At 41.3% G+C, this 57,671-nt stretch carries 53 protein-coding genes (2 of these 53 cut by a window edge); 29 read left to right on the top strand and 24 right to left on the bottom strand.

The window, feature by feature from the left end:
• Window positions 1-89 carry the end of a 3-deoxy-manno-octulosonate cytidylyltransferase gene (gene kdsB / locus LJ658_RS17125; RefSeq protein ID WP_230547760.1) on the top strand. Its footprint begins 640 nt before the window's first position, so the window shows 89 of its 729 coding nt (coding positions 641-729); its start codon lies off the left edge, out of view; it ends in the stop codon at window positions 87-89.
• 13 nt (window positions 90-102) lie between these two features.
• On the opposite strand, the gene LJ658_RS17120 is transcribed toward kdsB, so the two are convergent.
• Entirely contained in the window at window positions 103-675 is a 573-nt protein-coding gene (locus LJ658_RS17120; RefSeq protein ID WP_230547759.1) for a hypothetical protein, read from the bottom strand.
• 199 nt (window positions 676-874) lie between these two features.
• Here LJ658_RS17120 and LJ658_RS17115 point away from each other — a divergent pair, with 199 nt between their 5' ends.
• The 4 genes from LJ658_RS17115 (at window position 875) to LJ658_RS17100 (ending at window position 6,490) form a co-directional block, all read left to right on the top strand.
• Window positions 875-2,485: a CTP synthase gene (locus tag LJ658_RS17115; protein WP_230547758.1), complete on the top strand. Its 1,611-nt coding sequence runs from the start codon at window positions 875-877 to the stop codon at window positions 2,483-2,485.
• A gap of 25 nt (window positions 2,486-2,510) precedes the next feature.
• Window positions 2,511-4,334, top strand: a complete 1,824-nt coding sequence (yidC, locus tag LJ658_RS17110) for a membrane protein insertase YidC (RefSeq protein ID WP_230547757.1) — start codon at window positions 2,511-2,513, stop codon at window positions 4,332-4,334.
• Window positions 4,335-4,476: 142 nt separating this feature from the next.
• A complete protein-coding gene (locus tag LJ658_RS17105) occupies window positions 4,477-5,847 on the top strand; it encodes an exonuclease domain-containing protein (protein WP_255670523.1) in 1,371 nt (456 codons plus the stop codon).
• A 106-nt stretch (window positions 5,848-5,953) separates the two neighbouring features.
• Window positions 5,954-6,490: a pyridoxamine 5'-phosphate oxidase family protein gene (locus tag LJ658_RS17100; protein ID WP_230547755.1), complete on the top strand. Its 537-nt coding sequence runs from the start codon at window positions 5,954-5,956 to the stop codon at window positions 6,488-6,490.
• A gap of 71 nt (window positions 6,491-6,561) precedes the next feature.
• Here LJ658_RS17100 and pyrF read toward each other — a convergent pair whose 3' ends face one another.
• Complete coding sequence (gene pyrF / locus LJ658_RS17095; RefSeq protein ID WP_230547842.1) at window positions 6,562-7,392, bottom strand: orotidine-5'-phosphate decarboxylase; 831 nt, start codon at window positions 7,390-7,392, stop codon at window positions 6,562-6,564.
• 319 nt (window positions 7,393-7,711) lie between these two features.
• On the opposite strand from pyrF, the gene rho reads away from it, so the two are divergent.
• The 3 genes from rho to purS all read left to right on the top strand — a co-directional run bounded on the left by rho (window position 7,712) and on the right by purS (window position 10,505).
• Window positions 7,712-9,328: a transcription termination factor Rho gene (gene rho, locus LJ658_RS17090; protein WP_230547754.1), complete on the top strand. Its 1,617-nt coding sequence runs from the start codon at window positions 7,712-7,714 to the stop codon at window positions 9,326-9,328.
• Window positions 9,329-9,479: 151 nt separating this feature from the next.
• Window positions 9,480-10,217: a phosphatidylcholine/phosphatidylserine synthase gene (locus tag LJ658_RS17085; RefSeq protein ID WP_230547753.1), complete on the top strand. Its 738-nt coding sequence runs from the start codon at window positions 9,480-9,482 to the stop codon at window positions 10,215-10,217.
• A 39-nt stretch (window positions 10,218-10,256) separates the two neighbouring features.
• Complete coding sequence (gene purS, locus LJ658_RS17080; protein WP_230547752.1) at window positions 10,257-10,505, top strand: phosphoribosylformylglycinamidine synthase subunit PurS; 249 nt, start codon at window positions 10,257-10,259, stop codon at window positions 10,503-10,505.
• Here purS and LJ658_RS17075 read toward each other — a convergent pair.
• Both LJ658_RS17075 and folK read right to left on the bottom strand, forming a co-directional pair.
• Window positions 10,502-10,879 carry an Hpt domain-containing protein gene (locus LJ658_RS17075; protein WP_230547751.1) on the bottom strand — a complete coding sequence of 126 codons (378 nt, stop codon included), beginning with the start codon at window positions 10,877-10,879 and terminating at the stop codon, window positions 10,502-10,504. The two genes, purS and LJ658_RS17075, sit on opposite strands and share 4 nt — an antisense overlap.
• Before the next feature lie 23 nt (window positions 10,880-10,902).
• On the bottom strand, window positions 10,903-11,382 hold the full coding sequence (gene folK / locus LJ658_RS17070) for a 2-amino-4-hydroxy-6-hydroxymethyldihydropteridine diphosphokinase (RefSeq protein WP_230547750.1): 480 nt from the start codon (window positions 11,380-11,382) through the stop codon (window positions 10,903-10,905).
• 88 nt (window positions 11,383-11,470) lie between these two features.
• Here folK and sppA point away from each other — a divergent pair, with 88 nt between their 5' ends.
• From sppA to LJ658_RS17035, 7 genes are all read left to right on the top strand, one after another.
• A complete protein-coding gene (sppA, locus tag LJ658_RS17065; RefSeq protein ID WP_230547749.1) occupies window positions 11,471-13,234 on the top strand; it encodes a signal peptide peptidase SppA in 1,764 nt (587 codons plus the stop codon).
• 97 nt (window positions 13,235-13,331) lie between these two features.
• A complete protein-coding gene (locus LJ658_RS17060; RefSeq protein WP_230547748.1) occupies window positions 13,332-15,005 on the top strand; it encodes a DNA polymerase/3'-5' exonuclease PolX in 1,674 nt (557 codons plus the stop codon).
• 4 nt (window positions 15,006-15,009) lie between these two features.
• On the top strand, window positions 15,010-15,564 hold the full coding sequence (gene gmhA, locus LJ658_RS17055) for a D-sedoheptulose 7-phosphate isomerase (protein ID WP_230547747.1): 555 nt from the start codon (window positions 15,010-15,012) through the stop codon (window positions 15,562-15,564).
• 4 nt (window positions 15,565-15,568) lie between these two features.
• Complete coding sequence (gene rfaE2, locus LJ658_RS17050; RefSeq protein ID WP_230547746.1) at window positions 15,569-16,078, top strand: D-glycero-beta-D-manno-heptose 1-phosphate adenylyltransferase; 510 nt, start codon at window positions 15,569-15,571, stop codon at window positions 16,076-16,078.
• A gap of 10 nt (window positions 16,079-16,088) precedes the next feature.
• Window positions 16,089-17,054, top strand: coding sequence for a glycosyltransferase family 9 protein (locus LJ658_RS17045; RefSeq protein ID WP_230547745.1), 966 nt, complete (start codon window positions 16,089-16,091; stop codon window positions 17,052-17,054).
• A gap of 6 nt (window positions 17,055-17,060) precedes the next feature.
• Window positions 17,061-17,693 (top strand): outer membrane beta-barrel protein, encoded by a 633-nt coding sequence (locus tag LJ658_RS17040; protein WP_230547744.1) that lies wholly within the window; start codon window positions 17,061-17,063, stop codon window positions 17,691-17,693.
• An 11-nt stretch (window positions 17,694-17,704) separates the two neighbouring features.
• Window positions 17,705-18,181 carry a histidine phosphatase family protein gene (locus tag LJ658_RS17035; protein WP_230547743.1) on the top strand — a complete coding sequence of 159 codons (477 nt, stop codon included), beginning with the start codon at window positions 17,705-17,707 and terminating at the stop codon, window positions 18,179-18,181.
• Here the strand turns inward: LJ658_RS17035 and LJ658_RS17030 are convergent.
• Window positions 18,171-18,878 (bottom strand): 2-C-methyl-D-erythritol 4-phosphate cytidylyltransferase, encoded by a 708-nt coding sequence (locus LJ658_RS17030; RefSeq protein ID WP_230547742.1) that lies wholly within the window; start codon window positions 18,876-18,878, stop codon window positions 18,171-18,173. The two genes, LJ658_RS17035 and LJ658_RS17030, sit on opposite strands and share 11 nt — an antisense overlap.
• A 116-nt stretch (window positions 18,879-18,994) precedes the next feature.
• Window positions 18,995-20,044 (bottom strand): tRNA preQ1(34) S-adenosylmethionine ribosyltransferase-isomerase QueA, encoded by a 1,050-nt coding sequence (queA, locus tag LJ658_RS17025; RefSeq protein WP_230547741.1) that lies wholly within the window; start codon window positions 20,042-20,044, stop codon window positions 18,995-18,997.
• A gap of 152 nt (window positions 20,045-20,196) precedes the next feature.
• Between queA and LJ658_RS17020 the strand changes: the two genes are divergently transcribed.
• Window positions 20,197-21,444, top strand: a complete 1,248-nt coding sequence (locus LJ658_RS17020; RefSeq protein WP_230547740.1) for an ABC transporter permease — start codon at window positions 20,197-20,199, stop codon at window positions 21,442-21,444.
• Between the two features lie 34 nt (window positions 21,445-21,478).
• Here the strand turns inward: LJ658_RS17020 and LJ658_RS17015 are convergent, their stop codons facing one another.
• Window positions 21,479-24,310, bottom strand: a complete 2,832-nt coding sequence (locus LJ658_RS17015) for a PAS domain-containing hybrid sensor histidine kinase/response regulator (protein WP_230547739.1) — start codon at window positions 24,308-24,310, stop codon at window positions 21,479-21,481.
• Window positions 24,311-24,475: 165 nt separating this feature from the next.
• Between LJ658_RS17015 and LJ658_RS17010 the strand changes: the two genes are divergently transcribed.
• Window positions 24,476-25,762 carry a citrate synthase gene (locus LJ658_RS17010; RefSeq protein ID WP_230547738.1) on the top strand — a complete coding sequence of 429 codons (1,287 nt, stop codon included), beginning with the start codon at window positions 24,476-24,478 and terminating at the stop codon, window positions 25,760-25,762.
• 231 nt (window positions 25,763-25,993) lie between these two features.
• Here LJ658_RS17010 and LJ658_RS17005 read toward each other — a convergent pair whose 3' ends face one another.
• The gene (locus LJ658_RS17005) at window positions 25,994-29,224 is read right to left on the bottom strand and encodes an amidohydrolase family protein (protein WP_230547737.1); all 3,231 of its coding nucleotides are present in this window, start codon (window positions 29,222-29,224) and stop codon (window positions 25,994-25,996) included.
• Between the two features lie 74 nt (window positions 29,225-29,298).
• On the opposite strand from LJ658_RS17005, the gene LJ658_RS17000 reads away from it, so the two are divergent.
• The 4 genes from LJ658_RS17000 to LJ658_RS16985 all read left to right on the top strand — a co-directional run bounded on the left by LJ658_RS17000 (window position 29,299) and on the right by LJ658_RS16985 (window position 33,889).
• Window positions 29,299-31,191: an ATP-dependent DNA helicase RecQ gene (locus LJ658_RS17000; RefSeq protein WP_230547736.1), complete on the top strand. Its 1,893-nt coding sequence runs from the start codon at window positions 29,299-29,301 to the stop codon at window positions 31,189-31,191.
• Between the two features lie 219 nt (window positions 31,192-31,410).
• Window positions 31,411-32,019 (top strand): GIN domain-containing protein, encoded by a 609-nt coding sequence (locus LJ658_RS16995; RefSeq protein ID WP_230547735.1) that lies wholly within the window; start codon window positions 31,411-31,413, stop codon window positions 32,017-32,019.
• Window positions 32,020-32,127: 108 nt separating this feature from the next.
• A complete protein-coding gene (locus LJ658_RS16990; protein ID WP_230547734.1) occupies window positions 32,128-32,853 on the top strand; it encodes a head GIN domain-containing protein in 726 nt (241 codons plus the stop codon).
• A 64-nt stretch (window positions 32,854-32,917) separates the two neighbouring features.
• Window positions 32,918-33,889 carry a c-type cytochrome gene (locus LJ658_RS16985; RefSeq protein WP_230547733.1) on the top strand — a complete coding sequence of 324 codons (972 nt, stop codon included), beginning with the start codon at window positions 32,918-32,920 and terminating at the stop codon, window positions 33,887-33,889.
• A 72-nt stretch (window positions 33,890-33,961) separates the two neighbouring features.
• Here LJ658_RS16985 and LJ658_RS16980 read toward each other — a convergent pair whose 3' ends face one another.
• Window positions 33,962-35,032, bottom strand: a complete 1,071-nt coding sequence (locus tag LJ658_RS16980) for a PKD domain-containing protein (protein WP_230547732.1) — start codon at window positions 35,030-35,032, stop codon at window positions 33,962-33,964.
• A 387-nt stretch (window positions 35,033-35,419) separates the two neighbouring features.
• The gene (locus tag LJ658_RS16975) at window positions 35,420-36,493 is read right to left on the bottom strand and encodes a PKD domain-containing protein (protein WP_230547731.1); all 1,074 of its coding nucleotides are present in this window, start codon (window positions 36,491-36,493) and stop codon (window positions 35,420-35,422) included.
• 557 nt (window positions 36,494-37,050) lie between these two features.
• Between LJ658_RS16975 and tig the strand changes: the two genes are divergently transcribed.
• The 5 genes from tig to LJ658_RS16950 all read left to right on the top strand — a co-directional run bounded on the left by tig (window position 37,051) and on the right by LJ658_RS16950 (window position 43,187).
• Window positions 37,051-38,400 (top strand): trigger factor, encoded by a 1,350-nt coding sequence (gene tig / locus LJ658_RS16970; RefSeq protein WP_230547730.1) that lies wholly within the window; start codon window positions 37,051-37,053, stop codon window positions 38,398-38,400.
• A gap of 198 nt (window positions 38,401-38,598) precedes the next feature.
• Entirely contained in the window at window positions 38,599-39,336 is a 738-nt protein-coding gene (locus LJ658_RS16965) for an ATP-dependent Clp protease proteolytic subunit (RefSeq protein ID WP_255670521.1), read from the top strand.
• Window positions 39,337-39,476: 140 nt separating this feature from the next.
• Window positions 39,477-40,715 (top strand): ATP-dependent Clp protease ATP-binding subunit ClpX, encoded by a 1,239-nt coding sequence (gene clpX / locus LJ658_RS16960; protein ID WP_230547729.1) that lies wholly within the window; start codon window positions 39,477-39,479, stop codon window positions 40,713-40,715.
• A gap of 189 nt (window positions 40,716-40,904) precedes the next feature.
• Window positions 40,905-41,756, top strand: coding sequence for an AMP nucleosidase (locus LJ658_RS16955; RefSeq protein WP_230547728.1), 852 nt, complete (start codon window positions 40,905-40,907; stop codon window positions 41,754-41,756).
• A gap of 72 nt (window positions 41,757-41,828) precedes the next feature.
• Complete coding sequence (locus tag LJ658_RS16950; protein WP_230547727.1) at window positions 41,829-43,187, top strand: pyridoxal-phosphate dependent enzyme; 1,359 nt, start codon at window positions 41,829-41,831, stop codon at window positions 43,185-43,187.
• A gap of 9 nt (window positions 43,188-43,196) precedes the next feature.
• Here LJ658_RS16950 and LJ658_RS16945 read toward each other — a convergent pair whose 3' ends face one another.
• The 3 genes from LJ658_RS16945 to LJ658_RS16935 form a co-directional block, all read right to left on the bottom strand.
• A complete protein-coding gene (locus tag LJ658_RS16945; protein WP_230547726.1) occupies window positions 43,197-44,756 on the bottom strand; it encodes a glycosyltransferase family 39 protein in 1,560 nt (519 codons plus the stop codon).
• Window positions 44,757-44,861: 105 nt separating this feature from the next.
• Complete coding sequence (murA, locus tag LJ658_RS16940; RefSeq protein WP_230547725.1) at window positions 44,862-46,169, bottom strand: UDP-N-acetylglucosamine 1-carboxyvinyltransferase; 1,308 nt, start codon at window positions 46,167-46,169, stop codon at window positions 44,862-44,864.
• A 77-nt stretch (window positions 46,170-46,246) separates the two neighbouring features.
• Window positions 46,247-46,984, bottom strand: a complete 738-nt coding sequence (locus LJ658_RS16935; protein ID WP_230547724.1) for a DUF4290 domain-containing protein — start codon at window positions 46,982-46,984, stop codon at window positions 46,247-46,249.
• A gap of 283 nt (window positions 46,985-47,267) precedes the next feature.
• Here LJ658_RS16935 and LJ658_RS16930 point away from each other — a divergent pair, with 283 nt between their 5' ends.
• Window positions 47,268-48,323 carry a mandelate racemase/muconate lactonizing enzyme family protein gene (locus LJ658_RS16930; RefSeq protein ID WP_230547840.1) on the top strand — a complete coding sequence of 352 codons (1,056 nt, stop codon included), beginning with the start codon at window positions 47,268-47,270 and terminating at the stop codon, window positions 48,321-48,323.
• Between the two features lie 93 nt (window positions 48,324-48,416).
• Here the strand turns inward: LJ658_RS16930 and LJ658_RS16925 are convergent, their stop codons facing one another.
• Entirely contained in the window at window positions 48,417-49,787 is a 1,371-nt protein-coding gene (locus LJ658_RS16925; RefSeq protein WP_230547723.1) for a dipeptidase, read from the bottom strand.
• Window positions 49,788-49,941: 154 nt separating this feature from the next.
• Here LJ658_RS16925 and LJ658_RS16920 point away from each other — a divergent pair, with 154 nt between their 5' ends.
• Complete coding sequence (locus LJ658_RS16920; protein WP_230547722.1) at window positions 49,942-50,895, top strand: GDSL-type esterase/lipase family protein; 954 nt, start codon at window positions 49,942-49,944, stop codon at window positions 50,893-50,895.
• Here LJ658_RS16920 and LJ658_RS16915 read toward each other — a convergent pair.
• The 7 genes from LJ658_RS16915 to LJ658_RS16885 form a co-directional block, all read right to left on the bottom strand.
• On the bottom strand, window positions 50,892-51,047 hold the full coding sequence (locus LJ658_RS16915) for a hypothetical protein (protein WP_230547721.1): 156 nt from the start codon (window positions 51,045-51,047) through the stop codon (window positions 50,892-50,894). The genes LJ658_RS16920 and LJ658_RS16915 overlap by 4 nt on opposite strands.
• Before the next feature lie 21 nt (window positions 51,048-51,068).
• Complete coding sequence (locus tag LJ658_RS16910; protein ID WP_230547720.1) at window positions 51,069-51,329, bottom strand: hypothetical protein; 261 nt, start codon at window positions 51,327-51,329, stop codon at window positions 51,069-51,071.
• A gap of 57 nt (window positions 51,330-51,386) precedes the next feature.
• The gene (locus tag LJ658_RS16905; RefSeq protein ID WP_230547719.1) at window positions 51,387-51,611 is read right to left on the bottom strand and encodes a hypothetical protein; all 225 of its coding nucleotides are present in this window, start codon (window positions 51,609-51,611) and stop codon (window positions 51,387-51,389) included.
• 52 nt (window positions 51,612-51,663) lie between these two features.
• On the bottom strand, window positions 51,664-51,888 hold the full coding sequence (locus tag LJ658_RS16900; RefSeq protein WP_230547718.1) for a hypothetical protein: 225 nt from the start codon (window positions 51,886-51,888) through the stop codon (window positions 51,664-51,666).
• A 52-nt stretch (window positions 51,889-51,940) separates the two neighbouring features.
• Window positions 51,941-52,237, bottom strand: a complete 297-nt coding sequence (locus tag LJ658_RS16895; RefSeq protein WP_230547717.1) for a hypothetical protein — start codon at window positions 52,235-52,237, stop codon at window positions 51,941-51,943.
• Window positions 52,238-52,322: 85 nt separating this feature from the next.
• Window positions 52,323-52,469, bottom strand: a complete 147-nt coding sequence (locus tag LJ658_RS16890; protein ID WP_230547716.1) for a hypothetical protein — start codon at window positions 52,467-52,469, stop codon at window positions 52,323-52,325.
• 54 nt (window positions 52,470-52,523) lie between these two features.
• Window positions 52,524-52,670, bottom strand: a complete 147-nt coding sequence (locus LJ658_RS16885; RefSeq protein WP_230547715.1) for a hypothetical protein — start codon at window positions 52,668-52,670, stop codon at window positions 52,524-52,526.
• A gap of 387 nt (window positions 52,671-53,057) precedes the next feature.
• Here LJ658_RS16885 and LJ658_RS16880 point away from each other — a divergent pair, with 387 nt between their 5' ends.
• Window positions 53,058-54,488 carry a tetratricopeptide repeat protein gene (locus tag LJ658_RS16880; protein WP_230547714.1) on the top strand — a complete coding sequence of 477 codons (1,431 nt, stop codon included), beginning with the start codon at window positions 53,058-53,060 and terminating at the stop codon, window positions 54,486-54,488.
• Window positions 54,489-54,494: 6 nt separating this feature from the next.
• On the opposite strand, the gene LJ658_RS16875 is transcribed toward LJ658_RS16880, so the two are convergent.
• The 3 genes from LJ658_RS16875 to LJ658_RS16865 form a co-directional block, all read right to left on the bottom strand.
• Window positions 54,495-54,782: a hypothetical protein gene (locus LJ658_RS16875; RefSeq protein WP_230547713.1), complete on the bottom strand. Its 288-nt coding sequence runs from the start codon at window positions 54,780-54,782 to the stop codon at window positions 54,495-54,497.
• Window positions 54,783-54,976: 194 nt separating this feature from the next.
• Window positions 54,977-55,348: a helix-turn-helix domain-containing protein gene (locus LJ658_RS16870; protein ID WP_230547712.1), complete on the bottom strand. Its 372-nt coding sequence runs from the start codon at window positions 55,346-55,348 to the stop codon at window positions 54,977-54,979.
• Window positions 55,349-55,508: 160 nt separating this feature from the next.
• A protein-coding gene (locus LJ658_RS16865) for an ATP-dependent helicase (RefSeq protein ID WP_230547711.1) crosses the window boundary here: on the bottom strand, window positions 55,509-57,671 show its 3' portion. It continues 132 nt past the right edge of the window; 2,163 of the gene's 2,295 nt are visible here — the last part of the coding sequence; the start codon falls outside the window, past its right edge — the gene reads right to left on this strand; the stop codon is at window positions 55,509-55,511.

Here is a 57,671-nt window from a genome sequence, read left to right as displayed (position 1 = left end):
AGAATGGCTATCGCATAAAAGTGGCTGAAACCGAGCTGGAAACCTACGCGGTGGATACGCCAGAGGACCTGGAATTGCTTAAATTTTAGGTGTTTGGCAACGCTATTTAATCTTACTGTACAATGCTGCCACCTTGCTGTGGCACTCATTTAATATCACCACGGCTTGCGTCAGATTGTCCACTACCTTGTGTTTAAAGGCTTTGCTGCGTTTATTTTTCGGGGCCGCTCTTAATAACTCGTCATTTTCATAGATGCGGAAGTTGAAATTATCATAGATCTCAGCCGTGTTCAGATTAGCTATGCGCAGGTTATCAATCAGGGGGCGGTTATCAATCAGGATCTTCTTCAGGTCAGATACATTTTGTTGCATTATGCGCAGTGAATTGGGGAAATGATGATCCTTAAAACCTCCTCTATTAATCAAGGTTATCAGGTTATTTTGATTGATGATCAGCACGCCAACTTTTTTATTAAAATTAACCGCCAGGTTTTTAAAGCTGATCCTTTCCGGCTTATGGGCAATGATATCGGCACTCTCTGTCAACCTCGAAAATAATTTAGATACCAGGTTTAGTGAGTACAGATAATTTTGGTAGGCGTCCTTATGTTTTTCAGCAGCAAAATTGTTTCCGGTAACCAGTAACAGTGTTAATAATATTAATATCTTCTTCATAATTATTAGTCATGTATAGTTATGTACAAAGAAATATTTTCTTCTTTTGTTTAAAATAAAGCATTGTAGCAATTAACATTCAGCGCCTTATCAACAATTAAATTTTTCTAAACCAAACCCCGAAAATATTCTTACTTTTGTATCCCGTACACAAACAATTGACAGCGGGTTAAACTGCTGCCGATATTCAAAACAAAACATGACTAAATATATATTTGTTACGGGCGGTGTTACCTCTTCGTTAGGAAAGGGCATTATATCGGCATCCTTGGCCAAACTACTTCAATCGCGCGGATACAGCGTAACCATCCAAAAATTTGACCCTTATATTAACATTGATCCGGGAACATTAAATCCTTATGAACACGGCGAATGTTATGTTACTGAGGATGGCGCCGAAACCGATTTGGATTTGGGTCACTATGAGCGTTTTTTAAACACGCCGACATCAAAAGCCAATAATATTACTACCGGCCGGATCTATCAAAACGTTATCAATAAAGAACGCGAAGGCGCTTTTTTGGGAAAGACCGTACAGGTTGTTCCGCATATTACCGATGAGATCAAACGCAACATCCGCATACTGGGCGAAGACGGTAAATATGATATCGTGATCACCGAATTGGGCGGCACTGTAGGCGATATTGAGTCGTTACCATATATTGAAGCGGTAAGACAATTTAGATGGGAGATAGGTTCGGGCAATTCATTGGTGATCCACCTAACCCTGATCCCTTTCCTTGCTGCTGCTGGTGAGTTGAAAACCAAGCCAACCCAGCACTCAGTTAAAATGTTATTAGAGTATGGTATCCAGCCGGATATTCTGGTTTGCCGCACCGAGCATCATTTAACGATGGATATCCGCAAAAAAATTGCGTTATTCTGTAATGTTAACATCAACGCGGTAATTGAGTCTATCGACGCTTCGACCATATATGATGTGCCATTGCTGATGCTCAAAGAGCAATTGGATAAAACCGTATTAACCAAACTTAAACTGCCACATAAAACAGATCCGGAATTAACCAACTGGAAGGACTTTTTGGGCCGCTTGAAAAACCCTACCTCCGAAGTTAAAATAGGCCTGGTAGGTAAATATGTTGAGCTGCCTGATGCTTATAAATCAATTATTGAATCATTTATACACGCCGGTGCAAAAAACGAGTGTAAGGTAAAAGTACAGTATATACCGTCAGAAGAATTAACGCCGGATAATGCCATTGATAAGCTGCAGGGCCTGCATGGTGTGCTGGTGGCGCCAGGCTTTGGCGAACGTGGCTTTGAAGGTAAAATAGAAGCTATCCGGTATGTACGTGAAAATAACATTCCGTTTTTTGGCATTTGCTTAGGTATGCAATGCGCGGTGGTAGAATATGGCCGCAATGTATTAGGCCTGAAAGACGCCAGCAGTACCGAAATGAATCCGGATACGCAAAGCCCGGTAATAGCCATGATGGAAGAGCAAAAAAAGGTGGTGAACAAAGGCGGCACCATGCGTTTAGGCTCATACGCCTGCGATTTAAAAAAAGGCACCAGGGCCTTTGCAATTTACGGGCAACAACATATAACAGAGCGCCACAGGCATCGTTATGAGTTTAACAACGACTACTTAAAACAGTACGAAGCTGCAGGTTTAATACCATCGGGATTTAACCCTGAGAATAATTTGGTGGAGATTGTTGAGCTAAAAAATCACCCGTTTTTTGTGGGCGCGCAGTTCCACCCCGAATTAAAATCAACAGTTGCTAATCCGCACCCACTTTTTATTAACTTTGTCGCCGCTTCGATGGCTTATGCCCGAAAGAAATAGTTAATTTGAGTACGATACGATAGAAATGGATAGAAATACGTTTACAGGATTATTCCTGATCATGATCATTATTGCCGGTTCGGTTTGGTTTTTAAGACCAAGCGACGCGCAATTAAAAAAAGAAGCTGCATTACAGGATTCTCTGAAAAGAGTAAAAGATAAAACAACCCCGGCTACAACAGCCAGGCTTGATACCGCAAAAATTATCAATAAACCGGTTGATTCTGCTGCTTTAAAAAGCCCGTTTGGCGCTACCATAAACGGCACAGAAAAACTGATCACTTTAGAGAATAAAGATCTGCGCGTAAAATTAAGCACGCGTGGTGGCCGTATCTATTCTGTCGAGTTAAAAAACTTTAAAACTTTTGATAAAAAGCCGTTGGTTTTATTTGACGGCGATGCAAATAAGTTTGGATTTAGCTTTGGGGCAGGCGCTGCCAATGTAAATACCAACGAAAGGTATTTTACGCCAAGCGCAGCAGGCTTACAGGTTGCCGGTCAGGATTCATCATCAATAACCATGCGCTTAAGTTATACTGCTACGCAGTATATTGATTATATATACAGCTTAAAAGGCGAAGGGTATAAAGTAGGCCTGGTTATTAAAGCAACCGGCCTGGACAATGTTATTGCCAACAGCAGCAGTATTAACTTAAATTGGGAAAGCAGCTTACATCGCCTTGAAAAGAGCATAACGCTTGATCGTCAGTACTCCATGATCCAGTACCTTACTACGGATAATGATTTTAACGACCTGGGCGATACAAAGAATGATCAAAAAGATATCACTGACAAAAAACTGCAATGGGTGTCTTTTAAACAGCATTTCTTTTCGAGCTTGTTGCTGAGTAAGGATGGTTTTACAAAGTCAAGCCTTATTGTAAACGTCGATACCAGCAACCATGAGGATATCAAACAGCTAAAAGCTAACCTTACGGTAGCCCGCAACAGTGATGGTACTTTCCCGCTTGATTTTTACTTTAGCCCTAACCGTTATAAAACGTTAGCCGCCGAAGGTCATGGTTTTGAAAAACAAATTAACCTGGGCTGGGGCCCTTTAAAATATGTTAACCGTGTAGCGGTTATACCGGTATTTAATTTTTTAACCCAGTTTAACTGGAACTACGGGTTAATTATATTGGCATTAACCATCATCCTGAAACTGGTTTTATCGCCACTTACCTACAAGTCATACCTGTCAATGGCTAAAATGCGGGTGTTAAAGCCCGAGATGGACGAGATCAAAGCTAAAGTTGGCGAAGATAATCCAACCTTATTACAACAGGAATATCTCAAGCTGTATAAAAAGGCTGGCGTAAATCCATTAGGCGGATGTTTGCCATTGCTGATCCAGATGCCTATCGTTATCGCCTTCTTCCGGTTCTTCCCGGGATTATTCGAACTGCGTGGTCAGGGTTTTCTGTGGATGCATGATCTTTCAACTTATGATTCAATAGTGAATTTTGGGTTCAGTGTTCCTTTCCTGGGCGATCACTTAAGTTTAATGTGTTTGCTGATGACGGTATCGACATTGATCTATACCTATTTTAATAACCAGATATCAGGTGTAAGCGGCCAGATGAAATATGTTGGGTATATCACCCCGATAATTTTCCTGGGCGCGCTGAACGGCTATCCGGCAGGTTTGAACTATTACTACTTCCTGGCTAACATGCTTACCTTTTTACAGCAATATCTTATCCGCTTAATGGTTGATGATAAAAAGATCCATGCCCAGATCCAGGAAAACAAAAAGAAACCTGAGGATAAAAAGAAAAAATCAGGCTTTAGCGCTAAAATGGAAGAGATGATGCGCCAGCAGCAACAGGTGCAGGCGAAGAAGAAGTAGTGATTGAAGATTAGAGATTAAAGATTAGGCTCGCGGTTATCGCGGGCCTTTTTGTTTGTGGGTAGAGACGCAATGCTTTGCGTCTTCTACCCACAAAATTTATTTATAATAATCAACTAAAAATATTAGTAATTTACTACATTTGGATATGTATGCAATTGTAGATATTGAGACCACGGGGGGGCATGCCAGCGCAAACGGTATTACCGAGATTGCTATTTGTTTACACGATGGTAAAAAGGTAACCAAACGCTTTAGTACGCTTGTCAATCCCCGCAGGGAGATCCCTATCTACATACGCGCCTTAACCGGCATCACCAATGAAATGGTGGCCGAAGCACCGCCATTTGAAGATGTAGCCGCCGATATCTACCATATGCTGCATGGAAAGATCTTCATCGCCCATAATGTCAATTTCGATTATTCGTTTGTACGTTATCATTTGGCTGCGGCGGGCTATGAACTGCAAAGCAATAAACTATGTACAGTAAGGCTGGGCCGTAAAATATTACCGGGACTGCCCTCCTACAGCCTGGATAAGTTATGTCATCATTTAGGTATTGGTAATGAAAGCCGTCACCGCGCTATGGGCGATGCCGAAGCCACTGCCGAACTATTTAGCCTGCTGCTGCGTAACGATAGGGACGACCACATTAAACAGGCGCTAAAGGCAAATTCGAAAGAACAGGTATTGCCACCACATCTGCCCAAAAAAGCTGTACAGGAATTGCCAAACAGCCCGGGCGTATATTATTTCCACGACCATAAGGGGAAGGTAATATATGTAGGTAAGGCCAAAAATATCAAAAAACGGGTAAGCAGCCATTTCACCGGCAATAACCCGGGGTCGCAACGGCAAGGATTTTTGAAGGAGATCCACCAGATAACCCACCAGGTTTGTGGTACAGAGTTAATTGCGCTGGTATTGGAAGCGGTCGAGATTAAACGCCTGTGGCCAAAGTACAACCGCTCGTTAAAACGCTTTGAGCATGCTTATGGGTTGTATATGTTCGAAGATCAGCGGGGCTATATGCGCCTTGCAGTTGATAAGCACAGGAAATATACCGGTGCAATCTATACGTGCAATACCATGCTTGAGGGCAGAGCAATATTAAACCAGCTGATAGATACCTTCGGCCTTTGCCCCAAACTTTGTTTTATCCAAAATAACACGGAGCCCTGCATCGGCATAGCCAAAGACCAATGCGCCTGCACAGGCATAGAACCTGTTGAAAGCTATAATCAAAAAGTCCAACTGGCCCTTGATGAATTGAACCAGGCGCTCCCAACTTTTGCTATCCGTGATGAGGGCCGTACGGATGACGAGCATAGCTGTATACTGGTTGAGAAGGGAAAGTTTTATGGCATGGGGTATATCTCGCATTATTTTGATGTAGAGAGCCTGCAGCAGCTTAAAAACTATATCACCCCATACCCGGGCAACGACTATATTAAAAATATGGTAGCTAATTATGCCGCGAAGTTCCCGCAGCGTAAGGTGGTGTTTGCATAATTTAATATGTAGGGACGCAATGCATTGCGTCTCTACGACTCGTTAACCTAAATGGCATCATAATTGGTAAGTTTTTAATACATAAAAACTATTAAAAACATCAATTATGAACAGCATTAATCAAAATCAACCCGAAGATAATTTCAAGGACCTTAACGGGCCCGAAGCATTAGATAAATTAAAGGAACTGGCAGAAGAAGCTAAAACCTGTTTCTTTTGCAGCAATATTAAAACAGGCCTGCCGGTATCGGCCCGCCCTATGACCGTACAGCAGGTGGACGATGAGGGGAGCTTATGGTTTTTGCTGGCCAACGACAGTGAAACGTACCAGGAATTGCAAAACGAACCGCTTGCCCAACTTTTTTTCCAGGGGTCAAAATATTCGGATTATCTGAACGTGTACGGCGTTGTGATACTAAGTGCAGATAAAGAAAAGATAAAAGAGTTTTGGAAACCGATATTAAAAACATGGTTTACCGAAGGCGAGGATGATCCGCGGATTGCCGTAGTGAAACTGGAACCAACAGCTGCCTATTATTGGGACAACAAACACGGCAATGCTGTAGCCTTTATTAAACAACTGGCCGGTGCAGCCATTGGTAAAACTTTGGATGATTCTGTTGAAGGGAAGATAGAGCTTTAAGTTTTGAGTTATGGGTGGTGAGTTTTGAGTAAACGGATATAACCCCATCACTTAAAACTCACCACTCATAACTAAATTATTTCCGCTTTTTCCAATTCTACCTGCATTTGTTGCTGCATACTCAGCGCCTCGGCGCGGGCGGCATCTGCAAAGTCGTCGCCGTTGCCGGCATATATAATGGAGCGGGATGCATTAACCAGTAGTCCGCAGTCTTTGTTCATTCCATATTTACACACGTCTTCCAGGCTGCCGCCCTGTGCGCCCACGCCCGGAACCAATAGAAAGTTATCCGGCGCATATTTACGTATGTCGGTAAATTCGGTGCTTTTGGTGGCGCCTACTACAAACATAATCCGGTCGGCACCGGCCCAGGTGACGGCTTTTTTTATTACGGCCTCATATAAGCGGCCTTCGTTTGTATCTAAATATTGAAAATCCTTACTGCCTGCAGAAGACGTGAGCGCCAGGATGATCACCCATTTGCCATCATATTTCAGGTAGGGGGTAACACTGTCATTACCCATGTAAGGCGTAACTGTTATCGCGTCAAAACTCATTCCTGAGGCTGCTTCGTCAAAAAAAGCTTTGGCGTATTTATCAGAAGTATTACCGATGTCGCCGCGTTTGGCATCTATGATATTCAGGCAATCGGCAGGTAAATATTTCCAGGTTGCTATCAGGCTTTGCAAACCCTTTACACCGTAGCTCTCGTAAAAAGCCGAGTTGGGTTTATAAGCCACGCAAAGATCTTTGGTAGCGTCAATTATCCGCTTATTAAATTCGAGCACCGGATCAGGGTATCGCTTTAAAAATTCGGGGATTTTATCAGGATCAGTATCTAACCCGACACATAAAAATGATTTTTTTTGTTTGATCTGGTCTATAAGCTGCCGGCGCGTGATCATGGATAGTTGAGGTAAGTATTTTGAATGCCCAAAAAAACTAAAAATTAGTTTAAGTGCGGGCTTATTAAAGATATTTTTTTTTAAAGTTTGATTTTTTAAAATAATTGATTACAATTGCAGTGTTATCCTTTGAATTTTTCTTGCACTAGAGAAACATTTTTAAAATTCCACGTTAATTATCTTTGTAGGTTGCCTGGATTTAAACATTTCAATTAAGCTGCAAATAAACTTCTTTCAAACAATCCGAGTAGAATATATTAAGACTCACGAATAACTATCGTAATAAAAACCCCCTTTTGAACCCATAATTCATAACATGTCTGAGACAACCGAATTGAACGACAAACTCGTTTCTGAGTTGCGCGAAATTGCAAAAAGTTTAGGTATTGCTGATGCTGACTCCCTAAGAAAGCCAGAGCTGATATCAAATATCGTACAAATGCAGCAACTTATTGAAGCTGCCAGAGCACAACAACAAGTAGTAGAAAATAATTACGCCCCGATAGGTGCGCCTGCTGCCGAAACCAGCGAAAAGAAAACCCGTAACAGAATACGTACGGTAAAAAACACTAATCAGCCCCGCATTGAGGTGCCTCTAGATGACACCAACCTGTTTGATCTGCAGGACGATGAGCCACAGACCGACGATGCACAGATTGAAGATATAACCGCAGAAGAAACTGAAGCGCAATCGCCCGAACAGGAAGGCGAAATTGCGGCAACCATTGCTGCTGATCCGTCGGCCGAAGGCCGCCCTCAAAAATTTGAGCGCCGCGTTCAGCAACAAAAAACCCAGGAGCCTGCTATTAATTTAGATTTTGATAATGTTATTGTAAACGAAGGTGTTTTAGAGATCATGCCTGATGGCTATGGTTTCCTGCGCTCGTCTGATTATAACTATTTAACATCCCCGGATGATATCTACGTATCGCAATCACAAATAAAATTATTTGGCCTTAAAACCGGTGATACTGTTCGTGGCAGCATCCGCCCGCCAAAAGAAGGCGAGAAATATTTCCCGTTGGTACGTGTTGAGGCCATTAACGGCCGTATTCCGGCCGAAGTGCGTGACCGTGTTCCATTTGATCACCTGACACCGCTTTTCCCGTCAGAGAAACTGAGCTTGTTTACAGATCCGGGTAATTATTCAACCCGTATTATGGACCTGTTCTCGCCGATAGGTAAGGGGCAGCGCGGTTTAATTGTGGCGCAGCCTAAAACGGGTAAAACCATGTTATTAAAAGACGTGGCCAACGCTATCGCCAAAAATCACCCGGAAGTTTATTTGATCATTTTATTGATTGATGAGCGCCCTGAGGAGGTTACCGATATGGCCCGCAGCGTACGCGCCGAAGTTGTTTCATCAACATTTGATGAGCCTGCCGAGCGTCACGTAAAAATTGCCAACATTGTGCTTGAAAAAGCTAAACGTATGGTTGAGTGCGGTCATGATGTGGTTATTTTATTAGATTCTATCACCCGTTTGGCCCGTGCCTACAATACCGTAGCGCCGGCATCAGGTAAGATATTGTCAGGTGGTGTTGATGCCAACGCATTGCACAAGCCTAAACGTTTCTTTGGTGCTGCCCGTAATATCGAGGATGGCGGTTCATTAACCATTATTGCTACTGCACTAACAGAAACCGGTTCAAAAATGGACGAGGTTATCTTTGAAGAGTTTAAAGGTACCGGTAACATGGAGTTACAACTGGATCGTAAACTATCAAACAAACGCGTGTTCCCGGCTATTGATATTACCGCTTCAAGTACCCGCAGGGATGATTTATTATTGGATAAAGAAACCCTGCAACGTATCTGGATACTGCGTAATCACCTTGCAGATATGAACTCGATCGAAGCGATGGAATTCCTGCAAAGCCAGGTTAGAGGTACAAAAACTAACGAAGAGTTCTTAATATCCATGAATTCTTAATTTGGTTATTGGTTGATTAGGTTTGTTAAGGTATTTGTTATAATTTTTAAGTACAAATTGTAACAACTATTCACATATCAACGTAATCAACCAATAACTTAATCGATTGTTATTGATTAAGTAAGTTAATACTGATACCTTCGAGGCTAAAATGAAAAAGCGGGTAAAAAAACATCTGCCTAATGCCATAACATGTTTCAACCTGTTTAGCGGTTGCGTGGGTATTGTATTTGCGTTTAAAGATGACTTAATAACCGCCGCCTACGCGCTTTTTTTAGCGGCAATATTTGATTTCTTTGACGGATTTGCTGCCCGGGTTTTAAAATCATTTTCTGGCATTGGTAAGGATCTCGACTCGCTGGCCGATGTGGTGAGCTTTGGCTTTCTGCCTTCAGCAATTTTATATGAACTATTTTTAAAATCGCCCCAGATTGAAAAGATAGGTCCTTATTTATGCTTCATCGCTTTTGCAATTGCCGTTTTTTCGGCCCTGCGTTTAGCCAAGTTTAATACCGACACCCGCCAGGCCGATATTTTTATCGGGTTGCCTACGCCGGCTAACGGGGTGCTTATAGCGTCGTTACCCTTTATAATAGACCAATATCCGGCATTAAATGTTTATATCTTAAATCAGTATACTTTATCCGCATTGGTAGTGGTAATGAGCGCTTTACTGGTAGCCGAACTGCCGCTGATGTCGTTAAAATTTAAAAATCGCGATCCGCGGAATCTTTACCGGTATTTATTGCTGTTGTTCGCCGCTATATTGATTCTATTTTTTAAATTTGCCGCTGTACCTGCGGTTATATTTATATATATATCCCTGTCAATTATTCAATTTAAAATAGCTAATGACGATATTACCGGCAGCATAAAGAAGAATGTTTAACTGCTTATAATATCTTTTAACCCAAACTACTCCATGAAAATGTTTCAAGCTGAAATAGATGTAATGCCTAAAAAAGAGATCCTTGACCCACAGGGAAAAGCCGTAACCGGCAGTATGAAAAACTTAGGCCTTGCCGAAATTCAGAATATCCGGATAGGCAAACACATCTCCCTGCAAATTGAAGCCGATAGTGCAGAGGTTGCACACGAAAAAGTTGAGTTGGCCTGTAAGAATTTATTGGCTAATTTAATTATGGAGAGCTATACCTTTAAATTAGAACAACTTTAAAGTTTAGCCCCAATTTCTTCTTTTATTTGTTGTAAAGCAATTGTGTTGGCAGTAATTAATGCCTGCACCTGGTCAAACTTTGCCCTAAGGTCTGTTATATCAGGCGAGCCCGTTTTGCAACCTAACTCAATTTGCTGAATTAATGCCTGGCAGTTTAACATGCCAAAAAAACCAAGCGTGGCTTTCATCTTATGCGCCGCGCATGCTGCCGCGTTCCAGTCCATGAGGTCAAAGGCTTCGCTTATATCGTGTATAGAGGATGGGGTTTGCTGAAAAAACATATCTATCGATTCAACAATAAACTCATCGCTGCCATCAGCAATTTCCTGCAACAATGTAAGATCAAGATCAAAATTTGTTAAATCAACTGGCATAATTGGTGGTTGTATAGTCAAATTTATAATTTTTTTACAATTAAGTTGTCTTTTAGCTCACTTTTAAGCGCCAGGTTATTTTTGTGCAACACGGGATGCATAAAATCGGGGGCTATTTCTGCAAGGGGCTCTAGCGTAAAGCGGCGCTTATGCATTTCGGGGTGGGGTATCTGTAATTCGGGTTTATCAATTACCTCTTGGTTATAATATAAAATGTCAATATCAATAATCCGCGATCCCCATTTCTCTTCGCGTTTGCGGCCCATCACTTCTTCGATGAATAATATTTTTTCTAATATCGTTTTTGCCGGAAGATCTGTTTCCAGCGCTACAACCATATTCAGATAGTCCGGTTCGTCGGTTTTTCCCCATGACTGGGTTTCATATACCGACGATATTTTGGTAGCCGGCGCTATATCATAAGCGATATGCATAATAGCCTGTTGCAAAAAGAACTTCCTGTCGCCCAGGTTGCTGCCTAATAGTAAAAAAACCTCATTCATTGTTGTAACAAATATTATAGATACCGCTCTTAATATTATACCGCATGGTTTTATTAAGTTTGCATAGATATAATATTTATAATAGTAAATGAAGCAATTTTTCAAATTTGTGCTGGCAACTATTGTCGGCATAATTTTATCCACCTTAATTATAGTTTTAGTTATAGCCGGAATCATAGCTGCGGCAGGCAGCGAAAAAAGTGTACAGGTTGATGAAAACTCAATTTTACATATCGATATCAAATACCCCATCGCAGAACGTACTCCAAATAATCCATTAGCCAACCTGAGCTTTTTAGGGCTTGACGGCGACAAATTAATAGGATTAAAAGACATACTGGCCAATATAAAAAAGGCCAAAACAGACAATAATATTAAAGGAATATTTTTGGACGAAAGCTATATGCTATCGGGTCAGGCTACTACCGAAGAGATTCGTAACGCATTGATCGACTTTAAAAAGTCAGGAAAATTTGTCGTAGCCTATGCCGAAGTTTATACCAAAGGCTTTTATTACCTGGCATCGGTTGCCGATAAGGTATACATTAACCCAAAAGGTATTTTTGAGTTTGATGGCTTTAACTCAGAAGTTACTTTTCTGAAAGGCGCTTTGGATAAATTGGGTATTGAGGCGCAGGTTATTAAAGTAGGGACCTATAAAAGTGCCGTTGAACCGCTGGTACTTACTAAAATGAGCGATGCTAACCGCCTGCAGGTTACCTCGTATCTTGGATCATTATATGATCATTTTTTAACTAATATCGGTAAAAGCAGGGGTATTAACAAAGACTCGCTGTTTAACTATGCCAACCAGATGCGCATACAGCGCCCCCAGGACGCATTAAAGTTAAAGCTGGTAGATGGGTTGAAATATAAAGATGAATTGTTAGCCGAGCTTAAAGGCAGGCTGGGAGTGAAATCCAAAAAAGACATTAGCAGCGTTGAGTTGGCCGACTACACCAATAGTTCGGACGAAGACACTAAAGAGGTATCCACTAACCGCATAGCGGTAGTTTACGCCTCGGGCGATATTGCCGGCGGCGAGGGAGGGGATAATAGTATCGGATCAGAAACTACCTCAAAAGCATTACGTAAAGTTAGATTGGACGATAAAATAAAAGCGGTGGTACTGCGTGTAAACTCGCCGGGTGGCAGTTCGTTGGCCAGTGATGTGATCTGGCGCGAAGTTATGCTTACCAAAAAAGTAAAACCCGTTATTGTTTCAATGGGCGATGTCGCCGCATCTGGCGGTTATTATATTGCATGCGCCGCCGATTCTATTTATGCCGAACCCAATACCATTACCGGGTCAATAGGTATTTTCGCGGTGTTACCTAACATGCAAAAATTATTTAATGATAAGCTGGGCGTTACCTTTGACGGTGTTAAAACCGGGCAGTATGCAGACCTGGGTAATACCAGCCGCCCGTTAACTGCTGCAGAACGTGCAATATTGCAAAATCAGATCAACCATGGCTATGACGATTTTACCAGGGCTGTAGCTATGGGCCGTCATAAAACACAGGCATATATTAACAGCATTGGCCAAGGCCGCGTCTGGACCGGTGAGCAGGCCTTAAAAATTGGTTTGGTTGATCGCCTGGGTAATATTAGCGATGCCGTAAAATCAGCAGCAAAAAAGGCTAACCTAAAAGACTATCGGCTGGTTGCTTATCCTGAGCAAAAAAGCGTATTTAATAAATTGGGTGAAAGCTTTAGCGCCGAAATGAAAACCAAAGTACTTAAATCAGAACTTGGCGAAAACTACGGCATTTATGAGCAGATTAAAAATGTAACGTCCATGATGCGTACCCCATTGACAAGGATGGAGTATGATGTGGTAGTGAAGTAAGCAAATAGTTAACGGATGCCGGTTCATAGCAATTGTGTGTGAACTATTAGCTATGAACTAAAGTATAGCTTTCGTATTTTTACTGCTTAACTAAATTATGGAAAATAAACCCATAGCCCGCAAGCTTCGCTTGTTATCGCAACTCATGGAACTGCATGTGGTTAATCCCTTTAAAATAAAATCAATAGCTAACGCGGCCTTTAATGTAGATAAACTGCCGTATCCGGTCGCCAGTAAACCTTTCGAGGAATTGGAGAAGATCAGCGGTATCGGCAAAAGTGTTGCGGCTAAGATCATCGAACTGGTGCAAACCGGCACTATGGTAGAAATGGAAGAGCTTTTGGCAGCAACGCCTGGCGGCGTTGTTGAGATGATGGCGATCAAAGGCATCGGCGCCAAAAAGGTGGCTACCATCTGGCACGAGATGGGGATTGAAACTGTTGGCGAACTTTTTTATGCCTGTAATGAAAACCGCCTGATTGAAGCCAAAGGCTTTGGTTTAAAAACGCAGGATGATATCCGCAAGGCTATCGAATTTAAAATGGCCAGCAGCGGCAAGTTCCTGTATGCGCAGGTTGAACCGGAAGCCGACCGGCTGATGGATAAACTGAAAGGTATATTTACCAATGCTTTAATTGATTTTGCGGGCGAGTATCGCCGCTTATGTGAAATTGTTAATGAGTTGATTGTAATTGTTGGCAGCCGCGACCAGGACATTGCGTCTCAAAGTATTTTACACTCTGATCTGTTAAATAATTTATCAGTAAAAGAACACCGCATAACCGGCGAGACGGATAATGGCTTAAAGGTTGTTATCAACGTTGTTGAAAAGCGATTTTTCTTCAGGACCTTGTTTATCCAAACCGGTAATGACGAGCACGTAAAAGCCGTGCTTGGACGTGGGGGAGATGATGCCGATCAGCCGGAAAACGAAGAACTTATTTATCAGAAAGCCGGGCTGGAGTTTATCAGGCCGGAGCTGCGCGAAGGAACGACGTTTATAGAACGTGCCGCCAAAAAACAATTGCCCCGCCTGATATCATTCAATGATCTTAAAGGCACTTTGCACAACCACAGCACCTGGAGCGACGGGATAAATACGGTTGAAGAAATGGCTGTTTACTGCCGTGATGAACTGAAACTGGAATACCTGGGCATGTGCGATCACAGCAAGAGTGCGTTTTATGCCAAGGGTTTAAGTATTGAACGGGTATTACAGCAGCAGGAAGAGATAGATCATCTTAATAAAAAGCTGGATGGCTTCCATATTTTTAAAGGTATTGAGTCGGATATTTTAAATGACGGCTCGCTGGACTATCCGGATGAGATCTTAAAGAAATTTGATTTTGTAGTGGCATCGGTACACACCAACCTAAAAATGAGTGAAGAGAAAGCCACCGAACGTTTGATAAAAGCTATTGAAAACCCATACACCACTATCCTGGGGCACCCAACCGGGCGGTTGCTGCTAAGCCGTAATGGTTATACTTTTGATTATAAAAAAGTTATAGATGCCTGTGCCGCTAACAACGTAGTTATTGAGATAAACGCCAACCCCCTGCGCCTCGATCTGGATTGGCGCTGGCACCAATACGCTTTAGAAAAAGGGGTTTGGCTATCAATTAACCCGGATGCACACCGTAATGAGGGGTTTCTGGATATGCACTATGGCGTAATTGTTGCCCGTAAAGGCGGGTTATATAAAGAAAGATGTTTGAATGCGTTATCATTGCAGGAAATAACGCAGGTTTTTAAAACCCAAAAAAAATAAGCCAATGATTATTCAGGAACTTAAGGATCATCAAAATACCATACAAAAAGTTATCGATACGCTGGTGCCGGATATTGAAAAGGCCTGCGAATTAATGACATCGGCCATAAAAAGGGATAACAAGGTTTTAATTGCCGGTAACGGGGGCAGCGCCGCCGATGCCCAGCATATAGCTGCCGAACTAAGCGGGCGTTTTGTTAAACACCGCAAGGCCCTGCCAGGTATAGCCCTTACTACTGACACCTCGGCACTTACCGCCATTGCCAATGATTATGGTTATGAACATGTATTTGCGCGCCAGGTTGAAGCTTTGGCACGCCCGGGCGACCTGTTTATAGGCATATCGACCAGCGGCAACAGCGAGGTTGTTTTGAAAGCATTGCGCACGGCCCGTGAGCTGGGTTGTAATACCCTGGGCTTATCGGGACGTGATGGCGGTAAAATGACGGCACTTTGTGATCTGAATATAATTGTGCCGGCTGATGTTACCGCGCGCATACAGGAAATGCATATATTAATAGGCCATATTTTATGCCAGGCCGTAGACGACTTATTTTAAGATTATGCCGATAAGAGGAGATTTTGAAAGGGCATTGCTCGAAAAGATCAACGATCTGGAAACCCTGAAAAGCAAAGTTGTTTTTTGGCAAAAAGAAGGCGAGAAGGTGGTATTTACCAATGGCGTGTTTGATTTGCTCCATATCGGTCATCTAACCTACATGGCCAAAGCGGCCAACCTGGGCGACAAACTGATTGTAGGTTTAAATGCCGACAGCTCTGTAAAACGCCTGAAGGGTGAGGGGCGCCCGGTAAATGACCAGGCTAACCGTGCAGCTTTGCTTGCCGCGATGTTTTTTGTTGACGGCATTGTTATTTTTGAAGAAGATACACCGTTAAATATCATTACTACCTTATTACCGGATATATTGGTAAAAGGAGCCGACTATACCATTGACAATATTGTTGGCGCCAAACAAGTGATAGCAAACGGCGGCGAAGTAAAAACAATTGACCTGGTTGAAGGCTACTCGTCAACATCTATTATTCAAAGAATAAAGAACCAGGGTACCTAAGGCATAACAAATGAAGATACTGGTTATCCGTTTTAGTTCAATGGGCGATATTATTTACACGACGCCTGTTGTGAGATGCCTTAAAAAACAGTTAGCCGGTGCCGAGATCCATTTTATAACCAAGCCCGCTTTTAAATATATTTATGATAATAACCCTTACGTTGATAAACTATTATTGTTAAAGCCCGATCTGGGCGATACCATAAAAGAGATCAAAGCCGGCCAGTACGATTATATTATCGATCTGCACAACAACCTGCGCACGGCGATAATTAAGCTGCGTACCGGCATTAAATCATCAACCTACAAGAAACAAGCCATCCGCAAATGGTTAAGCCTGAAGTTTAATTTAAAACTCGTTCCGCCGGTACATTTGGTTGACAGGTACCTGAAGACCGTAAAATTTTTAGGCGTTAAAAATGACGACCAACCGATTGACTATTATATAAAGGCAGATCATCAGCTTGAAAAGCTATTGCCAGCATCTCATCAGCAAAACTTTGTAGCCTTTATAATTGGCGCTACGCACTTTACCAAGCGTATGCCTAACGAAAAGATCATCAGCCTTTGCCGGGATATTGACGCGCCGCTGGTGCTATTGGGTGGCAACGATGTAAAAGCTAACGGTGCCATCATAGCGGCTGCATTAGGTGATAAAATTTTTAATGCGTGTGGGATCACTTCGCTGGATGAATCAGTGTACCTGGTATCAAAAGCTGCAAAGGTAATTGGTTTTGATACGGGTTTAACTCATATAGCTGAGGCTTTTGACCGGCCCATTGTATCTGTATGGGGAGGGACGGTACCGGAGTTATTAGGGGTACAACCTTATAAGGTAAAAGAGGTACTGGTTGCAGGTATAGAGCTGCCCTGCAGGCCCTGTTCAAAATTTGGTTTGCCGGCTTGTCCGTTGGGGCACTTTAAATGTATGTACGATATTCCTGAAAATGAGATTACGGAATTTATAAACAGCTAGCCAGCCATGATAAAAAGAGCGATAATTTTGTTGGTATTTATAGGTTTTACGGGACGCTATGCAACCGCGCAGAAAATAACCTACGGCGTAAAAATCTCGGGTGGTTTTAGTTACCAGCAGATCCATAATCCCGAGATCCTTTCTGCAAGCTCAATAAAAACTTTCAACATCAAAGGGATAGCCCAAATGCCGGTTAAAGATGGTTATTGGCTGGAGGCGGGTTTAGGGATATCCGGTAAAGGGTCGGTGGTGTTTAATGATGCGCTGACCACCACCACACATTTAACTTACCTGGAGCTGCCGGTTAATGTATTGCGCAAATTTACATTTACTGATCTTGGCGTTTTTTATGTGGGGGCAGGCGGATACCTGGCTACGGGCCTTAGCGGAAAACTTAATTACGAAACACCTGGCAGTATGTCATCCGACAAAATAAGGTTCGGTAAGAATGATGACGCCACAAAATTTGACACGGGATTAAATTTTTCGTCAGGGTTTGAGTTTCGCAACCGTGTGACGTTTAACATGGCCTTTACATTGGGGCTTAATAATATCGCGTCAACCACGCAACAAGATACGGGTACCGCTGTTGTAAGAAACAGGGAGTTCGCTATCGGTTTGGGCTACTTGTTTAAATAAATTGTATCGTTATGAAAAAGCTACTGTTGGTAAGACATGCCAAAGCTACCCACGAAACAGGTTTTGTTGACTTTGAAAGGCCGTTAAAGCCATCAGGCCTGCAGAATGCGGCCATCATGGCGGGCAGGCTGAAGGAACATAATTTATTACCGCAAATATTGGTTGCCAGCCCGGCGCTGCGTACTATCAGTACCGCCAACGTATTTTCTCAGCACCTGGCAATACCCAAATCCGAGGAAATTATGGGTATTTACGAAGCAAGCCAAGACCAGTTGGTCGATATTATTAGTCAGCTAAGCGATGAGTATGATTTTGTTGGCCTGGTAGGGCATAACCCCGCAATAGCGCAAGTGCTTCATTACTTGACTGACGAGGTTCATGATGTGCCGCCAGGGGCCGTAGCGCTGATAGAATTTGAGCTGGACACCTGGGCAGCCGTAAGCGGCAGCGCAGGGAAATTGATTTTTTATGACTCGCCTAAAGGTTAGGTAGCTTTAACAGCAGCTCTGCAATGGCTACATCTTCAGGAAAAGTTATTTTGATATTCTGATAGCTCCCGGCTATCAGGTTAATCTTTACGCCTGTTTCTTCCACAACACTGGCATCGTCGGTAAATTTGGGATTATATTCCTGTCGGTACGCTGCTTTTAATTGTGCCGATTGGAAAGTTTGCGGGGTTTGCACCAGGTAAATTTCATCGCGCGTAAGGGCTACCGAAGTATTATTTTTTAACTGCCTTATCGAATCACGGCTTTTAACCGCCACAACGGCATTGCCATACGCAGCGGCATGTTTGTAAGCGTTGTCAATTATTTCACTGCTGGTTAACGGCCGAACTGCGTCCTGCACGGCTATAATGCTTTCCTCGTTATCGGCTATCAGGTCCAATCCGTTTTTAACAGAATGAAACCTTGTTTCACCACCAATGGCCAATTGATGAGGGATAACGAAGTTGTGCCTGATACATAGCTGTTGCCAGTATTCGTGATAATCGGCGGGTAATACTAAAATTAGCCCGGGTTTTGTATCGCTGTTATAAAATGCCAGCAACGTGTGCATTAATACAGGCAGCCCGTTAATTAAAAGGAATTGCTTCGGTAATGCCGACTGCATACGGCTGCCCGAGCCACCGGCAACAATAATGGCATAGCAGCTGTGAGATTTGAGATTTAAAATTTGAGACATATGTTTATTAACCCGGCCGTTGCCTGCGAAAGATAAGCATCTTAATATACCGATAAAAATAAAAATGTGAGACCGTTGCCAATCTCACATCTTAATATCTAGGGCCGAACGCTAAATTAGATGATCAGCATAGCGTCTCCATAACTGTAAAAGCGGTATTTTTCTTTTATTGCTACTTCGTATGCGTTCATTACATTTTCATAACCACCAAAGGCCGATACCATCATCAACAGTGTCGATTCCGGCGTATGGAAATTGGTGATCATCGAGTTGGCGATACTGAATTCGTACGGAGGGAAGATGAATTTGCTTGTCCAGTCGTTAACAGGCTTTAATGTTTTGCTGGCAGATACGGCCGATTCAATGGCGCGCATGCTGGTTGTACCAACCGCACAAATGCGTTTTTTGCGTTCAATACCCCTGTTAACAATATCAACCTGTTTTTGATCGATGATGATCTGTTCTGAATCCATTTTATGTTTGGTCAGATCTTCCACTTCAACCTGACGGAACGTACCTAAACCAACGTGCAATGTAACCTCGGCAAATTCAACGCCTTTTAATTCAAGGCGTTTCATTAACTCGCGGCTAAAGTGCAAGCCCGCTGTAGGTGCGGCAACCGCGCCTTCATGTTTGGCAAAAATAGTTTGATAACGTTCTTTGTCTTCGGCGGTAGCTTTGCGTTTGATGTATTTAGGCAGCGGTGTTTCTCCTAATATCTCGACATTGCGGCGAAACTCCTCTTCAGTCCCGTCAAATAAGAAACGGATAGTACGGCCGCGTGAAGTGGTATTGTCAACAACTTCGGCAATTAACAAGTCGTCATCACCAAAATATAATTTGTTGCCTACACGTATTTTACGTGCCGGATCAACCAATACGTCCCATAAACGAAGCTCTTTATTGAGCTCTCTTAACAAAAACACTTCAATAGTAGCTCCTGTTTTTTCTTTATTCCCGTACATGCGGGCCGGGAATACTTTGGTATTGTTCAGGATCATAACATCCTGATCGTCAAAGTAATCTAATACGTCTTTAAAAACCTTATGTTCAATTTTTCCTGAATCTTTATGCAATACCATTAAACGGGATTCGTCCCGGATGGCTGAAGGTGTGTGTGCAATTAATGATTCCGGTAAATTGAATTTAAATTGAGATAATTTCATGCTTATATATATGAATTTTCAGGGCGCAAATGTATGCAAATTTAGTGGGAATATAACAGATAATGAGGCGAATTGTGTTAACTTGTTGATATTAATAAAATATATAAATATTGTAACTAAGCAGTATAAGGTATGTCTAACATCAATACAATATGATTTTTTTAAAACTTTTCAGAGAAAGTGTGCTGTTTGCTTTTGATGCTTTAAGGCAAAACAGGCTGCGTACGTTGTTGTCTTTACTAGGAGTTACCATAGGTATATTTACCATTATAGCTGTTTTTTCGGCGGTGGATACGCTGCGCGATAATTTGCAGAAAAGCGTAAATAAACTGGGAAGCAATAGTGTGTATGTTGAAAAGTGGCCCTGGACATCAGATGGCGAATATCCCTGGTGGAAGTATATGCAGCGCCCCGTATCAAAGCTTCGCGATTTTGAAGAACTGAAACACCGAAGCCAAACAGCTGCCGCTATATCCTATGAAATTGGAATTGACAACCGTACCATAAAATATGGCAGTAATACCGTTGATGGGGCGCAGGTTGATGCCTGCACCCAGGATCATGATAAAACGTGGAACTTTGATTTCCAGGATGGCAGGTATTTTACCGAAATAGAATCGCAGACAGGCGCGCCGGTAACCATAATAGGCAATGATATTTCTGAAAATTTATTCCCCGGTGGTACCGCTGTCGGGAAAAAGATAAAAGTAATGGGCAGATATGTAACCATTATTGGCGTATTTGCAAAAGAGGGAAAGGATATGTTGGGTATATCTGCCGATAAAGAAGTATTACTCCCGTTAAATTTTGCGCATAATTTGATAGATGTTCAAAACGAACGTTATCGCCCGTCAATAGTAGTGCGCGGTAAAGACGGTATCCCGGTGGCTGATGTTAAAGGGGAGTTAAAAGGACTGATGCGCTCCATCCGCAGTTTAAGACCCAACCAGGAGGATAACTTCGCTTTAAACGAAAGCACAATGCTGTCTGATCAGCTGGATATTGTTTTTAAAGTTATAAATGTAGCCGGCTTAATAATCGGCCTGTTCTCTATACTGGTTGGTGGGTTTGGCATTGCCAACATTATGTTTGTTTCGGTAAAAGAGCGCACCAATATCATTGGTATTCAGAAATCATTAGGGGCCAAAAATTATTTTATACTGCTGCAGTTTTTAACCGAGTCAATTATACTTTGCCTCATGGGTGGGTTAATAGGGCTGTTGCTGGTATATGGCGGTACATTTATTGTAAAATGGTTGGCTGATATTGCTATAGTGCTTTACATGAAAAACGTGATTATAGGGATAGGCACATCAGTTGCTATAGGTGTCATATCGGGTATTGTGCCTGCCTGGTTTGCTTCAAAGCTTGACCCGGTTGAAGCAATAAGATCTAATTAGAGGTTAGAGGACATTATGTTAGTAATTAGGCAACCTACTCTTTAATCACTGCCTGGTAATACTTGGATACTTTATCAAATAAAAGGGCAGGTACAAAAGGCTTTGTTAAGTAATCACTCATTCCGGCCGCTAGCGCCTTATCATAGGTTTCCGGCATAGCATCGGCGGTTAGGGCTATTATAGGTATATTTGGCTGGCTTTTCTTAATCAGCTCGGTAGCTTCAAAACCATCCATTACGGGCATCTGCAGATCCATAATAATCAGATCATAAAGCTTACCGGTCACCATATCAACCGCAATTTTTCCGTTTAAGGCTTCATCAACGTTAGCCTGCCATTTTTTTAAAAATCTTGATGCAATAAGCAGGTTCATCTTATTGTCATCAACTATCAAAACATTCATTCCCTGTAAGCTAAGCGTCGGGTTACCTGCCGATCGGGTATTCCCGTTTTTAGTTTCTTTTTCCGGTAAGTTAAAGGCTATGGTAAAGGTAAAGGTCGTCCCTTTTTCAGGCTGGCTCTTTACAGAAATATCGCTGTTGTGTAAGTTGATCAATCGTTTGGTTATGGCCAGTCCCAGGCCTGTACCGCCGTAATTATTGTTGTTAAAGCTTGGTTCCTGCATAAACGGATCAAATATCATGTTCAGGTTTTCGGGCGCTATGCCAACCCCGGTATCTTCAACAATAAATTTGATGTTTACCTGGTCATCATGCAGCTGACCTGCTTTTAAGGTAATGGCTATTTTGCCTTTAGTGGTAAACTTTACCGCATTGCTTATCAGGTTATTTAGTATCTGGCTAAGGCGCATCTGGTCGCCAATTACCATCTCCGGTATGGCCTCGTCAATGGTAAGGTCGAGCGTTAAGTTCTTTTCGGCGGCCTTTGAAGCAAAAGTTTGTTTTATTTTTTGAGTCAGCGTATAGATATTGAATTTTAGTTCGTTAAGGTCTAATTTACCAGCCTCTATTTTGTTGTAATCCAAAATGTCATTAATAATGGCCAGCAGGTTCTCGCCCGAAAATTTAAGAATATTTAAATATTCCATTTGCTCGGGCCGCGGCGAATCAATTAACAACAGGTTAGTTGTACCAATAACCGCGTTCATGGGTGTCCGTATCTCGTGGCTCATTATTGACAGGAAGTCGGACTTAAACTTTGACGACTTTTCGGCCAGTTCTTTGGCCGATATTAATTCCATTGTCGCTTTTTGCTGATCAGTAATATCCTCGCCAATACCGGTTGTTTCTTTTAGCAGGCCATTCTCATCATAGCTTGTTGTGTTTTGCCAGCTAATGATGCGCTGTTCGCCGTTGCGGCATATCACCGGGTTAACGTATTGCAAAGGCAAGGCATTGTGAGCAAGCATATTGCTGACGCTTGTTTTTAATTCGTCAGGTATGAAGCTGTCAATCCAATTCATACCCAGTATTTCTTTTTGGCTGTAACCCAGCAAATTGGCCAAATGTTGATTGCAAAAAATGATGCCGCCGTCACTGTCTAATGAAATAGCCGCAAGTTTAATTGTTTCTAATACCAGTTTGTATTTATTCTCTGTCCTTTTAAAATCTATTTCAACCTGTTTCCGGTCGGTAATATCCTGTAAGGTGCCTATTATTTTGCGGGTGCTTCCGGTATCATTTTTTAATATTTTGCCAATGATCACGCTTAAATATTTTACAGCGCCTCCGGCGGTCACTATTCTGAAAACGCAGGTATAATTGGGGGTGTTGGTGGCGCCTTTAAAAAGATGCTGTAAAACAAATTTATCGTTTTTATGCACATACGTTAACAATAGTCTTTTTACCCCCATTTGTGCCAAAAGTCCCGGTTCAACCTCAAAAATATTGGTTATCTCGTCAGACCATGATAGCTTATGTGATGTGTTATCCCAACTCCAGTTACCAATTTTGGCTATGGTTTGCGCCTCAATCAATTCATTGCGGCCTTTTTTTATAGCTTTTTCTGATAGTTTAATATCGGTGATATCCTGTATGATACCAACAATCCTTCTCAGCCTGCCGTCCGTGTTTAATTCTTTATCACCAATAATAATCCTGATGTATTTTAGATTGCCAGCAGCCGTAACGAGCCGGTGTTCATGTTCTTTTTCGGTGGACGTTGATACCGAAAAAAGAAATTTTGAAGCGCTTTCCAGGTCATCGGGATGAATCATACCCGAATAATACTCCAGCTTATCCACATCCGCGGGGATAGCCTCGGTTTCTAAAATTGAAAGTAAATTAGGTGAAAAAAATATATCGCGGGTAGCGCCGTCAAACAGCCAGTTGCCAACTTTAGCTATCGTTTGCGCTTCTAAAAGCAACAACTCTTTTTCTTTTAGAACAGCGGCATAATTTTTTTGCTCGGTAATGTCCGCCACCGATACGGAAATGCGGTAGGTATAATTGCCATCGCGGTCAAATACCGGCGTTAGTTTGGCCAGTTGCCAGCGGCCGGTGCCATAGTCTGAAATGTACTCTAATGAGGTTGGCCTGCGGTTGGCGATGACATAGTCAAGCGCTTCATCAAACTTAACAGATTTTTCGGCGCTTAAAACATCTTCAATCCTTTTACCAACTAATATATTGGGGTTAACCACACGGTCCTCAAACTCATTGAACCAGGCGCTCAGGCAAATTTTATCTTCATTAAATTCAAAAATAACGTCGTCAAGCGAGTTAATGAGCGAGTTAAGCTGGTGGGGGTTGTTTGGTAGTTTTGAGGTGTAATTTTTAACCGCTTTTTTGATTAACCGCCGGTAGGCAATTGCCATAAAAAAGACGGTTAACAGTAAAGCGGTTAAGGGCAGGCCAACACTGTAGTAAATTGAGTTTAATAATACAGGCTCGCCGGTTGTTGCCATTAACATTATATTTTATAATAAGATTTATAGCTACGAATATACCAAATGGAGGGCTTTGATTTATAATAAGTTTATAAGACAACTTTTTTACAATTCCACAACCGTAGTAACAGGGAAATTATACGCGGATTTATATATATTTGTTGCATATACAAAAATCTTTCTATGTCAGGCTCAGCACAATTAAAAATAGGTGATAAAACATATGATCTTCCAATTATAGAGGGTACCGAAGGGGAAAAAGCTATTGATATTTCAAAATTAAGAGATCAAAGCGGGTACGTAACACTTGATGTCGGTTATAAAAATACAGGTGCTACGCAAAGCGGTATAACTTTTTTAGATGGTGAGTTAGGTATACTCAAATACCGTGGCTATCCAATTGAGGAGCTTGCCGAAAAATCAACCTTTATTGAAGTTGCTTACCTGTTAATATATGGTGATTTGCCATCTGCGCAGCAGCTAAAAGATTTCCAGTATGAAATAAGCCGCCACACGCTGGTGCATGAGGATATGAAAAAGTTTTTTGATGGCTTCCCGTCAAAATCGCATCCAATGGGTCAGTTGTCTTCATTGGTGTGTTCATTATCTGCATTTTATCCCGAATCATTAAAACCCAACCAAACTAAAGAGGAGCTGAACCAGAGCATTATTAAAATGCTTAGTAAAATGGCTACCATAGTTTCGTGGATCTATAAAAAATCACTGGGCCACCCGGTTATGTACCCGCTTAATAAGTTTGATTATGTAACCAACTTTCTGAACATGACCTTTGGCCAGTTAACCGAAGAAGTGGAAATTGACCCGGTTGTGGTTAGCGCCATGAACACACTGTTAATCTTACATGCCGATCATGAGCAAAATTGCTCAACATCAACAGTGCGTATCGTAGGGTCGTCCGAGTCAAACATCTACGCTTCAGTATCTGCAGGGATCTCTGCATTATGGGGCCCGCTGCACGGTGGTGCCAACCAGGCTGTTATTGAGATGCTGGAGAAAATTAAAGAAGACGGTGGCGATACTGATAAATGGATCAACAAAGCAAAGGATAAGAACGATCCGTTTCGCCTGATGGGATTTGGTCACCGCGTTTATAAAAACTTTGACCCGCGTGCCAAGATCATCAAAAAAGCCTGCGACGATATATTGGAAAAACTGGGTATCAATGATGAGGTATTGGAGATAGCCAAGCGTTTAGAAGAAGTGGCGTTAAAGGACCCATATTTTGTTGAACGTAAACTTTACCCTAATGTCGACTTTTATTCAGGTATTATTTACCGCGCATTAGGTTTCCCTACGGATATGTTCACGGTACTGTTTGCCCTGGGCCGTTTACCGGGCTGGATAGCACAATGGAAAGAAATGAAACAAAACAAGGAGCCTATAGGCCGCCCGCGTCAAATTTACAATGGCGCAGTTGACAGGGAATATGTCGGCATTGACAAAAGATAATTTTTAAATCTTTAGATATATTTAAAGCCTCCGGTTACCGGGGGCTTTTTTTGTTGGTGTTCCGGAGTGTTCCGGGGTGTTCCGCTCTGTTCCGGGGTGTTCCGGAGTGTTCCGGAGTGTTCCGGGGTGTTCCGCTTTGTTCCGCTCACGCAAAGTGGAACACCCCAAAAGCACAGGCCCCGGAATCGAAAGAAACCGGGCCCTGTGCTTTATAATAATTCCGAAATCAAATTAATCGCCGTTTTCGCTGCTAAACAAATAAGTTTCTGTATTGCCAACCGGTAAGGTTACACCCTCACCACGGCTTAACTGCCACCAGAAGCGGGCACGCAGCTTTTCGTGATTGCCAATTTCGTTCATGCTGTCAGAGTCATACAGGCGGCCATTGATCATGACATATTTAATATTATCGCTGTTGCGGATATCGTCCAGCGGGTTTTGGTTAAGCACGATCAGATCTGCAAGTTTACCCCGCTCTAATGATCCTATTTCTTTATCCATGCCCAGATAAGAGGCGCCGTTTATGGTAGCGCAACGGATAACCTGCAACGGCGTCATCCCGCCCTGTGCAAGCATCCACATTTCCCAGTGAGCGCCCAGGCCCTGCAGCTGGCCATGTGCACCCAGGTTTATTTTAGTACCGCCATCTGCTATGGCTTTAACATATTTGGATACTTCAATATGGCCATACTCGCCATATTCAGAAGTAGTCCGGCGGCGCGAGCGGGCGTCAACTATTGAACGCGGAGTGAAATTTAACAAATGTTCGTTCTTCCAGACCTCGGTACGGTCATACCAAAAGTTTTCGCCAAACTGAGTACCGTAACTCACAATCAGGGTAGGCGTATAACCTGTTTTGCTATTGTTCCATAAGGATATTACGTCTTTATAAACGGGCCAAACGGGTATGCTGTGCTCAATGCCGGTTTGGCCGTCCAATATCATGTTCATGTTGGTGAAAAAGGTTGAACCACCCTCTGGCACAACTTCCATTTGCAACTGGCGCGCGGCCTCAACAATTTCCTGGCGTTGCTCACGACGGGGTTGATTATAGCTTTTTACCGAAAATGCGCCAACAGCTTTTAACCGGCGCAGATGTGAAAGTGCGTCATCTAAGCTATTGATCACTACCTTGAAGTCGCCATCGGCACCGTATAGTACCGAGCCGGTTGAGTAAACACGGGGTCCAACCATGCGTCCGGCCTTTAACATCTCAGACTGGCTGAAAACCATCTCGGTATTGCTTGACGGATCGTGCGAGGTGGTAACACCGTAAGACAGGTTAGCAAAGTAGTTCCAGTCCTGTTGCGGCGAAATACCGTCAGGGCTTGGGTGTAAGTGAGCATGTACGTCTATGATACCCGGCATGATTGTTTTACCGGCAACATCATAGATCTTGGCATCATCGGGCACCTGCACATCGGCAGTTTTGCCAATAGCCAATATTTTATTACGATCAATAACGATGGTGCCTTTTTCAATCACCTCATCATCTTTCATGGTGATGATGCGTGCATTGGTAAAAGCTATTTTTCCGTCAGGTACATCAGTTTTTAACTTAAGGCCGATATCAATGCCGGCCGTATCAATTGGCGGGGTTTTATCAGCACCATCAATAAACGGAAAAGCGTTTTTTATATCCCGGGTATAATATTTGGGTCCCAGGGTCCACATTAATTTCTGGCTGTCTTTGCTCCAGTGTAAATACGTGCCCGCGTCACGGGTTAATTTATTTAAGGGTAGTGATTTGTTTGTGGCGGACAATTCCTGTGGCGCGCCTGTATTAACCATTGGCGTAATGTAGCAGTTAAACAGCTCGGTAAAAGCCATCCATTTGCCATCCGGACTTGGGGCAAACTGTGTCGCGTAAGTTGATGTATACAGCGTTTTTTGATTAGCACCGTTAGCATCCATCACCTTATAAGCTTTTTTACCACCTTCCCCGCTCTGAAAATAAATTTTGCTGTCATCAGCGGAGAATGTAGGGTCAATACCATTATCCAATATCAATTGCGGGTTGCCGCCAGTGGTAGGTATGGTATAAATTCCGGGATTGGTGCCGAACGCAAATCCCAGCACCTCATTTCCCTCGCCTTTACGATACAATATTTTATCGCCGCGGTTTGAGAATTTAGGGGTGTAATAAAAACCTTTATCGCTGGTTATCCGTGTCGTTACATGGGTGGTAAGATCGGTTGTATAAATAGCACCCTTTAAAGCATCGTTCCAGGCTACATAAACCAGCTGTTTACCGTCCGGGCTAAAATGCGGATCGTATTCAAAATCGCCAATGGTATCTATCCGCATGGGTACACCATTCGGCAGATCTTTAATATAGACAAAACCGGCAGCATTAAATGCGATGCGTTTCCCGTCGGGCGAGGTGGTTACCTGCCTGATCATCCTGGCTGTGAACTCATCCTGAAATACTCTTTGCGGAAAATGCAGCGCATCAGTAATGGTTTGTTGCGATGTTACCTCAAATGGTATTTGTATACTTGAAAGTGTGTTTATATCCAGGTTCCAGATCTTTCCTTTGGCGTAAAAAATGATGTTCTTGCTGTCGGGCGTCCACGAAAAATTGGGATATACCCCAAAAATCGCCCATGTTTCCTGCTGGTCATGCGATAGATTATCATACACGGGCCATTCTTCGCCGGTGCTTAAATTATGCAGGTACAGTACTGATTTTAGCCTTACCCGTTTAACAAAGGCAAGCAGCTTACCATCCGGAGATAGTTGCGGGCGGCATGCGCCACCAGCACCACCGGTTACAGTTTCAATATTACCATTGTCGCGGTTTAGTCGCTTTATGGCATAAATGCCTGCGTTAGGATCCTTGCTGTATTGGAAAGAAGGGCCGGGCGTAACATCCTCGCTCCAGTAAACAAACTTCCCGTCGGGCGATACCGTTGGCTCACCGGCATCCTGCTGGTCGTTTTTACGTTTAGTTAACTGTATGCCATCACCACCATTTTTATGATACATCCACATTTCGCCGGCACCTAATGAACGGCTGGCGGTAAAGTGCTTGCGTGCAACTACGTATTGGCCGTCAGGGGTCCACGATGCATTGTTCAATAACCGGAAGCTTTCTTTGGTGACGGAGTGTTTGTTTCCGCCATCAGCATTCATTATCCAAATGTTATCGCCGCCTTCTTTATCGCTGGTATAGGATATATATTTACCATCCGGACTGTAGCGGGGCTGTACTTCATAGGCATGACCGCCGGCCAATAAAACAGCCTTGCCGCCGGTAATGGGGATACTGTAAATGTCGCCCAATAAATCAAATACAATAGTTTTACCATCGGGGCTTACATCAAGGTCCATCCAGGTACCTTCATCGGTAGTTATTGTTACTTTTTTTGCTATTCCCGGAGGGGATTCTACATTCCATTTTTGGGCCTGTACGGTACATGCCGTTATTAAAAATATAAATGTTATATTAAGTAGCTTCATCAGTTAATGATTTTATAAAGCGCTAAGTTAAAACTATTGCGCATTATTAATAGTTTTGGAACAGCCATAAAACAATGACAATACAGGAAATTTTAAAAACTTATTGGGATCATGATATTTTCCGCCCCATGCAGGAGGATATTATCCAATCTGTGTTGTTGGGGCATGATACTTTGGCACTGCTGCCTACAGGCGGGGGCAAGTCGGTTTGTTTCCAGGTACCGGCTATCGCTAAAGAAGGAATATGCATAGTGGTATCACCATTGATAGCTCTGATGAAAGATCAGGTAGAAAATTTAAAACAAAAAGGTATTGAGGCCGTAGCCATAACTGCGGGTATGAGTAAACGCGAAATTGATTTATCGCTGGATAACTGTATTTATGGCCAGGTTAAGTTTTTATACTTATCGCCCGAGCGGCTTTTATCTGAATTGGTGCGCGAGCGCATTAAATATATGAAAGTAAATCTTTTTGCTGTTGACGAGGCACATTGTATATCACAATGGGGATATGATTTCAGGCCAGCCTATCTGCATATTGCTGACTTGCGCGAACTGCACCCCGAAGTGCCCGTGCTAGCGTTAACAGCTACCGCCACCGCCGAAGTACGTATAGACATCCAGCAAAAGCTAAAATTTGTAAATGGCGTAGTTTTTCAAAAAAGCTTCGAGCGTAAAAATATTAGCTACGTGGTGCAGTATGAGGAGAACAAATTAAGAAAGATGCTCGACATTGCTACCGGTGTTAAAGGCAGCGGGATAGTATATGTGCGCAGCCGGCGTGAATGTGCCGAAATAGCAAAATTTTATCATGATAATGGCATCAGGGCTGATTATTATCATGCGGGTTTAACGCCCGACGAACGGTCGAAAAAGCAGGAAAGCTGGAAAACCAATAAAACACGAATTATAGTTGCAACCAACGCCTTCGGAATGGGGATTGACAAACCCGATGTACGGTTTGTCATCCATAAAGATCTGCCCGAAAGTCTGGAGGCCTATTACCAGGAAGCGGGCAGGGCAGGGCGCGACGAACAGAAAGCCTATACGGTATTATTATACAATAATGCCGATCGTGCCAGGCAGGAGAAAATATTTGAGCTGAGTTTTCCGACGGTTGACGAAATTAAGGTAGTTTACCATTACCTGTCTAACTACTACTCGGTTGCTTATGGCGCGGGCGCCGGCATTAGCTTTGATCTTGATTTGGGTGCCTTTTGTGCCAAATATAAGCTGGATGTAATTAAAACTTTAAATGCGCTTAAATTTTTAGAGCAGGATGAATATTTATCATTTAATGAAAGCGTATTCCTGCCATCCCGATTCAGGTTTGAAGTGTTTAATGAGCAGCTGTATAATTTCCAGATTCAAAATTCCGGTTGGGACGCGTTTGTTAAAACTCTGCTGAGATCATACGGCGGGGCTTTTGAAAATTATGTACGTTTAAAAGAGTTTGACGTGGCGCGGCGCGCTAATCTGAGTGTACAGCAGGTGATAGAAGGATTAAAACAACTCCAGGAATATGGCGTATTAAGTTATCTGCCGCAAAACGATCAGCCGCAGGTTACCTATTTAAAAGCGCGGCAGCATCCTAATAACGTATATATCAATAAACAATATATAGAACAGCGTAAAGCCACTTATCTTAAAAAGATAAATGCAGTTTTTACCTATTGTACCCGGAAACAATGCCGCAGCCAGTTATTGTTAACCTATTTTGACGAAACCGATGTGGACAAATGCGGCATTTGTGATGTATGCCTCGATGAAAAACGCAAGCAGGAAGCTAACGATATTTTCGACGATATTACCAGTGAGATAGCACAACTGCTGAGCACAGAACCGTTGGATATCGGTTCATTAATAGGTGCTATCAAAAATGGAACTGAAAAAGAACGACTGGATACCGTTCGTTTGTTGCTTGATGCCGGCAAAATTAAATTCGGCGGCGAAAAATATTATTTATAACAAGTCGCTTAGAATGCCGAAATCTCCTCGCGGCAAGTTTTTAATGTCATGATACTTAATTTTTATACCGGTTTCACCGACTCATTTATGGCGTTCGCCGAGTAAAACCGGTATTGTGTCGTTTTCACACCAACTTGCTGTAACCTTTGTAATTCGGTATCGTCTTATGGGTGTATTTAAAATAATTAAAAAAAGATATTCACCATAATAATTAAGATCATGAAAACCAGAATCGTAACGCTCATCACACTGTTAACCATAGTATTAAGTGTAACAATAGCAAATGCAGCAATCCCCAATAATAACGGTAATCAAGCCGCTGTATTTGTTGCAACAAACAACATTAGTAAAATTGAAGCTTCAGGAAATGTTGAAGTTTATGTCACCAATGGTGATAAAGACCAAGTAAAAGTTTATGATAAATACTACGCAGAAAATGCTTTGGTACAAGATAAAAATGGCGTACTGCGCATAGCGTCGTACACCGCCGATAAATTGGTTGTGTTGGTAACCGTGGCCGACCTGCGTGCTATCACTGCCAGCGATAATGCCACTATCAAATCATGCGGCACTTTGTCAGCAATTGATTTAAGCGTAGTGTTAAACAACAGTGCATCTGCACAATTAAAATTAAACGCTTTAGCTGTTAACTTTACGGTTAATAACCATTCAACAGCAAATCTGTCAGGTAATGTAAATGACTATAGTATACGTTACAGCCAATCATCAACAGTAAATAAAACAGATTTAGTTGCTGCTAATATCACCGAGGTAAATACCACCAAACAAGCTATTTTCCAGGCCCGCGAAAAAGTGGCCAGTTTATAATTATGCACACTTTTGCAAAAGTTCACTATATATTTTTTTTGAGGAGCCAATTGGCTCCTCTTTTTTTGCGTAACTTCAACTGCAATTTAAGCAGATTAAATCCAGACCATGAAAAAAACCGACTTAGCCATACTAGCCCTGTTTGCAGGCGTTTCATTACTGTTACTATCCTCATGCAAGATAGGGTGTGTTAAAGGATCAGGAAACCAGGCATCAGCCGCACGCAAAGTAACTGACTTTACCAAGCTTGATATTTCGGGCGCATTTAAAATAATTTTGAAACAGGATAGTACCTTGGGTGTAACGGTAACAACCGATGATAACCTGTTGCAATATGTTAAAACCGATATCGATGGCGATAGGCTGGTGATCTCAACCTCTAAAAAAAGTATCTGCAGTAGCGGCTCCATTGCCATAACTATCGGTGTCCGTCATCTGGAGGCTATCAAGGCTTCAGGTGCGGTAGACCTGGCATCGGACGGGAAAATAGTGACGAAAAATGTTAATTTAGAATTATCAGGCGCCACTAAAATTAATCTAGATCTTGACGCAGCAGACGTTACCACTACCGCTAACGGTGTTACAGAAATTACGTTAAAAGGTCAGGCAAGTTCGCATAGTATTGAGTTTGACGGCGGGGGAAAATTACACGCATTTGATTTTGTCGCCGGCAGCTATAATATCACTAGCTCAGGTGCCAGTGAATGCGATATAAACGTATTGCGTGAGCTTACTGTAAAAAGCAGTGGAGCATCGGCAGTAAAGTATAAAGGCAATCCGGCCACTATAAACAATAATAAAACAGGCGTTTCATCAATAACAAAAGTTAATTAAACAATAAAAAAACGCCGGGAATGCCTTTTCAGACTTTTCCGGCACATTAAACTTATCACACATTATGAAAAAAGTAGCTAAGATTTTTGCTTATGTAGCAATATTTGTAGTTGTAGTTATCATAGGTATTGTAGCTTATGTAACACTTGCCTTACCTAATGTAGGTCCCCCCGAAAATATTAAAGTAGAAATAACCCCACAAAGGCTTGAGCGTGGCAAATACCTGGCCATCAACGTATCGGGCTGCCTTGACTGCCATTCGGCACATGACTGGACGAAATTTGGCGGCCCGATTGATACCAATCAACTGGGATCAGGAGGCGAGAAATTTGACGCCGGCGTTGGCTTCCCGGGTAATGTTACAGTACCAAATCTTACCCCGCACAATTTAAAAAACTGGACAGACGGCGAATTATTAAGGGCGATAACAACCGGTGTTAAAAGGGATGGCTCGGCTATATTCCCGTTAATGCCATGGCCTTATTATTCAAAAATGGACAGGGAAGATCTTTATTCGATCATTGCCTACATCCGCTCATTAAAGCCAATTGATAAAGACTATCCAAAATCAAAACTCGATTTTCCGTTGAATATCATTGTTCACACTATGCCGCAAAAAGCAACCCTGGGCAAAAAGCCCGATACAAAGGATACCCTTAAATATGGCAAATACCTGGTGCAATCAGCCGCCTGTAAAGAATGTCACTCGCAAGACAATAAAGGCACTTTACTGCCCGGACTTGAATTTGCGGGTGGCAGGCCGTTTAAAGTAGGTGCAGGCACAGTGCGTTCCACGAATATTACATCTGATGTTAAAACCGGGATAGGTGGTTGGACCAAAGAGGGTTTTATAGCGCGTTTTAAAGCTTATAACGATCAGAGCAAGGCACAAAAAGTGGGGGTATCAGATTTTCAGACCGTAATGCCGTGGTGGAATTTCAGCAAAATGAGCGAGGGCGACCTGGCATCTATTTATACTTATTTAAAAACGCTAAAACCGGTTAAAAACGCCGTAGTTAAATTTTCACTTAAATAATATATTTTGCATTTATAATCAACAAAAAAGCCGCGTTGTTCGCGGCTTTTTTGTTGATCTCAATAATAGTTTTTATTTAAATAATTTAAACTCGTCTATTTGAAAAGCACCGGAAAACGTGCTTACAATTCTCCATCTATAATATTGATAAGGTTTAGGATTAGCTATCGGATAATAAAAGTACCGGTTATACCGTGTGTCTTGTTGACCTATAGATGTAAGGTAATCTGCAAAACCAACTGTAAGCGTTTGGTGATCAATAACATCCCAGTTAGTGCCATCAGTTGAGCCGTCTATATACCATTCTTTTGGATCACGCGAACTCTCAGAATCATTTCCATTTGCTATGGCATAAAGGTTTACCGCCACAGGCGATGCAAACTGAAGGGTGACTATTTCAGGAACCGGGAACGAGCTGTAGAACCCAAATTTGGTTTGGATATTATTGTCAACCAACTTGAGCGAATTTTCATTATTGTTATCCTTATTCTCATTTGTTGAACTAAATGCCACGTAAGTCTGGGTAATGTCTGTAGCTATCCCGTCGGTAGTAACACTTCTGCTTATAGTTGCAGTACTGCCTTTGTCGGTAGTAATTGATACTGAAAAGTTGTTAAAACTGCCGAATGTAAAAGACTGGAGCGGAGATAGTAAAGTGCTTTTAGTAGTGGTTACGACACTTGTAACAGGATCCACTGCATTGAAGGTCCATAAAATTGATTTAATATTACCTTTTACCGCTGCGTTAAATTTAAGCTGATATAAATTTTCGGTTTTTACAGCTGTTACTTTTAAAACACTATCCGGAATAATATTGATCACAACATCTTTATGTGAAAAATCTCCGGTTTTTGAAATCGTCTTTAAATCTACTAAATAGGTACCCGTGGCAAGATAAGTATGGGTAGGGGTTGTGTCGGTTTTTAAAGTATCGTCCCCAAACCTCCATTCTAACGTTGAAAAGTTTTTAGCCAGGCTATTAAACTTAAATGTAAAACCGTCAGCCGGGTCAGGCGTGATTGTATAATCTGAAATCGGATTTACTGTTACCGGATCCACAGGTACAGGCACGTCTTTTTTTGAGCACGAGACTATCGCTCCAACGCAAATAAGTAATGCTAAGGGCTTTAATAATTTTTTCATAGGTAATTGTGTGTTAATCTTCATAAGTAATTTATAATAATGGTAGATGATGCAATTTTGATGGCTTGTGAAAACCACACACACATATTCATAAACAGGCACTGTAAAATTTAAGAATACGAGGTTAACGGGATAATATCCCATAGTTAACCATAGATTTAATATTAAGGAGGGGGATGATCGTTATCTACCCATAAAGCGGGCTGTCAAAACTTACCATCAGAAGTACAATAGTAACAACAAGTTTCCCAGTTCTATACAAATATTAGTTTTATAACAGAATAATTACAATTGAGCTTATATTCCCAAAACAAAAAGCCGCGTTGTTACGCGGCTTTTTGTTTTGGGAATAGTGTGGGTATTATCTTTTAACTACTTAACTCATTATTATTTATATAATTTAAACTCATCAATTTGGAAAGCTCCTTTAAATGTGCTTACAATTCTCCATCTGTAGTATTGATAAGGTTTAGGATTAGCAATCGGGTAATAGAAGAACCTGTTATACTGGCTGGAGCCTTGGCCAATAGATGCCAGATAATCAGCGAATCCGATCGTCAATACCTGGTGATCAAGCACGTCCCAGTTATTGCCGTCATTTGATCCTTCAACATACCATTCGTTTGGATCACGATCACTTCCGGAGTCATTACCGTTTACTATAGCATAAAGTTTAACCGTGATAGCTGATTTAAATTGAAGCGTAGCAATTTCGGGAACAGGGAAAGGTTTATAGAAACCAAATTTGGTTGATAAATTACCGTCAACTAATTTAAGCGAACCTTCATTAGGGCCCTGGTCTGTGTTTTCGTTGGTTGAATTGTAAGAAATATAGGTTTGCGTAATATCTGTGGCTATCCCGTCAGTAGTAACACTCTTGCTAATAGTTACCACGCTACCTTTATCCGTAGTGGCTGTTACTGAAAAGTTGTTGAAACTGCCGAACGTAAAAGATTGAAGGGGAGACAATTCGGTACTTGTAGTGGTAGTAGTAACATTTGTTTCAGGGTCCACCGCGTTGAAAGTCCATAAAATAGATTTAACGGTGCCCTTTAATATGGCGTTAAACTTAAGCTGGTATAAAACGTTAGTTTTTTCCGCAGTTACTTGTAACACACTATCCGGAATGATATTGATATTTACTTGTTTATGAGAAAAATCTCCGGTTTTTGAAATGGCCTTTAAATCTACCAAATAAGTGCCGGTAGCAAGATAAGTGTGGGTTGGGTTTGTTTCCGTATTTAACGTGTCGTCGCCAAACCTCCATTCTAATTTGGTATAGTCCTTGCCTAAGTTATTAAACTTAAATGTAAATCCGTCAGTAGGATCAGGCGTGACGGTGTAATCAGCCAGCGGATTTATAACTGTAGATTCCGTTGGGACAGGTATTTCTTTTTTTGAACAGGATACTATTGCTCCCAGACAAAAAAGCAAGCCCAATGGTTTTAAAAATTTTCTCATAAATGGTTTAGTTTTAGGTTTTGTAATTAATTCTGTTTTAGGTTTCATAATAGTTCGGGTTTCACAATGGTTCTTGTTGATAGCAATTGGTTTATTAATGATATGGTTCAGTCTTGCAATCCCACGGGCATATTATACCAGATAGTTAATAGAAAATTAAAAAACAGGGTAATATCCAGCCGCGGGCTATACTTTTTTGAGTATATTTTAATTTAATCAGGCTAAATAATTAGGGCGGTTCTTCTATAATTGGTTGTGTATATATAGCAATGGGCAGCTATAAATACACCATAAGTATAATAATAAATTTAACACTAAATTTACTTTTTACATATGACCATTAAATTTATAACAAAATATTTACAAAAAAAATGACTAATAAGTCTTTTTTTTTTCATCCCGCTAATTAGTTTTTTTTAAGTTTTTGATTTGATTGCCGGCCTGATTAGCTGGGCTAATTAAAAATAAATTCGTATTTTTGCGCCTCTAAATTTGTAGCCCTTTATTATAGCTAAGCTGTAAATGCAGTACTTAATAATTAAATTTACCCATTAAAGATGAATATTACACAGGAAAAGATTGATACCCTGAATGCAGTTGTAAAAATCAACATAGATCCGGCTGATTACCAGGGCCGCGTTGACAAGGCAATAAAAGACCATGCTAAAAAAGCAAAAATGCCCGGCTTCCGCCCCGGAATGGTTCCGCCGTCTCATATTAAAAAGATGTATGGCAAAAGTATTTTGGTTGACGAGGTAAATAATCTGTTATCAGACACTTTAAACAATTATATAGCAGAGCAAAAGCTGGAAGTACTGGGCCAGCCCTTACCAAAGGTTGATGATAAACAAGAATATAACTGGGATTTCACAGACGCTTTTGAGTTTAACTATGAGATTGGTTTAGCGCCGGAGTTTAATCTTTCTTTTTCATCAAAAGATAAATTGACCCAATATGTGATCAAAATTGATGAGGCCACTTTAGCCGAACGCGTTAAAAATATCCGCAGGAGCTATGGCAAAATGACAAATCCTGACGTATCGGCAGAGGATGATGTATTATATGCGCAATTAACGCAACTTTCGCCGGATGGTTCTGTTTTTGATGATGGAATAAGCAATACAACATCGGTACGTTTAGAACAGGTAGCAGACGCGAAAATTAAAAAATCGCTTATCGGTTTAAAAAAGGATGATGAAGTAGTACTGGATATCCAGAAAGCTTATAATAACGACGCGCCAAAAATTGCTGCTATATTAGGCATTGAAGAAAGCGAAGCGGTTGATTTGAAATCAAATTTCAAGTTAACTGTAAAAAATGTTAATCGTTTAGAAGAAAGCGACCTGAACCAGGAGTTCTTTGATAAATTATTTGGCGAAGGTACGGTAACCGACGAAGCGGGCTTCAAAGCAAAAATAACTGAAGAGTTGGAAAGCATGATGCAACAGGATGCTGAGCGTAAATTACAGAATGATATCTATAACTATAGTATAGAAAAAGTTCAGTTTAATTTACCCGATGATTTCCTGAAACGCTGGTTAAAGGTTACCAACGATAAATTGTCTGATGAGGAATTAGAAGGCGGCTATAAAGATTTTGCTCAAAACCTTAAATGGACCTTAATTGAGAACAAGATCATTAAAGAAAACAACATCGAGATTAAATACGAGGAAGTTTTCGCAGCAGCAAAACAAAGCCTTGATCAGCAATTCAGAATGTACAGCCCGCAGCCAATTGCTGAAGAGCAATTAGCACAATATGCCGTACAGTACCTGCAAAACAAAGAGAATGCTAATAAAGTATTTGACGAAGTAAAGGCCCTTAAAACATTAGATTATATTAAGAGCGTAATTACTTTAGATAAAAAGGATATTTTTTATAACGACTTTAAAGAGTTAGTTAAATAAAGAACTTTCCTAACGTTTTATACAGAAAGCATCCACTTAATAATGGATGCTTTTTTTATACATTTTATCGCCCTGGCAATGCCATAACCAGGTAATTATTTTTACTTTAATCAAACTTTATCATTTAAATAATATTCAACTAAAAACTATATTTATCGCGGGCAATAGCCCGCATCACTACAAATAAAATACACACACATGAACAGTAATCCAGATAAAAACGAATTTAGAAAATATGCTGTAAAACATCACCGTATAAGCAGCACTTATGTAGATAGATTTATTGGCGGAGTAAACAGGAGCAATGCCCCAACCGGTATCGTTACCGGACCGGGCATTACCGGTATGACCCCGTATATTATTGAAGAGCGACAACTAAACGTTGCCCAGATGGACGTTTTTTCCCGCTTGATGATGGACCGTATCATCTTTTTAGGTGACGCCATTTATGAAAATATCGCTAACATTATACAAGCGCAACTATTGTTTTTGCAATCTGCAGATGCTAAACGGGATATACAGATCTATATTAACTCACCAGGCGGTTCAGTTTACGCAGGTTTAGGTATTTATGATACAATGCAATTCATATCAAATGATGTAGCCACTATTTGTACAGGTATGGCAGCATCAATGGGAGCGGTATTATTATGTGCTGGTGCCGAAGGTAAACGTGCCGCATTGCCGCATGCAAGGGTAATGATTCACCAGCCATCAGGTGGCGCCCAGGGCCAGCAGTCAGATATAGAGATCACTTATCACGAGATCACTAAATTGAAACAGGAGTTATACCAGATCATAGCCGACCATAGCGGCGCACCATACCAAAAAGTTTGGGATGCATCAGACCGTGACCATTGGATGATAGCAGAAGAAGCCAAAGAATTTGGTATGATTGACGAAATATTAAGAGGTAGTAAAACAAAATCAAAATAATTTGATTAGTAAGTGAACGGATGATTAAGTAGGGGTTATCTTTTAATAGGTAACTACCTGCGTAATCAGCCGCTCAATCAGTAAACGCAATTGTTTTATATCATTCAATTGCTTAAGTTTGTTAACAAGTTAATATCACAATGAATAAAAATAGTAAAGAGATAAGGTGTTCGTTTTGCGGCGCAGGCAAGCAAGATTCACTGATGCTTATAGCGGGGTTGGATGCACATATTTGTGATAAATGCGTTAACCAAGCTAACGAAATATTGGCCGAAGAACTAAAAGTTCGCAAGGTAAAGGCCTCGCCGGCATCGCCGGCAATATTAAAGCCGGCAGAAATAAAATCCCATCTTGATCAATATGTTATTGGCCAGGATGATGCAAAAAAGATCTTAGCTGTTGCCACTTATAACCACTATAAACGCTTAAACCAGCGCATTGATAAAGATGAGGTTGAGATCGAAAAATCAAACATCATTATGGTTGGCGAAACCGGTACCGGCAAAACGCTGCTGGCAAAGACGCTCGCCAAAATATTAAACGTCCCGTTTTGTATTTGTGATGCTACTGTACTAACAGAGGCAGGTTACGTAGGCGAGGACGTCGAAAGCATATTAACCCGTCTTTTACAGTCAGCCGACTATGATGTGGCTACTGCCGAAAAAGGTATTGTTTATATAGATGAGGTTGACAAGATCGCCCGCAAAAGTGATAATGCTTCAATAACCCGCGACGTTAGCGGCGAAGGTGTACAGCAAGCCCTGTTAAAAATACTGGAAGGCACAATGGTAAACGTACCGCCGCAAGGTGGCCGCAAACACCCTGATCAAAAAATGATCACCGTTAACACCAGCAACATTTTATTTATATGCGGCGGCGCTTTTGATGGTATCGAAAAGAAGATAGCTAACCGTTTACGCACACAAACCGTTGGTTATAAACTAAAAGGTAACGAGGGTGAGGTTGATTTGAAAAACCTTTACAAATATATTACTCCGCAGGATTTAAAATCATTTGGTTTGATACCCGAGTTGATTGGCCGTTTGCCGGTGCTTACTTATCTTAATCCGTTGGACAGGGAAGCATTGCACAATATATTGATCGAACCTAAAAATTCGTTATTAAAACAATACAAAAAGTTATTTGAATATGAAGGCGTAAAGCTTGATTTTGAAGACGACGTGCTGGAATTTATTGTTGATAAGGCAATGGAATTTAAATTAGGCGCACGTGGTTTACGCTCAATTTGCGAAGCAATAATGATTGACGCGATGTTTGAGTTCCCATCAAAAAAAGATGTGAAAAAACTTAACATCACTTTAGATTATGCCCGCGAAAAGTTTGATAAATCAGACCTTAAAAAGTTAAAAGTGGCTTAACAACAACGACATAGCAAACCGCTATTTTTGTTATAATAAACTGCAACCCTGGTGTAACGCCGGGGTTTGCTGTATAAGTACCTCGTCCAGTCGCTTTAAAAGACGAGCATTGAACAGAGCATGCCTTTAAAATGGCATATCATTAACATTAAAATTTCTCATGACGGGAGATTAGAGAGGGTAAAGAATATGAATGAACAATTAAATATAAAGAAAGATGGGGATGCCCCCAAAGTTAAAGAAGTTACAAGCCCGGTAAAATCGGGTTTAAAAACAAAAGAAGCCATTGTGGCTAACTGGCTGCCGCGTTATACCGGCCGCCCGCTGGATGAATTTGGCGACTACATTATCCTTACCAATTTTTCAAAATACATACAGTTGTTTTCTGAGTGGAATGACAACGCGCCTATTATGGGGGTTGATAAGCCTATGCAAAGCGTAACAGCCAACGGCATTACGATTGTTAACTTTGGAATGGGTAGTTCGGTGGCCGCTACGGTTATGGATCTGCTTACTGCAATCCACCCAAAAGCAGTAATATTTTTAGGAAAATGCGGTGGTTTAAAACGAAAAAATAACGTGGGCGATTTGATATTACCCATTGCTGCCATAAGAGGTGAGGGTACATCAAACGATTATTTGCCGCCGGAAGTGCCTGCATTGCCCGCGTTTGCTTTGCAGAAAGCAATATCAACTACTATCCGTGATTTCTCGCTGGATTACTGGACAGGCACCTGCTATACTACCAATCGTCGCGTTTGGGAGCACGACAAGAAATTTAAAAGCTACCTGAAAGAGTTGCGCGCCATGGCAGTGGACATGGAGACTGCCACTATTTTTACCTGTGGTTTTGCCAATAAAATACCAACCGGCGCGTTGCTGCTGGTTTCAGATCAGCCGATGATACCGGAGGGAGTTAAAACAACAGAAAGCGACTCGAAGGTTAGCTCGCAGTTTGTTGAAACGCACCTGAAGATTGGTATTGAATCATTAAAGCAACTAATTAATGGTGGCCTTACGGTTAAACATTTGAGATTTTAACGGCTGCGTATCACTTATTTTGTAATTTTGTTTATTCTACTAAAATAGTAGAGTATTTATCCCGATCTGGCTATGTGGCGTAATAATATATTGGAAACCATCGGCAACACGCCGTTGGTTAAATTAAATAAAGTAGTTAAAGATATACCTGCAACGGTACTTGCTAAAATAGAAACAACCAATCCCGGTAACTCCATCAAGGACCGTATGGCCCTTAAAATGATTGAAGATGCCGAGAAAAGCGGCAAGCTTAAACCGGGTGGAACGATAATAGAGGGTACTTCGGGCAACACGGGTATGGGCCTGGCTATAGCTGCGGTTATAAAAGGCTACAAATGTATTTTCACAAGTACCGATAAACAATCAAAAGAAAAATTTGACGCACTGCGCGCTTTTGGTGCCGAAGTGATTGTATGCCCAACCAATGTCGATCCTGAAGATCCACGGTCTTATTACTCTGTTTCGTCACGTTTAGAGCGTGAGGTGCCAAATTCATGGAAACCAAATCAATATGATAACCTGTCAAACTCGCAGGCACATTATGAATCTACCGGCCCCGAGATATGGGAGCAAACGGAAGGTAAGATAACCCACCTGATTGCAGGTGTTGGCACTGGTGGTACAATATCAGGCATAGCCAAATACCTAAAAGAAAAAAATCCCGCAGTACAGATCTTAGGTATTGATACTTATGGATCGGTATTTAAAAAGTATAAAGAAACGGGCATCATGGATAAGGACGAAATCTATCCTTATATCACCGAAGGCATAGGCGAGGATTTTTTACCGGCCAATGTAAACTTCGACCTGATAGATCATTTTGAAAAAGTAACCGATAAAGACGCCGCCCTGATGACCCGCGAGATAGCCCGTAAAGAGGGCATTTTTGTGGGTAACTCAACAGGTTCGGCTGTAGCAGGCTTGCTGCAGATGAAGGACAGGTTTAAAGAGGGCGATGTGGTGGTTATCATTTTCCCGGATCATGGTACACGTTATTTGGGTAAAATGTATAATGACGACTGGCTGCGTGATCGGGGGTTCTTAAAAGATGGTAAGCTGACCGCCAAAGATATTATCGGCAAAAAGGAAAATCAGGAAATAGTGACGATTGATAGTGAAAGATCTGTTTTAGAAGCTATCAATACCATTAAATCATTAAACATATCGCAAATACCGGTTACCCAGGCAGGCATGGTTATTGGTAAAATCACCGAGAGTGACATCCTGAACGCGTTGCTTGAAAACCCGTCGCTAAAATCTCAGCCGTTAAAAAACATTACTACGGCGCCATTTCCGTTTGTTGATATTAATACATCTATCGACAGGATCTCGGCGATGATCAATAACGATAACATTGCCGTATTGGTTGAGGATAACGGTAAGATAGAGATCATTACCCAATACGATATTATTAACGCGATATCGGCGTAAAAAGAGCTGTTACTCGGCCCTGGTTTTAGCCAGCTTAGTTTGATAACGCTCAAAAAACGCCGGTTTGGGATGCTTAACCAAGAGTATCGCCGTGCCTTTTTCGACCGCGTAAGGGTTGGTAATACTGTCAACCTGAATGCAATTTTCAACCATCGGAGTAAAAACTTCGGTGGCGTTCCAATACCGGGTGGAGTTAATAAAGATCACATATTGCGCCTCTATCTTGTCTGGCGCCCATAAAGCAAAGCTACTGGAAAGGCATACCGGTTCCGGCAAATTGTATTGTTTGCCAAAATGATGTAATGCACCTGCCAGGCCATAGTTATCGGCATAAATTACAGTGTGTTGCCTTTGATCCGGTGTAAGGATGCCGTATTGATATGCTACCTTCTGTGTCACCTCGTCCCAGCCAAACATATCTCCGTAATCCTGTGTGGTAGCGTGGTGCTTATGGTCCTCCCAAACAGTCATGAACTTGATAAACCGGGTATGTTTATTAATATAATCAAAGAATCCCAGTGTCGGCTTTAAAGGTAATATAGGCAAAACCGTAGGAAGCACCAGTAAGTTAGGAAGTGTAAATACTACCAATATAGCAGCACGCAATGAAGGGTTTGATTTTATCCATCTTTCAAAACCGTAGCCGCCTGCGGCGAATAACATGGGATAGGCACCAAACAGGTAATAGCTTTTGCCATTCATTTGCAGCAAAAATATAGATATCAACACATAGGCGATAGCCAGCGACTGATACTTGCGCAGTTTAAAAGAAAATATCAAAAAGAAAAATCCAACAATCCATACAAACAGAGCCACACCATTTGCCAGCATTTGCTGGATAATAAAATCAGTGAGCTTTACATATTCAAGTTGTTCTTTTTGCAAAGTGGCCATATGAGTAAATACCGGCCAATGATGGCTATACTGCCATATCAGATTGGGTAAAATAATTGCGCACGCCACCCCAATTGCGCCTACTACATGTTTGTTCCATAACAGCCTTCGCTGCCTGCTGATGGTTAGGCCTAAAATTAAGGCTCCGGCAAAAAACAGCATCGTATATTTGGTTAAAACCCCAAGACCTATAACGATGCCAATAAAATACAGATATTTTACGGCATGAGTATTAATATAACGTAATAGCAGCCAAACAGTTAATACCCACCAAAGCTGGTCAAATACAACTGGTTGAAAAAGATACCCACTGGCTATAAACGCAGGTGAAAACAGGATAGCCAGGCAAGCTAAAGCTATAGCAAACTTCTTACCACCCAACTCAATAGTTATCTTACCGGTAAGCCAAATGATGAGCCCGCTGCAAACAGTGGTAAATATGCGGGCTGCAAAAACAGAGCTGCCAAACAGTATTGTAGTTAGTTTGGCTAATACCGCTATAAAAGGAGGCACCTCTTTATAACCCCAATCTAAATGATCACCTAATGCCAAATGTAAAAGCTCATCGCGATGAAAGCCAAAATTGGATATAGCTAACGCGTTTAACAATATTTTAATAAATACAAAAATCAGTATAAAGTTGGTGTAACTTGATTTCCGGTTTTTATATGACATGTAAATGTATAGTCGGTTTTTATAAAGGTAGTAAATTTACGATTAAAGGTAAAAGGCGAAAGATTTTTCACCTTCCGCCTTTTACCTTTCGCTTGTGCCTCAAAATTATATCCTCTTAATATCGGCACCTAAGGCCTGAAGCCTTTTGTCAATATTCTGATAACCGCGTTCAATTTGTTCTATATTATAGATAGTTGATTTGCCCTGTGCGGATAGAGCTGCTATTAACAACGAAACTCCTGCGCGTATGTCAGGCGATGTCATGGAGATCCCGCGCAATTGCACCTGCTTGTCCAGACCGATAACTGTGGCGCGATGCGGATCGCATAAAATAATCTGCGCACCCATATCCAGCAGTTTATCCACAAAGAACAGCCGGCTTTCAAACATTTTTTGATGGATCAATACCGAGCCTTTGGCCTGTATAGCAACTACCAATACTATGCTCAATAGGTCGGGTGTAAAGCCTGGCCATGGCGCATCTGCAATAGTCATGATGGAGCCGTCAATAAACGTCTCTATTTCATAATGATCTTGTGCCGGGATATAAATATCATCTCCTCTAAGTTCCAGTTTAATGCCTAATCGTTTAAATACGTCGGGTATCATCCCCAACTCGGCGTAGTGCACGTTTTTAATCGTGATCTCAGAACCTGTCATAGCGGCAAGGCCAATGAATGAGCCTATCTCAATCATATCGGGAAGCATTCTATGTTCGGTGCCGCTTAATTTGGTTACTCCCTCAATAGTTAACAGGTTTGAGCCTATGCCGCTAATTTTGGCGCCCATGCGGTTAAGCATTTTACATAGTTGCTGTAAATAGGGTTCGCAGGCGGCGTTATAAATAGTAGTAATGCCTTTGGCTAAAACCGCAGCCATTACAATATTTGCGGTGCCGGTTACTGATGCTTCATCCAATAAAATATAGGTACCCTGCAAATTTGACGCATCAACGTTAAAAAAACCATCTTCAGGATTGTAATTAAATTGTGCGCCCAGCTTTTCAAACCCCAGAAAGTGGGTATCCAAACGCCTGCGGCCGATCTTATCACCGCCTGGTTTTGGTATTGATGCCTTACCAAAGCGGGCCAATAGCGGCCCAACTATCATGATAGAGCCGCGTAAACCGCCGCCCTTGGATTTAAAAGCTTCCGATTGGAAAAAATCCTGATCAATTTCCTTAGCTTGAAAGCTGTAGGTATCATCGCCAAGCTTTTCAATTACAACGCCCATATCGCCCAAAAGCTCTATTAGCTTGTTTACATCCTTAATATCAGGGATATTACTGATCGTAATTTTGTCTTCGGTAAGCAATACAGCCGAAAGGATCTGTAATGCTTCATTTTTTGCACCTTGAGGGGTAATTTCACCTTTAAGGCGTTTGCCTCCCTGTATTTCAAATGCGTTAACCATAGATTTTGTATAAGTATAATTGCAGGCATAAAGATTAATAATTACTATCAACCATTAACTACATACCCGCACAAATATTAATATTTTTTACCGCCGCCGCCGTTACTACGGTTGCGGTTGTTTTGATTGTTGTTACTGCGCGGATTGTTATTGCTGCGCCCGCCGCCGCCGGTGCCACCGCGGTTGTTTTGGTTTGTACGCCCGCCACGGTTGTTATTATTGTTTTGCGTATGTGTCGGCGCCCTGTATTCAACTTTATTAAGGTTGATGGTTTCGTCAATTTGCAGTTCGCCTTTTGACAGGGCAACAAGGTCAGCTAAAATAGTTTCGTCAGCAACAGAATCTTTGTTCCACTGTACATAGGCCATTTTCATGAAGTTGGCTATAGCCTGTACCATATGTTTACGGCGCTCAGGTTCTTCTATAGTCTTCGCCTTTTCTATCATCATTTCGATAGTTTTACCATAGTGCTTATAACGGATACGCTGATTTGGATATCTTAACGGCTCGGGCTTAATATGTATCGCGTCCTCGGTTGGCTTAGGGTACGGCGAATCAACGTCAATCTGGAAACCGGATATAATATGCAGGTGATCCCAAAGCTTATGTTTAAAATCGGCCACATCCCGCAGGTGGGGGTTTAAAAATCCCATCAGGTCTATTACAACCTGGGCGTAGCGGTTGCGTTCTTCTTTGGTAGGCAGCGCAACAATATATTTTACCATATTTTGCACGTTGCGGCCATATTCAGACAGGATTAATTTATTCCTGGTTGAATTATAATCAAAATTTGCAGGCGTGTTTTCTTGAGCCATGTAATTGTTTTTTTTAAGAAAGTTTTAAGTTAGCCAGGCGACTTTTCCCGGATCAACAGGGCACAGGCGGCTAAAATTGAATTGTATTGAATTGTAGTACAGCAAATATAGTGCAATAGTATCAATGTGCCAAATAAAGATTAATTATCAGCGGTCAAAGTTTCCAGCACCGGAATTTAAGCCTGATTACAGACTAATTTTCTTATTTTAGGATTCAAAACACCACGCTTTGAAAGATCAGCTAATCATCACCCATGTAGATATCTATCGCTTCAGTATCCCGATGGAACCATTTACCATTGCTACCGGTACGATGGATCATGCGCAAAATGTTTTTATCCGGGTACACACTGATGCCGGATTTTATGGCGTAGGCGAATGTTCGGCGTTCCCGATGATCGTAGGTGAAACCCAGGATACCTGCCTGGTACTGGCACAGGATTTTGCCAGGCTTTGGAAAGGAAAAGATGCGTTAGATATTCCTGCCCGGTTACAACAACTGCATGATGCCATAGCCGGAAACGGAACAATAAAAAGTACCTTTGACATGGCCCTGTATGATATCGCCGCAAAAAATGCCGGGCTGCCGCTTTATAAATTTTTAGACGGACAGAAGCGCAGGATTGAAACCGATATTACTATAGGCCTTGGCTTTCCTGAAGCGATGGCAAAAAAGGCGATGCAATTTAAGCAGTTGGGTGCAGGTATATTAAAAGTGAAATTAGGTAAAAAGGCCGCCGAAGATGTTGAACGAATTAAGCAGATACGTGAAGCCGTTGGCAATGACCTAAAGATACGCGTTGACGCCAACCAGGGCTGGGATTTTGACGATGCAGTTGTTGCATTGCAGGCATTGGGCGAGTATGATATTGAGTTTTGCGAACAACCCATGCGTACCTGGTACGATGATAAATTGCCGGCATTGATGAAACTATCGCCGGTTAAAATTATGGCTGATGAAAGTGTGTATAACCACCATGATGCGCGTAAACAGATCGAAAGCGGCTCATGCCATTACATTAATATCAAAATGTCTAAATCGGGCGGAATATATGAGGCAAAAAAAATTCATGATTTAGCTGCTTCAAAGGGAATCCCGTGCATGATGGGTGGTATGCTGGAAAGCCGTATAGCTTTAAGCTCAAAATTGCATTTTGTCTACAGTAACTTCAATATGAAATTTTATGATATGGATACCTGCATGCTTGGCCACCTGGCCGATCCTTGCGTTGGCGGCGTAACCTATGATGGATATCATTTGACCATTGGGGATGCGCCGGGGATAGGGGCAGATGCTGCTGAGGTTTTTTTGAATGGCTGTGAGCAGTTTACTATATAATAAACAGTTGCTGGCATGAACTACAACGAATTTCACGAATTGCGTAAAAAGCGCAACGCGTAAAATCGCTGTAATTAGCGTTAATAGTTTTACCTATTTACTTAACTCTGCAAAATATTTGTGAAACAACGGGATAGTTTCAATCCCTTTGTAATAATTGAAAACATCATATTTCTCGTTAGGCGAGTGCAAAGCGTCACTATCCAAGCCAAAACCCATTAATACCGTTTTTATGCCTAACTCAGCTTCAAATAAGGCCACAATGGGTATGCTACCGCCACCACGGGTAGGTATTGGCGCTTTACCAAATGATTCAGTAATGGCTTTTTGTGCGGCGCGATAAGCGATGCTGTCCGTCGGTGTAACAACAGGTTCGCCACCGTGGTGTGGCGTAACTGTTACCTTTACAGAGGCGGGAGCAATTTTTAAGAAATGATCCGTGAAAAGCTTCGTTATTTTTTCTGATCCCTGGTTTGGTACCAATCGCATCGAAATTTTTGTGTGCGCTTTTGATGGCAAAACGGTTTTTGCACCTTCGCCAATATAGCCACCCCAAATGCCGTTTACTTCAAGGGTAGGGCGGGTGCCGGTGCGTTCAAATGTGGTATATCCTTTTTCGCCCCATAGTTCGGCAACATCAAGGTCCTTTTTATATTCGGCTTCATTATAAGGTGCTGCGTTAAGTTCTTTTCGTTCCTGTTCGTTTAAGGCAATAACCTCGTCATAAAAACCCGGTATGGTAATATGATTATTTTCGTCGTGCAGGCTGGCAATCATTTTTGACAAGATGGTTATCGGGTTAGCCACGGCACCGCCATAAACACCCGAGTGCAGGTCGCGGTTGGGGCCGGTTATCTCAACTTCCAAATATGACAAGCCGCGTAAACCTGTTTCAAGCGATGGGTGTTCCATACTGATCATTGATGTGTCGGATATCAGGACAACATCAGCTTTAAGTCTGTCTGTGTTTGCTTTTACAAATACGCCCAGGTTGTTTGAGCCTACCTCTTCTTCGCCTTCAATCATTATCTTTATATTGCAGGGCAGGGTATTGGTTTGCATCATTAGCTCAAAAGCTTTAATATGCATATAAAATTGTCCTTTGTCATCGCAGGCACCGCGCGCATAAATTTTACCATCGCGTACCGTAGGTTCAAACGGTGGTGTTTTCCATAGCTCTAGCGGGTCGGGCGGTTGAACATCATAATGGCCATAAACCAATACGGTTGGTTTTGCCGGATCAATTATCTTTTCGCCATAAACAATAGGATAGCCAGCTGTTTGACAAACCTCAACATTATCCGCGCCGGCTTCGGTTAGCTTTTTTGCAACGTAATCAGCAGTTTTTAATACTTCGGGTTTGTATTTTGGGTCAGCGCTTACAGACGGGAAACGTAATAGTTCAAAAAGTTCGTCAAGCAAACGTTGTTTGTGCTGTTCTATATATTGTTTTATAACCTGCATAATAAAAAGTTTGTCGGCAAATATAGTGCATGTTTAAATAAGAAAATTGCCTGCCCGAAATTTTACTTATTAATGAATACTTAATATGCGGGGCGTTATTTGATTACCTGTTTTTACCCTATATTTGGAAGTTGATTAAATCGTATTTAAATAAATGGGTTATCGTAAGATAATTTTTCTTTCCGCTATATTTTCCATTTTCTTTTTATCGGGATTTGCGCAAGCCCCCAGCTGTAGTGCCGCCGCTAAATTTTATGGTAAGGACAGCATCAATGTAACCACGTTTGGTGCCAGTACCGTAGCCGGTGTTGGCGGTTTTTCTTTTCAGACAGATTTGCAGAACAATATTGAGGCCTGTTACACCGGTGTAATTGTTTCTGTTACAAAAAATGGTGTATCTGGCGAGACAACCACAGAAGGGCTGGTCAGGTTTCCGTCTGTTATAGCGGGCCGTACCGGTTTCATAATTATTTTGATAGGCGCCAATGACGCTTTACAGTTAGCCGATAAAAAAGGGAAGTTTAGTGATATCGAAAAAAACATGCGGTATTATATTGAAACGTCGTTAAAAAATAAACTGATACCTATTATAGGTACAATTCAGTTTTTTAATGATAAAAACAATCAATCCTATAAAACCGCTAACTTATATGTCAATCAAATCAATGCTTTGTACAGAAGGCTGGTAATGGAGTATCACGTTTACCTGGCAGATATAAATCGCGCATTAGGACGTGATTTTAGCTTATATCAAGACTATGTTCACCCCAACGCCATGGGTTATAAACTGATAAGCTATGTTTGGTTTGATGCTATCAACCATGCTATCGAAGATCGTTTGCTGGTTGTTGGTTTAAATCAAAACTATCCCAATCCTTCAATTGATCGTACCAATATCGGGTTTAGCTTGTCGCAAGCTGGCAGGGTAGTGATTAATTTATATAATATGTACGGGAAATTTATTAAAACGATATATGACTCTTATCAAAATGCGGGTTACCGCGTTGTGAGTGTTCCGTTGGTTGATCTTAACCCCGGGATATATGTGTATAGCATGCAGGTAGGGGGACAGATCCTGAGTAAAAAGATGATCGTTACCCGTAATTAATCGGCCGTAGCTAAAGCAATATTGCTTGTTTTGTCTGTTGTGGTTTCAATTTTCAATTTAACCTCATCTGGCTTGTTTTCTTTCCTTGTTAACGCAAATGCAGTTACACCTGTGGTTAAAATTATACTGGCTATTATAACAAATTTTTTCATGATGTTGATTTTATAGCGGATTTAGTTTCGGTCAGCGGTAGCCAAATTGTTTTTATCACCAGCCCTGTCGGCGGTAGCCAAGTTGTTTTTGTCGCCATTCCTGTCGGCGGTAGCCAAATTGTTTTTATCACCATTTCTGTCAGCGGTAGCCAGGTTATTTTTGTCACCAGCTCTGTCAGCAGTAGCCAGGTTGTTTTTATCAGCTTTAACAGCAGAAGCAGCAAATGATGACGTAATGCCGGTAGAAAATATGATGGCGGTAGCTATAAATAATTTTTTCATGGTTCGTAGTATTTGTGGTTTGTGATTATTTAGGTTCTGTTTATGTTTATTGTTATATTAAAATCTATCAGCAGTAGCCAAGTTGTTTTTGTCACCATTCCTGTCAGCGGTAGCTAAGTTGTTTTTATCACCATTCCTGTCAGCGGTAGCTAAGTTGTTTTTATCACCATTCCTGTCGGCAGTAGCCAGGTTGTTTTTATCAGCTTTAACAGCAGAAGCAGCAAATGCTGAAGTAATGCCGGTAGAGAATATGATGGCGGTAGCTATAAATAATTTTTTCATGGTTCGTGAGTATTTGTGGTTTGTGATTATTTAGGTTCTGTTTATTGTTGTATTAAAATCTGTCGGCGGTAGCCAAATTGTTTTTGTCGCCATTTCTATCGGCGGTAGCCAAATTATTTTTGTCGCCAGCTCTGTCAGCAGTAGCCAGGTTGTTTTTGTCACCAGCTCTGTCAGCAGTAGCCAAATTGTTTTTGTCAGCTTTAACAGTAGTAGCAGCAAATGATGAAGTAATGCCGGTAGAGAATATGATGGCGGTAGCTATAAATAATTTTTTCATGGTTCGTGAGTATTTGTGGTTTGTGATTATTTAGGTTCTGTTTATTGTTGTATTAAAATCTGTCGACGGTAGCCAAATTGTTTTTGTCGCCATTTCTATCGGCGGTAGCCAAATTGTTTTTGTCGCCATTTCTATCGGCGGTAGCCAAATTATTTTTGTCGCCATTTCTGTCAGCAGTAGCCAAGTTGTTTTTGTCGCCATTTCTGTCAGCAGTAGCCAAGTTGTTTTTGTCACCGTTTCTGTCGGCGGTAGCCAAATTATTTTTATCGCCTTTTGTAGTAGTGGCAGCAAATGATGGAGCGATGCTTGCAGCAAATATGATAGCAGTAGTTATGAATATTTTTTTCATGATATTATATATATTATTATAATCGTTTGATTACGTTGTTGATAGATGTGATTTTTGAACTTTATTGATTGATCCAGATAACAAACTAGTCGGCAGTTGCCAAAACAGTTCTGTTATCAACCATTAGTTTTACTGTAGTAACGGTAGCTGATTTTGCTGGTGTTGTCGTTTTTAATAGTGATAAAACACCTACTGATAAAACGATTGCTGCGGTAAGGATTATTTTTAACATGGCTTCTTATTTTAATATTATGTAATAGTTAATGGATATCTGGTTGTTTTTTAATTAATCGGCGGTTGCCAAAACACTTTTTGCTGAAAAAGTATTGTTTGAAAATACCGTTAAATTGGCTTGAATATTATCTTTTTTGGCGCATGATGTAAGGATACTCAGCGATATAACAATAGTTGCAATTAAGACTGTATTTTTCATGATTATTAATTTTTTAAGTTAGTAGTATATTAAATATAATTTAGAGAATAAGCATAAACTAATAGTTAATAATAATTACATATTTATGTAATTAGCCTGCGAAATCAGGCTATTTTTACCAGCTTTTGAGCTGGTTTTTTTCTTACATCTCCCTTTTTATTTTTCTATATTTTTTTTGTTTAGTGATTAATTCAATTTCAAAAAAAAGCGCCGATACCATTTTGATATTCAAACACTTAACATAGCAAATATAATTATGTTTTGTTAATTCCAAAGCAAACTTATAAAAAGTTTTTGTTAGAAGAAATCCACTTTTTTAACGGAACAGGAAATATATAATGTATTATTTATAACTTTCACGATAATTAAAACGTAATACGGGTTTAAATGAGAAATGCTTGCTCAATTCTTTTTTTATTATTATCGGTTTCATTTACTGCCTATGCAAGTGCCCAAAGAGATGTTACAGCGAGCGATACGAATCAGGTAATTTCGTTAAATAAAAACGGATATGACAACCGGCTAACACACCCACAGGAAACGGTTGCAGACGCAGAAAAGGCTTTAAAAATTGCCATATCTATTGGATATACAAAAGGGATAGCCGAAGCTTATAGAATTAAGGGAATTGGCGAATATTATTTAAATAAACCCGACAGCGCCCTAAACCGCTATTTCGATGCGTTAACGCAATATGAAAAGTTGGCAGACCAGCGTGGTAAGGCCAAGGTTTATAACAACATAGGCAACCTATATCAAATGGTTGATTATGATAAGGCTCTGGAATACTTTAAGAAAGCTAAAGATATTGCTGAAAAACTCCGGGATAAACAACTTATAGCATCGTTATATTTAAATATCGGTAATATTTATAACCGAAAAAATATGTATAACAGTGCTTTGTCTTATTATGAGAAAAGTTATGAGTTGTTTACCCAACTAAAAGACCCGGTCCAGTTGGTGCAGTGTTTACAGGATTTGGGTGTCATACACTATTTTTTACATAATTATACAAAAGCCAAAGATTTACTACTTGAAGCAAACGCCCGAGCTAAAGCTATGGATATGAACGTAAATGTAGCGACCATAAACATGACCCTGACTGATATCTACCTGGCCGAGAGTAATTTTAATGAGGCAGAAAAATATATAAAAGAGGGTAAAACCTACGCAACTATAATCCATAACGAAAAAGATATTTATGATTATAAGCACTCTGCCTATGAACTGGAAAGCAAGCGCAAAAATTATGAAAAAGCTTTGAATATCTTAAGCGAGCTATATAAGGCGGACAGCTCCGGTTATAAAACCAATGTATCAACCAGGCTAAACTTTTTGCAACAAGAACAAAGCCGTATTGCCAAGGCAGCGGAGGAGGAGAAGAATGCCGAGATCTCGCGGGTTATATTTTGGTCAGTTACGGTAGCTGCAGGCCTGCTGCTGATCGTGATTGTATTATTGGTAGGCAGTGTAAGGCGCAAGGCCACCACAAACTCGCAGTTACAAGAGCTTAACGGTGAAATCTCACGGCAAAAAGATAATCTTGATCGTATCAATCATCATCTTGAAGAGATCATCGATGAGCGTACCAAAGACCTGCAGGTGAAAAATAAAAAGCTTTCAGAGTATTCTTCTTACTTGTCGCACCAAATAAGGGGGCCTATTGCGACGCTTAAAGGATTAATGAACTTAGAAAAAGAAGGCTTGGTCGACCAATTAGAATGTATCGCCATGATGGATAAATGCGTGTCGGAAATTGATGAGAAAATAATAGAAATGAGTGACATGCTACATGATCCCGGTAAACCCGGTTTCTAATAATGATCAGGCCGGAAGTTGGGAATGTATCTGTGCCTCCAATAATCCCAGGTACATACAATACCAGGATATCATTTGTAAAATTAAAACCTGGCGATGTTTTTTATAGCCCTGGGTTTCAAAGGCCAGTGTATTCTTGCCTGCGGTAACAAAAAAACGCACTTCTCCCTTACTGGGATTAAATGTAGATCTGATCAAATCAAACGCCCGCACCTTCAGCTTACTCTTTGAGTCGTGAATGGTACCGGTAGTTAGCGTTGGTCCGTTAGGTATTGATATCAGGTAATTAGTCATAGCAATCTTGATTAATACTTGATGCTATTGCAAACACTGCTCCAAAGTGTTACCAGGCGCAGCGTTATAGATGTGATTTTCATTATTTGCCGATTATTTTAATCGATACTTAAATACTTTAAGTCCGGGGTAAAGTCTCTAAGTATCGATGATGTTGATACTACACAATTATGTAGTAATTATTCAACTTTTAGTTACATGTGTGCCGATACTTTTGTATTACGTAACTCTTCATAAAGCAAGATAACCTTGCGTTGCAGGTTAACAATTTCAGCCTCCCGGTCAAGCAGTTTCTTTTGCACTATGCTCAAGTTAGACGGAGTTTGATCTATCTCCTCCATATCCAATGCCAATAACTGCACCACATCAATTTCATATATATTGGCTATCTGTTCTAATCTGGAAAGGTTAATGTCAGTAACACCTGTTTCAATTTTTGAGAACGCCGGAATAGAGATTCCCAGACGGTTAGCTACCTCCTCCTGGCTCCAGCCTTGCTGATGGCGGAAGGTGCGTATATTTTTCCCGATTGTTTTGTTTGTCTTCTTTTTTTGGTTGTCGCTCATTTCTTTCAGTATAATTAATTGTTGGTAAAAGGTCGCAATTAACTATCCAAATTACATGCCACGTCTCCAAAACCTCTGTTTTAAGCTAAAAATCCAACTTTCCTATTAATCTTTAATTTAAATGGGGAATTAGTTCTACAAAAAGTGGGGCTGTTATTAATTAATGGTTTATAATACTAAGTTTTGCAAATTTTAAAAGCAATTGTTTTTGGCCAATTTCTTTAAAAAAGATGGTCGCCTTAATATCTGGCTTGCTGCCCTCAAGGCTGATTACTTTTCCAAACCCAAAGCGTTCGTGTTCTACCTCCATACCCACCTGCAGATTGGAAGTGTCTGAAGGTTTGAAACCAGCTGACGGCACATGCGCTTTAGCTAATATGGAGGTGGTTTTTACCGGTGTCGGGGTGCTTGTCGTTTTAGATTTCGGTTTTGAAAATTTATCGTCCGTGCGGCTCCATGAAGACCGCTCATCGTCATAATTAAGGCTGCCGGTATTATTAACCGGGCGGGCTGTAAAATCAAGCTCCAGGTATTGCGCGTCAATTTCGTCAAGGAAACGGCTGGGTTCGCAACTAATCAACGTGCCAAATTTAAACCGCGAGGTAGCATAACTTAATGATAACTTACTCTCGGCACGGGTTACCGCAACATAAAATAAACGCCTTTCTTCCTCCAGGTCGGTGCGCGAGTTTAGGGCCATTTGTGACGGAAAAAGATTTTCTTCTAATCCTACTACATAAACCTGCGGAAACTCCAGGCCCTTAGATGAGTGTATGGTCATTAAAGATACCGTATCAGCATCTTTGTCTTTATCCTTGTCATCATTGGTCAGCAGGGCAATATCCTGCATAAATACATCCAGGCCTTTTTCCTCGATATCTTCGCGTTCGCTAAACTCTTTAATACCGTTTAATAGTTCTTGTATGTTTTCATAACGGTTCAGTCCCTCTACAGATTTGTCTTCGTAAAGGTCCTTTAAAAGGCCCGAGTGTTGGGCAATATATAAAGCGGCCTCATAGGCGGTTTGGCTTTTGGTAAGCACCTGGAAGCTCTGTATCATCATGGCAAAGGCGGTCACAGATCCGGATACCCGCCCTTCCAGGTATTTTTCAGGTGATACGATCACCTCCCACGGGGTGATACCATGCTGGTCGGCAGCTACAATGATCTTATCAATCGTAGTATCGCCAATACCACGGCGAGGGTAGTTTATAACGCGTTTAAGCGCTTCCTCGTCGTTAGGGTTAAATGTGAGCCTGAAATAGGCTATCAGATCTTTAATTTCTTTACGCTGATAGAAGGAGAGGCCCCCGTAAATTTTATAAGGTGTGCCCATTTTGCGTAACGCTTCCTCCATTGAGCGGGATTGCGCATTGGTGCGGTACAGTATGGCAAAATCATTCCACCTCAGGCCCTTGGTGGTTCGCTCATGCATAATAGCTTCGGCAACCAGTTTACCCTCCTCATTATCGCTAAAGGCACGCATTACCTTTATTTTATCGCCGCTTTCTTTTTCAGAAAATACATTCTTTTTAAGCTGTTCTTTGTTGTTGGCGATAATACTGTTGGCAACGTTTACTATGTTTTGGGTCGACCGGTAATTTTGCTCCAGCTTAAATACTTTCAAATCTGGGTAATCCTTCTCGAAGTTTAATATATTTTGGATATTGGCGCCGCGGAAAGCATAGATACTTTGTGCGTCATCACCCACCACGCAAATGTTTTCATTTACAGCTGCCAGTTTTTTTACGATCAGGTACTGCGAGAAGTTAGTATCCTGATACTCATCCACCATCAGGTATTTAAACTTGTGCTGGTATTTGTTTAGCGTATCCGGGTGCAGTTTAAGCAACTCATTGGTTTTAAACAACAAGTCATCAAAATCCATAGCGCCGGCACGGTAGCAGCGCTGCATGTAGGTTTGATAAATAGCGCCAAGCATGGGCCGGTTGCTTGAAATATCGTCGGCTTGTATCTGGTCGTTCTTTTGATATTCCATCCATGATACCAGGTTGTTTTTTGCTGCCGAGATCCGGTTAAGTACAAAGTTTACGCTGTACAGTTTATCGTCCAGGCTCATCTCTTTTAAAATGGCACGCAGTACGCTTTTGCTATCATCGGTATCATAAATGGTGAAGTTGCTAGGATAGCCGATTTTGTCAGCCTCAACGCGTAATATTTTGGCAAAAACAGAGTGGAAGGTACCCATCCAGATATTTTTTGCTTCGGGCCCCACCAGGTGCGTAATACGCTCGCGCATTTCGCGCGACGCCTTGTTGGTAAACGTTAATACCAATATATTAAACGGATCGACCCCGCTGCG

It is taken from the genome of Mucilaginibacter sp. UR6-11 (genome assembly GCF_020880695.1).
Taxonomy (GTDB): Bacteria; Bacteroidota; Bacteroidia; order Sphingobacteriales; family Sphingobacteriaceae; genus Mucilaginibacter.
Note: the sequence above shows the minus strand (reverse complement) of the source record. Positions and strands in the feature narration are given on the sequence as shown.

Bases quoted from the DNA above. Each gene is read 5' to 3' on its own strand.
- queA (WP_230547741.1), bottom strand. From the start codon at position 20,044: ATGAAATTATCTCAATTTAAATTCAATTTACCGGAATCATTAATTGCA.
- LJ658_RS17075 (WP_230547751.1), bottom strand. From the start codon at position 10,879: ATGCCAGTTGATTTAACAAATTTTGATCTTGATCTTACATTGTTGCAG.
- LJ658_RS16945 (WP_230547726.1), bottom strand. From the start codon at position 44,756: ATGTCATATAAAAACCGGAAATCAAGTTACACCAACTTTATACTGATT.
- LJ658_RS16875 (WP_230547713.1), bottom strand. From the start codon at position 54,782: ATGACTAATTACCTGATATCAATACCTAACGGACCAACGCTAACTACC.
- sppA (WP_230547749.1), top strand. From the start codon at position 11,471: ATGAAGCAATTTTTCAAATTTGTGCTGGCAACTATTGTCGGCATAATT.
- LJ658_RS16985 (WP_230547733.1), top strand. From the start codon at position 32,918: ATGAAAAAAGTAGCTAAGATTTTTGCTTATGTAGCAATATTTGTAGTT.
- LJ658_RS16895 (WP_230547717.1), bottom strand. From the start codon at position 52,237: ATGAAAAAAATATTCATAACTACTGCTATCATATTTGCTGCAAGCATC.
- LJ658_RS16990 (WP_230547734.1), top strand. From the start codon at position 32,128: ATGAAAAAAACCGACTTAGCCATACTAGCCCTGTTTGCAGGCGTTTCA.
- LJ658_RS16995 (WP_230547735.1), top strand. From the start codon at position 31,411: ATGAAAACCAGAATCGTAACGCTCATCACACTGTTAACCATAGTATTA.
- LJ658_RS16925 (WP_230547723.1), bottom strand. From the start codon at position 49,787: ATGCAGGTTATAAAACAATATATAGAACAGCACAAACAACGTTTGCTT.
- LJ658_RS16955 (WP_230547728.1), top strand. From the start codon at position 40,905: ATGAATGAACAATTAAATATAAAGAAAGATGGGGATGCCCCCAAAGTT.
- rho (WP_230547754.1), top strand. From the start codon at position 7,712: ATGTCTGAGACAACCGAATTGAACGACAAACTCGTTTCTGAGTTGCGC.
- LJ658_RS17035 (WP_230547743.1), top strand. From the start codon at position 17,705: ATGAAAAAGCTACTGTTGGTAAGACATGCCAAAGCTACCCACGAAACA.
- yidC (WP_230547757.1), top strand. From the start codon at position 2,511: ATGGATAGAAATACGTTTACAGGATTATTCCTGATCATGATCATTATT.
- rfaE2 (WP_230547746.1), top strand. From the start codon at position 15,569: ATGCCGATAAGAGGAGATTTTGAAAGGGCATTGCTCGAAAAGATCAAC.
- LJ658_RS17030 (WP_230547742.1), bottom strand. From the start codon at position 18,878: ATGTCTCAAATTTTAAATCTCAAATCTCACAGCTGCTATGCCATTATT.
- LJ658_RS16935 (WP_230547724.1), bottom strand. From the start codon at position 46,984: ATGGCTCAAGAAAACACGCCTGCAAATTTTGATTATAATTCAACCAGG.
- LJ658_RS17115 (WP_230547758.1), top strand. From the start codon at position 875: ATGACTAAATATATATTTGTTACGGGCGGTGTTACCTCTTCGTTAGGA.
- LJ658_RS16905 (WP_230547719.1), bottom strand. From the start codon at position 51,611: ATGAAAAAATTATTTATAGCTACCGCCATCATATTCTCTACCGGCATT.
- LJ658_RS16910 (WP_230547720.1), bottom strand. From the start codon at position 51,329: ATGAAAAAATTATTTATAGCTACCGCCATCATATTTTCTACCGGCATT.
- LJ658_RS16965 (WP_255670521.1), top strand. From the start codon at position 38,599: ATGAACAGTAATCCAGATAAAAACGAATTTAGAAAATATGCTGTAAAA.
- LJ658_RS17015 (WP_230547739.1), bottom strand. From the start codon at position 24,310: ATGGCAACAACCGGCGAGCCTGTATTATTAAACTCAATTTACTACAGT.
- LJ658_RS16870 (WP_230547712.1), bottom strand. From the start codon at position 55,348: ATGAGCGACAACCAAAAAAAGAAGACAAACAAAACAATCGGGAAAAAT.
- folK (WP_230547750.1), bottom strand. From the start codon at position 11,382: ATGAATGAGGTTTTTTTACTATTAGGCAGCAACCTGGGCGACAGGAAG.
- LJ658_RS17100 (WP_230547755.1), top strand. From the start codon at position 5,954: ATGAACAGCATTAATCAAAATCAACCCGAAGATAATTTCAAGGACCTT.
- LJ658_RS17045 (WP_230547745.1), top strand. From the start codon at position 16,089: ATGAAGATACTGGTTATCCGTTTTAGTTCAATGGGCGATATTATTTAC.
- LJ658_RS16900 (WP_230547718.1), bottom strand. From the start codon at position 51,888: ATGAAAAAATTATTTATAGCTACCGCCATCATATTCTCTACCGGCATT.
- LJ658_RS17005 (WP_230547737.1), bottom strand. From the start codon at position 29,224: ATGAAGCTACTTAATATAACATTTATATTTTTAATAACGGCATGTACC.
- LJ658_RS17040 (WP_230547744.1), top strand. From the start codon at position 17,061: ATGATAAAAAGAGCGATAATTTTGTTGGTATTTATAGGTTTTACGGGA.
- LJ658_RS16950 (WP_230547727.1), top strand. From the start codon at position 41,829: ATGTGGCGTAATAATATATTGGAAACCATCGGCAACACGCCGTTGGTT.
- purS (WP_230547752.1), top strand. From the start codon at position 10,257: ATGTTTCAAGCTGAAATAGATGTAATGCCTAAAAAAGAGATCCTTGAC.
- LJ658_RS17000 (WP_230547736.1), top strand. From the start codon at position 29,299: ATGACAATACAGGAAATTTTAAAAACTTATTGGGATCATGATATTTTC.
- LJ658_RS17085 (WP_230547753.1), top strand. From the start codon at position 9,480: ATGAAAAAGCGGGTAAAAAAACATCTGCCTAATGCCATAACATGTTTC.
- LJ658_RS16885 (WP_230547715.1), bottom strand. From the start codon at position 52,670: ATGAAAAATACAGTCTTAATTGCAACTATTGTTATATCGCTGAGTATC.
- murA (WP_230547725.1), bottom strand. From the start codon at position 46,169: ATGGTTAACGCATTTGAAATACAGGGAGGCAAACGCCTTAAAGGTGAA.
- tig (WP_230547730.1), top strand. From the start codon at position 37,051: ATGAATATTACACAGGAAAAGATTGATACCCTGAATGCAGTTGTAAAA.
- LJ658_RS17060 (WP_230547748.1), top strand. From the start codon at position 13,332: ATGGAAAATAAACCCATAGCCCGCAAGCTTCGCTTGTTATCGCAACTC.
- LJ658_RS16930 (WP_230547840.1), top strand. From the start codon at position 47,268: ATGGAACCATTTACCATTGCTACCGGTACGATGGATCATGCGCAAAAT.
- clpX (WP_230547729.1), top strand. From the start codon at position 39,477: ATGAATAAAAATAGTAAAGAGATAAGGTGTTCGTTTTGCGGCGCAGGC.
- LJ658_RS16980 (WP_230547732.1), bottom strand. From the start codon at position 35,032: ATGAAAAAATTATTAAAGCCCTTAGCATTACTTATTTGCGTTGGAGCG.
- LJ658_RS17020 (WP_230547740.1), top strand. From the start codon at position 20,197: ATGATTTTTTTAAAACTTTTCAGAGAAAGTGTGCTGTTTGCTTTTGAT.
- LJ658_RS16975 (WP_230547731.1), bottom strand. From the start codon at position 36,493: ATGAGAAAATTTTTAAAACCATTGGGCTTGCTTTTTTGTCTGGGAGCA.
- LJ658_RS16920 (WP_230547722.1), top strand. From the start codon at position 49,942: ATGGGTTATCGTAAGATAATTTTTCTTTCCGCTATATTTTCCATTTTC.
- LJ658_RS16880 (WP_230547714.1), top strand. From the start codon at position 53,058: ATGAGAAATGCTTGCTCAATTCTTTTTTTATTATTATCGGTTTCATTT.
- LJ658_RS16915 (WP_230547721.1), bottom strand. From the start codon at position 51,047: ATGAAAAAATTTGTTATAATAGCCAGTATAATTTTAACCACAGGTGTA.
- gmhA (WP_230547747.1), top strand. From the start codon at position 15,010: ATGATTATTCAGGAACTTAAGGATCATCAAAATACCATACAAAAAGTT.
- LJ658_RS16890 (WP_230547716.1), bottom strand. From the start codon at position 52,469: ATGTTAAAAATAATCCTTACCGCAGCAATCGTTTTATCAGTAGGTGTT.
- LJ658_RS17120 (WP_230547759.1), bottom strand. From the start codon at position 675: ATGAAGAAGATATTAATATTATTAACACTGTTACTGGTTACCGGAAAC.
- LJ658_RS17010 (WP_230547738.1), top strand. From the start codon at position 24,476: ATGTCAGGCTCAGCACAATTAAAAATAGGTGATAAAACATATGATCTT.